47 protein-coding genes, 1 tRNA gene and 1 pseudogene (1 of these 49 only partly in view) are annotated in these 57671 nt (G+C 30.1%); 30 read left to right on the top strand and 19 right to left on the bottom strand.

Annotated features, from left to right (window positions below):
• The 17 genes from AAEO58_RS10960 to AAEO58_RS10880 all read left to right on the top strand — a co-directional run.
• Window positions 1-452, top strand: partial view of a hypothetical protein gene (locus AAEO58_RS10960; protein ID WP_341683419.1) — the 3' portion only. It extends 736 nt beyond the left edge of the window; 452 of the gene's 1188 nt are visible here — the last part of the coding sequence; the start codon falls outside the window, past its left edge; its stop codon occupies window positions 450-452.
• 211 nt (window positions 453-663) lie between these two features.
• Window positions 664-8478 (top strand): hypothetical protein, encoded by a 7815-nt coding sequence (locus AAEO58_RS10955; protein WP_341683418.1) that lies wholly within the window; start codon window positions 664-666, stop codon window positions 8476-8478.
• Between the two features lie 10 nt (window positions 8479-8488).
• The gene (locus AAEO58_RS10950) at window positions 8489-14971 is read left to right on the top strand and encodes a hypothetical protein (RefSeq protein WP_341683417.1); all 6483 of its coding nucleotides are present in this window, start codon (window positions 8489-8491) and stop codon (window positions 14969-14971) included.
• Window positions 14972-14990: 19 nt separating this feature from the next.
• Window positions 14991-15917: a hypothetical protein gene (locus tag AAEO58_RS10945; RefSeq protein WP_341683416.1), complete on the top strand. Its 927-nt coding sequence runs from the start codon at window positions 14991-14993 to the stop codon at window positions 15915-15917.
• A 224-nt stretch (window positions 15918-16141) separates the two neighbouring features.
• Window positions 16142-17302 (top strand): hypothetical protein, encoded by a 1161-nt coding sequence (locus AAEO58_RS10940; RefSeq protein WP_341683415.1) that lies wholly within the window; start codon window positions 16142-16144, stop codon window positions 17300-17302.
• Between the two features lie 15 nt (window positions 17303-17317).
• Entirely contained in the window at window positions 17318-17440 is a 123-nt protein-coding gene (locus AAEO58_RS10935; RefSeq protein ID WP_341683414.1) for a hypothetical protein, read from the top strand.
• Window position 17441: 1 nt separating this feature from the next.
• A complete protein-coding gene (locus AAEO58_RS10930) occupies window positions 17442-18353 on the top strand; it encodes a hypothetical protein (RefSeq protein WP_341683413.1) in 912 nt (303 codons plus the stop codon).
• Between the two features lie 89 nt (window positions 18354-18442).
• Window positions 18443-19531 carry a DUF4238 domain-containing protein gene (locus AAEO58_RS10925; protein WP_341683412.1) on the top strand — a complete coding sequence of 363 codons (1089 nt, stop codon included), beginning with the start codon at window positions 18443-18445 and terminating at the stop codon, window positions 19529-19531.
• A gap of 419 nt (window positions 19532-19950) precedes the next feature.
• Entirely contained in the window at window positions 19951-20712 is a 762-nt protein-coding gene (locus AAEO58_RS10920) for a hypothetical protein (protein WP_341683411.1), read from the top strand.
• A complete protein-coding gene (locus tag AAEO58_RS10915; protein WP_341683410.1) occupies window positions 20709-21212 on the top strand; it encodes a hypothetical protein in 504 nt (167 codons plus the stop codon). Before AAEO58_RS10920 ends, AAEO58_RS10915 begins: the two co-directional genes overlap by 4 nt.
• Window positions 21213-21875: 663 nt before the next feature.
• A complete protein-coding gene (locus AAEO58_RS10910) occupies window positions 21876-22214 on the top strand; it encodes a plasmid mobilization protein (RefSeq protein WP_341683409.1) in 339 nt (112 codons plus the stop codon).
• Window positions 22186-23166 carry a relaxase/mobilization nuclease domain-containing protein gene (locus tag AAEO58_RS10905; RefSeq protein WP_341683408.1) on the top strand — a complete coding sequence of 327 codons (981 nt, stop codon included), beginning with the start codon at window positions 22186-22188 and terminating at the stop codon, window positions 23164-23166. Before AAEO58_RS10910 ends, AAEO58_RS10905 begins: the two co-directional genes overlap by 29 nt.
• Before the next feature lie 4 nt (window positions 23167-23170).
• On the top strand, window positions 23171-23359 hold the full coding sequence (locus AAEO58_RS10900; protein ID WP_341683407.1) for a hypothetical protein: 189 nt from the start codon (window positions 23171-23173) through the stop codon (window positions 23357-23359).
• Between the two features lie 255 nt (window positions 23360-23614).
• Window positions 23615-24154 carry a hypothetical protein gene (locus AAEO58_RS10895; RefSeq protein WP_341683406.1) on the top strand — a complete coding sequence of 180 codons (540 nt, stop codon included), beginning with the start codon at window positions 23615-23617 and terminating at the stop codon, window positions 24152-24154.
• A 1-nt stretch (window position 24155) separates the two neighbouring features.
• The gene (locus tag AAEO58_RS10890; RefSeq protein WP_341683405.1) at window positions 24156-24569 is read left to right on the top strand and encodes a hypothetical protein; all 414 of its coding nucleotides are present in this window, start codon (window positions 24156-24158) and stop codon (window positions 24567-24569) included.
• Between the two features lie 200 nt (window positions 24570-24769).
• Entirely contained in the window at window positions 24770-25291 is a 522-nt protein-coding gene (locus AAEO58_RS10885) for a hypothetical protein (protein ID WP_341683404.1), read from the top strand.
• Window positions 25284-25973 (top strand): nucleotidyl transferase AbiEii/AbiGii toxin family protein, encoded by a 690-nt coding sequence (locus AAEO58_RS10880; protein WP_341683403.1) that lies wholly within the window; start codon window positions 25284-25286, stop codon window positions 25971-25973. Before AAEO58_RS10885 ends, AAEO58_RS10880 begins: the two co-directional genes overlap by 8 nt.
• A gap of 88 nt (window positions 25974-26061) precedes the next feature.
• On the opposite strand, the gene AAEO58_RS10875 is transcribed toward AAEO58_RS10880, so the two are convergent.
• The 5 genes from AAEO58_RS10875 to AAEO58_RS10855 all read right to left on the bottom strand — a co-directional run bounded on the left by AAEO58_RS10875 (window position 26062) and on the right by AAEO58_RS10855 (window position 31139).
• Entirely contained in the window at window positions 26062-27981 is a 1920-nt protein-coding gene (locus AAEO58_RS10875; protein ID WP_341683402.1) for an AAA family ATPase, read from the bottom strand.
• On the bottom strand, window positions 27962-28507 hold the full coding sequence (locus AAEO58_RS10870) for a hypothetical protein (RefSeq protein WP_341683401.1): 546 nt from the start codon (window positions 28505-28507) through the stop codon (window positions 27962-27964). Before AAEO58_RS10870 ends, AAEO58_RS10875 begins: the two co-directional genes overlap by 20 nt.
• A 1-nt stretch (window position 28508) precedes the next feature.
• Complete coding sequence (locus AAEO58_RS10865; protein ID WP_341683400.1) at window positions 28509-29717, bottom strand: hypothetical protein; 1209 nt, start codon at window positions 29715-29717, stop codon at window positions 28509-28511.
• 57 nt (window positions 29718-29774) lie between these two features.
• On the bottom strand, window positions 29775-30998 hold the full coding sequence (locus AAEO58_RS10860) for a tyrosine-type recombinase/integrase (protein ID WP_341683399.1): 1224 nt from the start codon (window positions 30996-30998) through the stop codon (window positions 29775-29777).
• Between the two features lie 67 nt (window positions 30999-31065).
• Window positions 31066-31139, bottom strand: a tRNA-Met gene (locus tag AAEO58_RS10855).
• A gap of 152 nt (window positions 31140-31291) precedes the next feature.
• On the opposite strand from AAEO58_RS10855, the gene AAEO58_RS10850 reads away from it, so the two are divergent.
• Both AAEO58_RS10850 and AAEO58_RS10845 read left to right on the top strand, forming a co-directional pair.
• Window positions 31292-31684: an START-like domain-containing protein gene (locus AAEO58_RS10850; protein ID WP_341683398.1), complete on the top strand. Its 393-nt coding sequence runs from the start codon at window positions 31292-31294 to the stop codon at window positions 31682-31684.
• Between the two features lie 52 nt (window positions 31685-31736).
• Window positions 31737-32576, top strand: coding sequence for an aminotransferase class IV (locus tag AAEO58_RS10845; protein ID WP_341683397.1), 840 nt, complete (start codon window positions 31737-31739; stop codon window positions 32574-32576).
• Here AAEO58_RS10845 and AAEO58_RS10840 read toward each other — a convergent pair.
• The 5 genes from AAEO58_RS10840 to AAEO58_RS10820 all read right to left on the bottom strand — a co-directional run bounded on the left by AAEO58_RS10840 (window position 32569) and on the right by AAEO58_RS10820 (window position 37115).
• On the bottom strand, window positions 32569-33129 hold the full coding sequence (locus AAEO58_RS10840; protein ID WP_341683396.1) for a YqgE/AlgH family protein: 561 nt from the start codon (window positions 33127-33129) through the stop codon (window positions 32569-32571). The two genes, AAEO58_RS10845 and AAEO58_RS10840, sit on opposite strands and share 8 nt — an antisense overlap.
• A 123-nt stretch (window positions 33130-33252) precedes the next feature.
• Window positions 33253-33528 carry an HU family DNA-binding protein gene (locus AAEO58_RS10835; protein ID WP_008256752.1) on the bottom strand — a complete coding sequence of 92 codons (276 nt, stop codon included), beginning with the start codon at window positions 33526-33528 and terminating at the stop codon, window positions 33253-33255.
• A 176-nt stretch (window positions 33529-33704) separates the two neighbouring features.
• Window positions 33705-34652, bottom strand: a complete 948-nt coding sequence (gene fmt, locus AAEO58_RS10830) for a methionyl-tRNA formyltransferase (protein WP_341683395.1) — start codon at window positions 34650-34652, stop codon at window positions 33705-33707.
• Window positions 34652-36538: a RecQ family ATP-dependent DNA helicase gene (locus tag AAEO58_RS10825; RefSeq protein WP_341683394.1), complete on the bottom strand. Its 1887-nt coding sequence runs from the start codon at window positions 36536-36538 to the stop codon at window positions 34652-34654. Before AAEO58_RS10825 ends, fmt begins: the two co-directional genes overlap by 1 nt.
• Before the next feature lie 37 nt (window positions 36539-36575).
• Entirely contained in the window at window positions 36576-37115 is a 540-nt protein-coding gene (locus AAEO58_RS10820) for an AAA family ATPase (RefSeq protein WP_341683393.1), read from the bottom strand.
• 125 nt (window positions 37116-37240) lie between these two features.
• On the opposite strand from AAEO58_RS10820, the gene AAEO58_RS10815 reads away from it, so the two are divergent.
• The 4 genes from AAEO58_RS10815 to AAEO58_RS10800 all read left to right on the top strand — a co-directional run bounded on the left by AAEO58_RS10815 (window position 37241) and on the right by AAEO58_RS10800 (window position 40677).
• On the top strand, window positions 37241-37525 hold the full coding sequence (locus AAEO58_RS10815; RefSeq protein ID WP_133610909.1) for a DUF493 family protein: 285 nt from the start codon (window positions 37241-37243) through the stop codon (window positions 37523-37525).
• Between the two features lie 7 nt (window positions 37526-37532).
• Window positions 37533-38234, top strand: a complete 702-nt coding sequence (locus tag AAEO58_RS10810) for a DUF4290 domain-containing protein (protein ID WP_341683392.1) — start codon at window positions 37533-37535, stop codon at window positions 38232-38234.
• A gap of 8 nt (window positions 38235-38242) precedes the next feature.
• Complete coding sequence (gene murA, locus AAEO58_RS10805; RefSeq protein WP_341683391.1) at window positions 38243-39553, top strand: UDP-N-acetylglucosamine 1-carboxyvinyltransferase; 1311 nt, start codon at window positions 38243-38245, stop codon at window positions 39551-39553.
• Window positions 39554-39909: 356 nt separating this feature from the next.
• A complete protein-coding gene (locus AAEO58_RS10800; RefSeq protein ID WP_264368337.1) occupies window positions 39910-40677 on the top strand; it encodes a sulfite exporter TauE/SafE family protein in 768 nt (255 codons plus the stop codon).
• 36 nt (window positions 40678-40713) lie between these two features.
• Here the strand turns inward: AAEO58_RS10800 and AAEO58_RS10795 are convergent, their stop codons facing one another.
• The 4 genes from AAEO58_RS10795 to AAEO58_RS10780 all read right to left on the bottom strand — a co-directional run bounded on the left by AAEO58_RS10795 (window position 40714) and on the right by AAEO58_RS10780 (window position 45833).
• Window positions 40714-43179 (bottom strand): DUF5686 and carboxypeptidase regulatory-like domain-containing protein, encoded by a 2466-nt coding sequence (locus tag AAEO58_RS10795; RefSeq protein ID WP_341683390.1) that lies wholly within the window; start codon window positions 43177-43179, stop codon window positions 40714-40716.
• 471 nt (window positions 43180-43650) lie between these two features.
• On the bottom strand, window positions 43651-44022 hold the full coding sequence (locus AAEO58_RS10790; protein WP_341683389.1) for a GxxExxY protein: 372 nt from the start codon (window positions 44020-44022) through the stop codon (window positions 43651-43653).
• Between the two features lie 767 nt (window positions 44023-44789).
• Window positions 44790-45203 carry a type II 3-dehydroquinate dehydratase gene (aroQ, locus tag AAEO58_RS10785; protein WP_341683388.1) on the bottom strand — a complete coding sequence of 138 codons (414 nt, stop codon included), beginning with the start codon at window positions 45201-45203 and terminating at the stop codon, window positions 44790-44792.
• Window positions 45204-45278: 75 nt separating this feature from the next.
• Window positions 45279-45833: a porin family protein gene (locus AAEO58_RS10780; protein ID WP_341683387.1), complete on the bottom strand. Its 555-nt coding sequence runs from the start codon at window positions 45831-45833 to the stop codon at window positions 45279-45281.
• A 305-nt stretch (window positions 45834-46138) separates the two neighbouring features.
• Between AAEO58_RS10780 and AAEO58_RS10775 the strand changes: the two genes are divergently transcribed.
• Both AAEO58_RS10775 and AAEO58_RS10770 read left to right on the top strand, forming a co-directional pair.
• Entirely contained in the window at window positions 46139-46744 is a 606-nt protein-coding gene (locus AAEO58_RS10775; protein ID WP_341683386.1) for an outer membrane beta-barrel protein, read from the top strand.
• A 73-nt stretch (window positions 46745-46817) separates the two neighbouring features.
• A pseudogene (locus tag AAEO58_RS10770) lies at window positions 46818-46934 on the top strand (site-specific integrase); the annotation flags it as partial.
• A 138-nt stretch (window positions 46935-47072) separates the two neighbouring features.
• Here the strand turns inward: AAEO58_RS10770 and AAEO58_RS10765 are convergent.
• Window positions 47073-47408, bottom strand: a complete 336-nt coding sequence (locus AAEO58_RS10765; RefSeq protein WP_026724777.1) for a DUF2752 domain-containing protein — start codon at window positions 47406-47408, stop codon at window positions 47073-47075.
• Window positions 47409-47417: 9 nt separating this feature from the next.
• The gene (locus tag AAEO58_RS10760) at window positions 47418-47774 is read right to left on the bottom strand and encodes a TM2 domain-containing protein (protein WP_341683385.1); all 357 of its coding nucleotides are present in this window, start codon (window positions 47772-47774) and stop codon (window positions 47418-47420) included.
• Window positions 47775-47782: 8 nt separating this feature from the next.
• Between AAEO58_RS10760 and AAEO58_RS10755 the strand changes: the two genes are divergently transcribed.
• Window positions 47783-48712 (top strand): hypothetical protein, encoded by a 930-nt coding sequence (locus tag AAEO58_RS10755; RefSeq protein WP_341683384.1) that lies wholly within the window; start codon window positions 47783-47785, stop codon window positions 48710-48712.
• 14 nt (window positions 48713-48726) lie between these two features.
• Window positions 48727-49626: a site-specific tyrosine recombinase XerD gene (xerD, locus tag AAEO58_RS10750; protein ID WP_341683383.1), complete on the top strand. Its 900-nt coding sequence runs from the start codon at window positions 48727-48729 to the stop codon at window positions 49624-49626.
• 347 nt (window positions 49627-49973) lie between these two features.
• Here xerD and rny read toward each other — a convergent pair whose 3' ends face one another.
• The 3 genes from rny to AAEO58_RS10735 all read right to left on the bottom strand — a co-directional run bounded on the left by rny (window position 49974) and on the right by AAEO58_RS10735 (window position 52336).
• Window positions 49974-51536: a ribonuclease Y gene (gene rny / locus AAEO58_RS10745; RefSeq protein ID WP_133610816.1), complete on the bottom strand. Its 1563-nt coding sequence runs from the start codon at window positions 51534-51536 to the stop codon at window positions 49974-49976.
• Between the two features lie 208 nt (window positions 51537-51744).
• On the bottom strand, window positions 51745-52038 hold the full coding sequence (locus AAEO58_RS10740; protein ID WP_133610814.1) for a cell division protein ZapA: 294 nt from the start codon (window positions 52036-52038) through the stop codon (window positions 51745-51747).
• 7 nt (window positions 52039-52045) lie between these two features.
• On the bottom strand, window positions 52046-52336 hold the full coding sequence (locus tag AAEO58_RS10735) for a hypothetical protein (RefSeq protein ID WP_133610812.1): 291 nt from the start codon (window positions 52334-52336) through the stop codon (window positions 52046-52048).
• A gap of 192 nt (window positions 52337-52528) precedes the next feature.
• Between AAEO58_RS10735 and AAEO58_RS10730 the strand changes: the two genes are divergently transcribed.
• Genes AAEO58_RS10730 through AAEO58_RS10720 form a run of 3 tightly spaced genes read left to right on the top strand, consistent with a single transcriptional unit; the run spans window position 52529 to window position 57442 of the window.
• Window positions 52529-54211 (top strand): M23 family metallopeptidase, encoded by a 1683-nt coding sequence (locus tag AAEO58_RS10730; RefSeq protein ID WP_341683382.1) that lies wholly within the window; start codon window positions 52529-52531, stop codon window positions 54209-54211.
• A gap of 9 nt (window positions 54212-54220) precedes the next feature.
• Window positions 54221-56689: a carboxypeptidase-like regulatory domain-containing protein gene (locus AAEO58_RS10725; protein ID WP_423972063.1), complete on the top strand. Its 2469-nt coding sequence runs from the start codon at window positions 54221-54223 to the stop codon at window positions 56687-56689.
• Between the two features lie 39 nt (window positions 56690-56728).
• Complete coding sequence (locus AAEO58_RS10720; RefSeq protein ID WP_341683380.1) at window positions 56729-57442, top strand: hypothetical protein; 714 nt, start codon at window positions 56729-56731, stop codon at window positions 57440-57442.
• Window positions 57443-57671: the final 229 nt, after the last annotated feature.

Raw genomic sequence — 57671 nt, 5'->3', positions numbered from 1 at the left:
TTGAAAGGTTTTATGACATAATTACACCAGAAGGAAAATTTTATTTTACAGAACCAAAAGTAACATTAAAACTTTCGGATAAAGACTTTTTGTTTGTAGATGAATTAGGTAAAACGATAACAGTTTCTGAATCTATAAGTTTCTCTTTTAAATATATAAATTATAAAATTGAATATGATAGCAATAATGAGCCTTATTTAAAATTACATTTTGACAATCTTGATTGCAATAATCAAATAATTTATTTTCAAATAAAAAATGAAGAAAAGTTAAATAAAAAATTATTTGAAGTTTTTCCTTTTGATAAAAGAGCAATACTAAAGAGTACAGATATAAATGATGTGACATTCTATTTATATAAAGATAAAATTGAAGCAAGAATGAAAAAACAAAACAAAAATGGATCATATACTGAATATGTTTTTTTAAACAAAAAAATACGTTATAACTAAGAAATAATAAAAAAGCATTATGCCAACACCATCAGCACCACAGCCAGTAATAAAAAGATATTATCCTACTTTATCTTCGGTGGTTACTTTAGATGATTTTCCTGAGTCACTTGGTTTTTTAAAACAAGCTATCGAAAGTTTATTTAGTAAAATTCACTATAAAGATTTACAGTACAAAAAAAGCCCTAAAGGTGATGCAGCTTTTTATAGCTTGAGTATAGTATCTAATAAACTGGCAATAGAGTTGTTTGGTTCGGGCATTAGTTTGGTATTAAATCCGGATGAAAGTCAAACAACTGATTTTAATATTTCAGCTTTCCCTGTTACCGTAGAGTATCAGTGGAAAATATTAGCTTATTTGCGTAGCTTTGATTTAAACAATTTTTCGTTTACACCACAAGAATTTTTTGAATTAGGTTTAATTATTCTTAATATTTCCGAGGAGCAAGCCCTGGCTCAGTTTATTAATACATTTACGGTACCTATTGATGAAGAAACACTTGCTTTAGAGCAGTTTGTTACTGATTTAGGAGAATATAACAGCGATCTTACTATTCAGGCTTTAGGCTTAACCATAAATGAAGATTCAAAATTAACCGATGTAGTTCAGGCAATTAATGTGCATACAGGTAAATATGCCACTTTATATGCGTTTGGGGCATATTTGTTAAACAATGATTTAAACGAAACCAAGAAAAAGTTAGAAGTATTTTTTAGAGCTTTTATCCCAACAGACATAGAAAGTTATATAAAAGATATTTTAGTTCCAAAAGTTAGAGCAACACTAACTGTTTCAGCAGCTATTGAGTTTCCAAGAAATATTTTATATCCTTATCAAGATACAGATGGTAATGGTATATGGGAGCGTGAGCCAGAGAATAGCAATGTATTAACTCGTTTTTATTTTGGTAAAATACTTTTATATGCAGATACAGAAGCTGGTGTAGGTTATAAAATGGATTTGGTTGGGGATTTACGTCCAACCTTTAGCGAAATTGGAAAAACGGGATTATTACTTCAATTAGAAAAACTAAAGTTAGATTTAAGCGATAAAGTTAACATTCCCGAAGCAGATGCCGATGGTCGACCTGTTGATTTTAGAGGTGTTTATGCAGATGCCTTATCAGTAACTTTACCAGCTAAATGGTTTAAGTCAGATACAAATACTAACGGTTCAACTTTAAGAATAGGAGGATATAATTTGTTAATTGGTACAGGAGGAGTTTCGGGTACTTTTGCTTTAGAAGCTGTACCTACACAAAATCCTTCTGATGGTCAAATCATAGACTTTTTTAGTGATAAGTTTGAATTTGTTTATCCCATAAAAGGATTAAAAAATAATGTTACAACTAATAATGAAGAAGTAATTGAAATAAATAATGAAATAGAATTATTAAGCTATCTAAACTCGCTTACAAACAAAAGTTTATACAATTTTAAATTTCCTTTAGAAGTATCTTCTTCAGGAATTATCAAAGAATTTAATAGTTCACAAGAATTTAGAAATTTCATAACGAGTTTCATTATAGCAGATAATGGCACTATGTGGGCAAATGTAGGTGGCGATAATGGCTTTTTAGTTGGTTTCCAAAAATTTGACATCACTTTCAAACAAAACAAAGTTATTTCATCCAACATCAAAGGGGCATTGGAAATTAAAAAATTTGTTTATCCAAATGGAGCCACATACCCTGATGGAAGTCAAATACCTCCAAACACAACTGTTCGTATAAATATTGATGGACATTTAAGTGATGATGGTGATTTTAATTTAACAGCCTCAGCACAACCACCATACCCTATAGAGTTTCCTAACGTTTTCACCTATCGAATGAAAAGTGTAGAATTAGGTAAAGAAGACGATGACTTTTATATTGGTACCTCAGGAACTCTACAATTTGAAGGATTTTTAAAAGAGACTTTGCAATTAGGCCCTATTGAGATAGAGCGATTGTGTATTTATAGTGATGGGTCTATAGAATTTAAAGGAGGTTCCGTACAACTTATAAATCCAATAGTTTTACCATTAGGGCCTGTAGAGATTACCGTTTCTGCTATTCACTATGGTTCACACCAAAAAGAAGTAAATGGAGTAATGCGTAAATTTAACTATTTTGGTTTTGATGGTGGTGTTAGTATCGACCCACTGGGAATAGAAGTAAGAGGAGACGGAGTTAAGTATTACTATTGTGTTGATGATTTAGAAAATAAACCGCATCCATATCTACATATACAAACTTTATATTTAGATTTAACTATACCAGCTAACTCAGGTTCTCTAGCTCAAATTAATGGATGGGTAACTATTCCTGAACCAGGAGTTTCTAAAGAGTATGCTGGCGGAATCACGTTGCAAATACCTTCTGTGAATTTAGCAGGAAAGGCAGATATTAAATTGATGCCAAAATATCCAGCATTTATAATTGATTGCGAGTTAGAACCGCCCGTACCTATTCCATTAGGTTCATTCGCCATTTATGGTTTTAGAGGATTATTAGGTTATCGTTATGTTGCAGAGAAGCAAGCAGTACCTGGATTAACATCAGATAATACTTGGTATGAATACTATAAGGCTCCTAAATTAGGAATAAATGTACAGAAGTTTAATGGACCAGATAAGACTGTAAACTACAATACTCTTGTTTCTTTGGGTGCAGGGGCTACTTTAGGAACATCTGCTGATGATGGATATACTTTTAGTATAAAAGCAATGGCTTTATTTTCTATACCCTCTCTATTTATGATAGACGGAAGAGCAAATATACTTGCTGCTCGTTTAGGACTTGATGATACTAAAGATCCTCCATTTTTTGCTTTTGTAGCAGTTGGAGACAACTCGTTAGAATTTGGATTTGGTGCTGATTATAAATTGCCTGGAAATGGAAAAATATTAACGGTTTATGCAGATGTTCAGGCTGGTTTCTTCTTTAAAAATCAGAAGCCTTGGTATGTAAATATTGGTACTAATGTTAATCCAATTACCGCTAGAATATTAACATTACTTACTATTAAGAGTTATGTAATGCTATCGGCAAAAGGTATTGAAGCAGGCGCTCGTGGTGAATTTAATTTTGATAGAAATTATGGTGTCATTAAAGTGCAAGCACATGCTTTTATTGAAGTAGGTGGTAAAATTAGTTTTGAAAGACCTCAAATGGGGGCTTATTTAATGGCAGGAGTTAGTGCTCGTGTGAGAGTTCTATTCGTGACATTAAACTTAGAAATAGGAATATTGTTTGGTGTAGAAGCACCAAAACCATTCTTGATCTATGGTAAATTCTATTTTAGAGTTAAGGTTGGTATTAAGATATTTGGTAAGCGCATAACTTTGTTTAAATTCAGTGGCAACCTTGAAGTTGTTTGGAATTTTAATAAAAATGTGGATAGAACTCCAATTAATCCATTCTTAGGAGGTTTTGATAATCTTAATTCATTAACAGAAGCTCAGATAGCAGTTTTAGATGAAATTGTAGAAGGTATTAACATGTTAACAAATGAATCTTTTTCACTTTGTTATTTAAGCTCTCGTCCTGATGATAATCAAGTGCCTTTAAATGAAAGAACTCCTGAAAATTTTGAAAATGGAAAAATATTAAATCATGTTATCCCACTGGACACTTATATTGATATAAAATCACAAAAAGGTTTATTACCAGGTAACGCTCAAGATCCTAACAATTCTGTAAGAAAGTTAATAGGAGGTATCAATAATGCACCAGCAAATTATGTGGATTTGATTCCACCTGTAAGTACTATTAATGGAAGAAGTATTCGACAAGTTAAACATCAATATACTATTGATCATTTAGAGATAAAATTTTGGAATGAAACTAAAAATATATGGGAAAGCTATCATCCTTATGAGGCGTTATATCCTAATGAGCCTAGTATTGCCAATCTGAAAGTTGGGCAATTCCAAAAAACAGATGGGATATATAATGCCGTTCGAATATTAGCAACAACTCCATTTTCATATACTGAGCAAGGAGAGCCAGGTTGGTATGTACCTGAACAATATGGTGTAAATGCTTCTACCTTGTTTTGTGAAGCAGAACATAAAGAGCATAAGTGTGCTAAATTTTTGCAAAAACCATTGAATGCCAAGTATTATTGTGGGGATGTTAATACACCTCTTTTCTCAAATGATGTATCTTTTCAATTGATTACACCAAATCCAGATGAAGATTTTGCCTATATAACTGAAGAGGCAAACGTTTTTAATGTGCCTAAATCTTTAGCTTTCAATAATTGGAATGGCTTGGAAATTTTATTGCCTCAACCCACTATAATGACAGGATTAAAATTGAGTAATTATAGTAATGGGGTAAAAGTAAAATTCTATTCTATTATACAAAGTCCTCAAAATGATGTAATGTTTAATGTGGTCTATGGAAATCCAAATCCAAATGCTTCAAATGTAAATGAGCCTTATGAAATGGTTTTATTTGGAAACTCATTAAACGAAGAAATAAAATATAATTACACCACTAATGCTATTGGAGATTGGCTACCTATTCATGAAAACTGGAGACCAATTACCCGCATTGTAGTTGAACCTATTTTTGATAGTAGTATTAGTCAACAAATAGCATTAATTAATGATCAAATTGCTACTATTGAAAATGATAATAATTTGATTTCTATTGGTGCCATTGATGGTGATATTCTTTCGACTGTATTATTAGAACAAGAATTGAATCAATTGATTTGTGGAGCAAGTGATAATGGAAATTCATCATCATTTATTAATAGATATTCTAAGAAAGATGCATTAAATTATTATTACTCAAAAGAGTTTATTGAAAAAGATTCCAACTTTATCTATTCAATAGGTACAACTGAACAAAAAGGATTAATTAGTAAAATCGCTACTGATGGTACTTTGATTTGGGAAAGAAAATATCAACTTCTGGAGAATATGAATGAAAAACTAATTTTCAAGCGTATCATTCAAATTGAAAAATCAGAGGAAAATCAGTTTCAGTATATTGTTTATGCCACAACAGGAAAAGACCATTATTTATTAAGTTTTAATCCTGAAGATGGTAAAGTTATATGGTTTAAACATATTGAATGGAAAGATGAAGATATATTTGTACATATTACACCATCAAAAAAGGAGTTTCAGTTTTATTTAACCCTTTCAGATAGAAACCAAATTGATACTAAAAAAGAACCATTCGTGGCTGTTGTTGATTCATCTGGAACTTTAATCAAAGGAACTCTACTGGTAATTGAAAAAGAAGAATTTATTATTAATGCTATTTGTGAAGATAAAGAAGGTCTTGTTGTAGCAGGAAGGTATATTGAAGGTGATTACAATGATTCTGTTGGTGTTATTATAAAATTGGATATCACTTTAAAAATTATTTCTTCTTTAAAAATTGATAAGCGATACACTACTATACATGATATTAAAATTATGGATGATGGTTCATATTTACTATCAGGTTATGACAGTAAACAAGATGGTATTTTTGCGCTATTAATTAATGAAGAAGGAGTTTATACCACTTATCAATTTCCTTCAACTTCAAATCATAACTCTTCTATCGAGCTAAATAATGAAGGTTTTTATTTTCTTCAGAATAACGATTATAATGGTATTTTGCATAAAATGAGTTTTGATTTTAATGTAATTTGGAGTAAAGAAATACATTTAAATAGCGGAACAAACGGAATTAGGAATTTTACATTTAATAGAGCAAGTAATGCTATTACTTTAAATTGTTTTAATCAAAATGAAGGGTCACTGGTTGTTCACACTAATTCTCATTTACAAAGCTGTTTAACCAATGTGCTGAGTATTTCTGGTTTAATTAATAATGAATTAGGGATTATAAAATTTGATGCAAAACAAGAAACTTACGAATTAGGATTGAAAGAGCAATCTTCAAATTCTGAAATAATCACTTCTGAAATAAAACAATATTGTAAAGAAGAAGGATGTGGTGAAGAGGATCCTAAAGTTTGTCAACTTTATCAACAGATTTCCACCATTTATGAAAGTTGTTTGATTGACCCGCAAATTATTACAGGGTCGAATTTTGAAACAGTTTCGTTATGTTATAGAGAGATTCAGAATCTTATAGCGGCATTTGATCCTAATTATAATCTAACTGAGTATCTTTACTATGAATTAGAATTAATTAATCAGTTTTTAAGTAAAAAAGATATCCAAAATTACACATTAGCATGGAGTGCGGTTCAGTCTATACTTAATTATTTGAATGAGATTGGTAATTGTATTTGTGAATGTACCCCAAAAGAATTCACAATGATTCATCAAGTTTGTTGGATGTCAGTTGAAGATTATGAATACAATATTAATATACCTTCACAAGAAGCTATTGCAGAAGATGCGCAAGCGGCAATTGATGGAATAACAAAATATATTCAACCTATATGGAGACCAGATACCAGTTATTACGTACATTTTGTTTTGAAAGATAATGTGGATAATGGCAGTACTATTCAATCTTATCCATACACTTTTGGATTTAGTACAGGTGGTCCTGTTGGATATTTCCATACTCATGATAAATCAACTTATGGAGATCTTAAATTGAAAAACGGAGATCGATTATTGAAAGATGACAATAGTTATTATATTGTAAGCAATAGTGGTTTAGATAATGAAGATGGTAGTTTGTATATTAGTAATTCTAACGGATTTATTTTTGAAGATACGTTAGGTAAATTAAGAGATGCTGTTACTGGAGATTTAATTTTAGATCCAAGCACTTCAGAAGAAGTGAGAGTCATTGCACACCCTGATAAATATCCGCTAACTACATTGAAACAATATATTGATTATAATCGATCTTATCCGAATGCTGATGGTAATTTATTGAGTGCTAAACCTTTGTTTTATGATGACCAGGTATCAATGATAAACGGACAAATTGCTAGTACCACACAAATTCAGTTGTTCTTTAGCAAAGCGTATGCTACTCATTTTTTCCATAAATGGGAGTCTTATAAAAATGCACCTTCTAGCGATAATAGTCTAGCAGGAAGACTTAAAATTGTGATTAAAGATCCAGTAGAGGATATTTCAATTGTTAATCCTCCATATCTCGATTATAATCCTAATGATAATGAATATACGCACATTCCGCAGACTGAAGAAGTATGGAATCCTGAGGAAAATCCTCAAGTTCCATTTGCTATTGACCATTATTTTAACTTAATGGATGCACCAAACTGTATGGGGGAAGTTATTATTACTAAACCAGCCTCGGAATATGTTACTATATTTCCGAAGCATTTAAAACCAAATAAGTTGTATACAGCTATTGTAAATAATTTGTTTGATGTAAATCATAATGGTAATTTCGATACAGTAGCCGCTATTGATGAAACTCGAGAAGTTCATAAATTTGTTTTTAAAACCTCACGTTACAAAGACTTTAAAGAGCAAATTGAAAGTTATTTCTTAGAAAGAGAATTTGAAGACAATTTGGTACAGAGAGATGCTATTTTCAATTTAGAAAAACCATTTACTCAAGCTGAAATTGACGCCAGTTATACCACTATTTGGAATTGGAATAATATAACAAATCAACAGGCATTGACTGGATTTACACCAGAAATAATTGAAACTTTAACAAATGATTATCAACATCCTTTTGATAGAGTATTTGAGGGTATTTTAGGTTTGAAACCTTTAAATGAAGCTGTTTCAACAGAGGTCAATGTTATTAAGGACAGCAATACGGATGCAATTATAGCTTTAATAGTTAGAAATCCTGAACCATTTAATAATCCTAAGTTTAGACAAGAAGTTGTAAAAGATACTATTCAGATTATAACAGATGGTAACGTTAATGATTCCTACTTAGTTTTATTTTCTAAAGACAATTCACAAGCTATAATTATGAATTCTGTAAAAAATATTATTGAAAACATTAGCTTGAAATTTAAATATAAGGTCTACAGAGATGTTTTACCAGGAGATGATGTTGTACTCAATTACCCAGTTATGACTGAAGTTATATTACCCGTTGATTTATTAAATAATTAATTAGAAAAGTATGTCATTTTTAAAAAAATATACAAAATCTGAAAACAATACCTATATTAATTCTAAAAGGATAGGTCAAGCAATTTATAGTATTGGTTTCAATGGTAACCAATACGGAATTATTACTAAAACAGGTTTAGAAGGCGAGGTAATCTGGGAAAAAAAATATAGTAATATTAATGGTTGTTTTCAATTTATAAATATAATTTCTTGTTCAAATAGTGATTTTCTAGTTCTTGCAGTTGATAGCCTTTCGACTAATTCCGCTTTGATTAGAATAAATAGTAACGGAGATTTTATTTGGGAAAAAAGATTTCAACAAGGAACATTAAATGAGGATTGGTATCAAAACCAGAAGCTCATAAATGTAGGTAATGAGATCTATTTTTTAATGTTAAATACAATTCAGGATCAAACTGGAATTAATGAAACGACAATTTATAAAATAGGTGCTACAGGATCAATTATTAGCCAAAAAAATATAAATTCTTCTGATGGTGAATTTTATTTTGGTGAAATAACATCTTATGCTAATAAGTTGTCAATATATGGTGGTTTTAAATCTAGTAGCACACAACTTATAGATAAGGGAGTTTTATTAGAACTAGATTTTAATTTATCTCCATTAAATATATTTGAATCTGATATTTTATTGAAGAATGTTAAGTTTATTAATCAAGAATATGTAATCTCTGGTCTTTTAGAAAATCAATTTCCAGTTTTTATAAAACACTCAACTCTATATCCTAATAATAATTTAGCAAAGATAATATTATCAAGTCAAAATTCTCCTCAATTTAAATCTAACAGAGATTTTATTTATTTAGAAAGTTATACTAGAACAGAAAGTATTATAACTAAAATTGATAATAATTTTGATGTAATATGGACTAAAAGATTTGAATATCCCTTAACACAACCAGCTTGGGGCATAATAAAACAGGTTACTAATGATGATACTTTATTATTGAATTTTGGAATGCTTCAGGGTGAGAGTAATATGGTGTGCATTGGGAAATTAGATCTAGATATTAATAGTTGTAAGACATTTGATGTAGCGCCATTAAGCATTGATCCAAAAGGATTTTTTATTAAAGAATCCACAATTAATTATTCAATTATAAATAGTAATTATTCTTTAGGTACGAGTAATTTAAACGTAGATAATCTTAATTCTGTGACTGAAGACATTTGTTCAACATTTGACCCACAGTGTATCAAAGACGAAAAAATATGTGCTGAATATAATAAATTACTTGAAGTTTTTACTAGTTGTATTGAAGCAGTTAAAATTAAAAACCCTGATTTTGCTAAAAATTTAATTGTATTTAAAGAATGCTTCAAGAAATTTTTAGAAATTTTTAATCAAATAGATATTAGTTACCCTCATCTTAATCTTGATAAGAATTTAGAATTTCAAATTGATGCAATTATAGCTTTTATTGATTACAAAGAAGGAAAAGAAATAGATGTGTTTTATTTTGAAGCATTGAGTGCTGTTGAGTTTATTTTAGAATATTTATCACAATTAGGTAACTGTAATTGTGAGAATGTTTTTGATTTAACAGATTATTCTTCTATTCAATCCGGGTATTTATATCTGCAATCTGCTGGTTCATTGGGAGATGATAGTACAAAAGGGATTCATTTGCGTTGGGCATTACGAGATGTATTATCTAACCATTTACCAAAAGCTAATTATGCTACTACAACGTATAATTTTAATAAAAGTGATGATTTTGTAAAAATTTACAGATCTAAATATGTTTCATATCAAACTATTTTAGATTTCAACAATATTCCTTTACAAGTTAATGAAATTGGTAGTCAAAGAAATTGGATTTACGAAGTTAACGGAAAAATTTTCCATGTTCATTTTAAGGATATTAGTAAATATAATCTTATTAGAGCAAATATTAATCCTGCTACAGAACCTTTAATTTTTATTAAAAATTATGGTGATGGTATTATTGAAGTTGAAACTAAAACTGAACTAAGCTTTAAAATTTCTCCAAAATTTCAAATTTTAAATAGTACAAATTCTGTTAAAACAGAATTGCTTTCCGTGTCGGAAAATAAAATTACTTCTCCAAAATCAGCCTCATTAAGAAAAAAATATGCTGCTGATGAACTAAATGATAAGTCATTACTCTCGGAAAATATCAGAAGTATTCGATTTAGTAGTACTGGTTCACATATTGAGTTATTATCATTTGAATTCTATTCAGATATTATTATTAACATAAAAAAGCAAAATAAATGGAATTTTCTTGGGAAGTACGCTTTAACCAAAGAAACTAATGTAGCGTACCAACGATTAGAGCCTCAAGCAAATTGTCTGGTAAATTGGCTAAGATATAATGATCAGGCATTTGTTAATGTTTCAAATTATCACACACGTTGGAATTCGAATAGTATTCCAGAACTTGAGCGAATTCATACTTCTGTTGAAAAGTATATTGAGTTGAGTGATGCATTTAATAATCCTACAGCTGTGGAAATATTCCCTTTTGAAAATTATGCAGATGTTGAGGCATGTAGTCAAACTTACCCTGATAGTGACGAACCTGAATATGATCCTTACATTCCAGAACAATCTACAGAAAATTCAGGAATTGAAATTCCTTTTCTTGAAGTTTTAAAGTTAGGCTCTTTGGATTACCATGTTGCAAGAATGTTAGGATTAGGAACATTAGATTTAAACCCATTGGTGTTTGATGGTGAATATGTTTATCTTTCTGAATATACTACTTTTGGTGATTTGAATGATGGTTTGGGAGCTAGACAAGTACAACATTTGTATTGTTCTTTACCTACATCGTTGAATGATCAACGTCTACCTATTCCAATTGATTTAAAAGAACCTATTCAGGGTATATTTTTTAATAATGGCTATGATGATTCTGATGTAGAAGAAGGAGGAGAAGAATTTACGGATTCTGAATCAATTAATTTAGTCACACAAGATGGGTATTCTCCTGATGGAAAGACTAAATATTACTCTCTTTTCCCTGAATATGCTATTGATGAATTAGCTGATGCACCATTTTATTATATAAGTAATGAATTTGTAGCTTGTGAAACTACAGATCCTGTTTTTGCGGGATTAGAGTATAGAAAGGCAGGAGAAATAAATTGGATCAAACCTGAGCTATCTTATAATCCACAATATTTTAATATCGATACTAGTGGCATTGCTATAGAATTAACTAATGAAACAGTTGAGTTAGTAATACCTGAACAGGGCAAACCTTTATTTACTCATGCTGTAAGAGAAAGTGGTTTTTTAGATTATTCTTCTTATGGAATTAACTGGTTTAGTAGAGCTACACCAAGTAATCTTGTTCACACAGTAGAAACTATTATTTCTCCAAAAAATGAATTATTGCCACCAACAAATGTAACAGCAACTCTAATTCAAAAAGAACTTCCGTTGCTACTAACTACATCTGGTGAACAGTCTTTATTAAGTGAAAATCCCAATCAGGATAAAACTTTAGTTCGTTTAACTTTTGAATACAATCATGCTCAGGAATTGATTGATTATCATCAGAAAATAAATGGAGAAACTATTCCTAATTATTATGAAACAGATAATGGTAAAGAATTATTTGCTGAGAAAATACAAATTTTCTTTAGAAATCAAGTGCCAAATAGTGTTTCTGGTAAAGTAAGTTTTGTTGTGAGTAATAGTAATCCTTTATTAATTGAAGTTGATACAGCACCATATCCAATATATAGTTCAGGTATTGATGATAGTGTTATTCCTCAAACGGTACCACCTACATATAATGAAACTTTAATTCCTATTATACCAAATGGAACAGAAAGTAATTATATAGGTAGTGTAATGCTAGTTGATAATGTTGAATACATTATTCATGAAGTAGATAATACAGAAACTTACCCAAAGTTTATAGTTTTTAAAGCTGATGCAAGTGGGGCAATTTTGAATTTAAGTACTGTATCGAACCCAGAAACTGAAATTTTAGTTCCTGAAGTTGGTAGCTTGTTTATAATCGTAGAAAATATGCAAAATCCTTCTATTTGGGGGCAGCCAAATAATTCAGGGTTTAGTGTGAATATTGATCATACTTTAGTACATAGAGAAGATGAAGTTATAATTAAAAACATTGATTGTAATACTGAAACTCATGTGCAAAAGTTTAGAGGAATTTATCAAAATGCAACAATAGAAAAAGTTTTAGAAAAAGTTGATGAAGACGGAGATGGTGAATATGATACAGGCGCAAATGATGATTTTATTCTCAAACATTTAGGGTTATATAAAATTACTTTTCCAGGATTTAAACTGCCGCAACATTCACAATATCATTTAGAAAGTAATCTAGGTACTAATTCGGTTGAGTGGTATAATGGGGTAGTTAGGTTACATACATTAAGTGATGTAAATGAACCAAGAAAGGAATTTAAAGTAATTAGAACAGAAAATATTGGTTCAACAACTAATGACTTAGTCCTTTATATTGAGGATTTAACTTTTCCAAGCGATTTAAATGATTTAGATGAATATAAATGGAAGTTGATGGATGATGAAGTTAATTCAATTAGCCAAATGACTAATTATTATCCTGGTTATAAAGTCTATTTGTATAAAGATGATAATTTAGGATTGAATGAAGACAATGTTTTACCTCAAGGAGATGATGAGGTACGTTACACTGTTTTTGGCTTGAGAAGTTGGGATTTTCCTAATGAGTTTCAGTATGATAATGCAGATAATTTCTTCTCCAAAATGTCTGTTCCAGCATTGATGTTTGCTAATGCTGTAATGGAACCTATTCAACCACAGAAGCCAACAGGAGGTATGTATGCTACACGTCCAGATTATTTCGGGAAATCATCATATACCTTCAATACAAAATATGGTACACCTGAAGAGATTCATAAACCATACTCCGTACAGTTTAACAGGGCAAGTGATATACAGTTTTTATCTGCTATTTATGATAATGCCGTATATGGATATGATGATAATGAAGAACCTATTTTAAACACTGTTCAACAGGTTATGAGGGATGTTTTTCTAAATGGAGATGAAGATTTTTATGTAGATAGATGGAACGATTTACTAAGTTTCAATTATCCATCAGGAAACTTTGCTACTTTTGAAGATAGAACTTTACCTTTACCAGACAAGGCATCATTTATAGAGAGTATAAATGTTTTTATTGATGCCCATAATGTGTATTACAATAATTTACCAACTCAAGTGGGACATATTTCTGTTCCTATTTTAAATCTTAATGAGATTGTTATTCCTGAAGTAGTTTTACCTAATGGAGATGTTAGAAATACTGAACTGAAGATTAAAGATTTTTTAAAAGATGTATTATTAAATTGTTTCGTACCATTAACAGAAATTCCAGTTTTATATAATTTTGTAAAACCAATTCCTTATAAACCAATTCCAAAGAAACAAGTTATTAGAGACCGTAACGGTAATTTGATAAAACCAACACTTGATCCTGGATCAAATTTTGATATGGCACCTATGATGTGTCGTGTTGATCCAGTAGGACAGCAATATGAATCTCAATTTACAGATTATGGATTAGATGGCGCTTCTAATGCAAAATATTTCTATGCCGTAAGAGAAATTAATAATCAATTGAAAACAAGTGATTATAGTGAAATACTTGGTCCAATAAGTTTGGTAAACACAGCTCCACCAATTGCCCCTGAGATTATTAAAGTAATTCCAGTTTTAGAAAACAGAACTTTAGGAATTACTCCATCGGTACAATTACAAATTAATGCTTATCCTAAAGCTCAAAATATAGCTAAAGTTTCAATTTATAGGGCAGATAATCCATCTGACGCTTTATCAATAAGAACGATGAAATTAGTAAGGGTTCTCGATTTAGAAGTTGAAAATTTATTAGATGAAAGTAAATGGATTTTTGAGGACGACTTCTCCGATTTGTCCGAAATACCATTTGGAGATCCTTTATTTTACAGGTTAACAGTTTCTAGAAGAATTCGTTATAATGATAAGGAATTAGTAAATGTAGTTGATTATGCCCCTTCAGAAGCTTCAAAATTGATTATTACTAATGTTGTTGAGAACTATAGCCCTATTTCTCCAGTTTTAGATTATTATTCAGAGCCTTTAAATTCTAATAATGAATTATCAACGATTGTACTTCATTGGGAAAAAACTTGTTATAAAGGTAAGTATCATTTATACAAAATGAATTCACAAGGTAATTGGGTAAAAATACATGAACTACAAACAAATAATCAGAATAATTATCTACCATTGGCGCATACAAACTTACAGTCAGGTACTTTATCAATTATGAATGATGAAAATAATTCTATATACAATCATTTTAAAATAATTACTGAAAATACAGCTGGCATGATGAGTAATGAGGAGCGTATTTTAACAATACATAATGAAGTAAACTGGCAAGACATTGGAGGAATAGGAGAAATGATTGTAGGAGGAACATTTTATATAAGATAATCAACAAAAAAAATAAATTATGGCAACAAAAAATAGAGGAATATTAAAATCCTATTTTGAAACTGGTAAAAGACCTATTCAAGAAGAGTTTGAAAATTTAATTGATAGTCAACTTAATATTGAAGAAGATAAAGCATCTGAAGCAGATGCTCAAAATGATCAGATTGATAATAAATACTTAACACCTAAAACGGTTAAGAAAAGTATTGAAACTTTTGCACCAGTAAAAAAAGTGAACAATATCACTCCGGATTCAAATGGAAATATTGTAGTTACTAATGTTAGTGGAACTGCTTCATCAATAACGGGTACCATATCTAAAAATCAGGTAACCGGATTAGAGAATGATTTAAACAATAAGCAAGATGTTTTAGTAAGCGGAACTAATGTTAAAACTATTAATGGACAATCTATTGTTGGTAGTGGTGATTTATCTGTTTCTGGACCAGTAAAATTTATTGGTGTTTTATCTTCAAATTTTACTTTGTCTAATTCAAATACTTCACAAAATGCGTTTCCTCCTTCTAGTGACGCATATACTTTAACTGCAAATAAAACTTATTTTTTTAAAGGAAAGTTTTTAATAACAAATGGTTCAATTAGTCATACTACAGCTATGGGATGGGTTGTAGGTTCAGGATTAAATATAACATCTATGGAGTATGTTGTAAAGCTATTTTCATCCACATTAAATGGAATATCTACTGTTTCTTCAAGTGTTCAAGTTAGTGGTACAGCTATTAAAGTTTTAAATGCAGCTAGTACTGCAGTAACAACCACAATTGAATTTGAAGGGGTGTTGCGATGTACTACAGGAGGTGTTTTAACTCCTCAATTAGCGTTTTCTGCAGCACCTGGAGGTACAAATCAAATGAAAGTGGGAAGTTTTATTGAGTTCATAGAAATAGGAAGTGATACAGTACAAACGGTTGGTAATGTAAATTGATAATGATCAGTGGAATTGTTTGAAATATTAGTTTTTTTGAAATCAATAGTTCGAAATCTATTAACATAAAACAATTATAAAAAGATGAGCAATTGCTCATCTTTTTTATGTTTAATTTCTAATTACTAAAAGTAAAAGATAAAACATTTGTAAATATTAACAGCAAGTTTGTATATTTATAAGTGTTAGGTAATCTAATATGAAAATTTAAAATAATTAATATAATGAGCGAAAAACTTTCTCATTTATCAGAAGAGAAAATTCAAGAACTTATCATAAGATATTATGAAAAAGAAAAAGTTTCTGATCTCATTGCTGAGTATAATTTAAATTTAAGACCGAATGAATTGGTAAGGAATTTTCCTCCTGAAATTTTAGAAAAAAAATGTATTTATTGCAATTTAGAATTTATTCGTAAAAGAGTTTCTCGAGATTATTTGTATTGGAAAGCTACTCCTGAATATTGTCCAAATTGCGGACATGAAGATGACGCATTTTGTTTATGTAAAAATTGTAAAACTATAGAGTGGCATAAACAAGATAATGAACGGCAAAATAAGCAGGAGTTCATGGATATTTGGTTAAACCATTTAGAAGAAGATAAAATTGATTTAAATGAATTAACCTTTATTGATAAAATATATTTAGGAGCATTATTGAGAGAAGGTATCTCAGAAGATTATAATTATATTAGACCAATCGAACATTTTATTAATCCATTAACTCCTACTTATGAATTTTTAACAGAAGTGATTGATCGATTAAAGGAAATTAATGCTATTGTTATTCATCCGAGTACAGACTCAGAATTTATTGAGATTGTGGATTATGAAAATGGGAGTTTCAGATATTATCCTTACAAAGTTAAATGGGGACTGAATGTGAAAAGTGATGGATTTAGTAAAGTCTCATTAATAGAATTAATTATAAATCCTTTAGATTTAGAACAATCAAATTATGACGAAGCAATTCAATTGTGGAAGAAAATAGCACTATATGAATCAATTGAATATTTTATATATAGTGTTGAAAATATTTTAGGGATTGACTACGAAATTGGTGATAGAACTAAAACTGTATTAAATGATTTAATTAATGATTATTCTGTTGCTCAAATTTATGGCATCTTATATAAAGCAACTAATAATGCTTTAAGATTTCAAGCAGAAAAGGGAGTTACAAGTAAGCATGCTTCAAATACAATAATTGGAAATGCTCAAAGTTTTGGGGAAAGAGCAAAAATTAATAATTGGGTTTTGCAAAAATACAATCGAATTAAAGATTGTCCAGAAAGTGCATTAAGTAAATTCTTCTTTGAAAGAGTGATTAAAGTTGGATTTAATGGATTTTCAGAAGTTCCTAATCTTAACAGTATAAGAAAATAAAATTACAAATTTTGTATGACAACGACAGAAATAGTTTTGTTTTCAACATGTATTGGTGCAAGTGCTGCAATTCTATCTCAATTTGTTGCAAATACGTTAAAAGACAAAAGTGAAAATAGAAAAGTAAAAATTGGATAAAATGAGTGAACTTAAAATTGAATGGGAAATTTTTAAAAATCAAATGAATTCATTTGGAAATAAAGGGGAAGAACTAAGTAAAATATCTACGAGAAGTATTGAGGAAACTAATAATTTTGTAACAGAATATAAAGAGTGGAGAGATAAAGTTGTTAATTTTTTGATTTCCTCACTTGATAGTAAAAATTCTTATGTGCAGAGCTTCAGAATTGCTAATTCGAATAAATATAATTTACATGGAAATCAAACATCTTTTGATAATTTTGCTCGAGAACAAAAACAAGATTTAAAAAATGATTTGTTATATATTCAATATATAACAAAACTTCTTAGTGTATCAGATTTAATTATCAAACCAAATCAAATTGATTTGTCAATAAGAGAAAAATATACATCAGAAGATATTTTGGAATTAATCCTTGATAAACTTTATGAATTGTATGATAATAATATATATCCAATATTACCGATATTAGAGGGTAATGGAATTATTTTAAAAAAACAACGTGAAGAATTTGAATATGTTAAGCTTCTTGAAAATTTCGGATATATTATAAGCAATAATATTGCTCGTCAAGCCGATGCTCAATTAACTGTTAATGGTAAAATATACGTTGAAAATAAACTAAAGCAGTCAAAACCAAATTATGAATCAATTTGTGATGATAAAGAAATTATTAACTCAAAGATTGATGATCTTATGGGAAAGTTGGAAAAATTAGGTTTTGGGCAAGAAATAATATATAACGAATTGGAGGAATTAAAAGAATTGTACATTCATCTGAATAAGAAAAATTGGGGCGAACTAGTTAAAGGAAAAATAATAGATTTGGGTTTACAACAGATAATAAACGAGGATATTATGAAGATAATATATAATTCGATAACAAACGATGTATTAAGAATTCCATAATGTTTACAAATAATATCTGTGCTATTAATCTTTTTTAGAATAAATTTTATTGAATTCAAAACAATTGATCAAGAATATTATATTTTATTATGAAGCAACATTTTGTCCCTAAAGTATATTTAAAGCGATTTGCGGTTAAAAATAAAAATGAGTATATAGTTGAAGTGTATGATAAAAAAGAAGAAAAGTTTTTTAAAGTTAATACAGAAAATATTCTATCTGTAACAAATTTATATACTCTTGATCCTTCAAATAATAAGTCAAATAATCCATTGATTGTTGAAAAGATTTATTCAGATTTTATTGAACCTCTGTATGAAAAATCAATAAAAATTCTGTTAGACGATTCAAGAACTTATATTAGTAATTTAGAGAGAGCTGAAATACTAATCAGTATATTGCATCTCTATCATCGTAATCCTAATAATTTTAAAAAACTTATCAATGCTCATATTGAAATTATAAATACAATGTATTTAAATTCAATAAATGAAAATAAATTAGAATTCAGTTATCTTGATGAAACGTATAAAACGGAAAATTTTAATATTGATGAAATTAAAGAAAAAATTGAATTGAAAATAAATAAAATTTTCAAAGAAAATCATTTAGATTTAACTGCAAAATTTGGAGAAATACATGAGTTTACAGCTATGGAAGTTTTTAAGTGTGAAACTCAAGGAAATTTTTTTACAAATGATAATCCAATCCATTTTCAAGATTTTCTTAACACAGAGGCGAACAATCCATTTCTTATTTCAGCAGAATTCACAATACCATTAACAAAAAAATATTTTCTAAAATTATCTCATGATAACACTAAAAAAGTAAATTATATTTATCGTTACAAAATTTCAGATTTTCATGTCAATTTAATAAATGATCAAACTTGTAAAACTGCGTCAAGATTTGTTATATGCAATAAGAACGATTTTATAGTTTTTTTAGAAGACAAAAAAATAATTGATGATATTTCGATTCATAGAAAAATGGATTTACTAAAACAAGTGATAGAACATTGTGAAAAATCTAATCTAAAAGACGAATATTACAAATTAATTAAATATTATTATATAAAGTATTTAGAACAAAATAATCATCTGGATAAAATTGATGAATATAACTTGATGATGAGAATGAAAGAATTGAATAAACAAAAAAAGGCAAGCTTAATATAATAGCTACCAATAAAAAATATTTACTTGTTTATTGCAATAGGATTCTTGAGACCAAACCATTTAGACTATTTCATTTTTGTTGTGAAGATTTATCTTGATACGCGTTACTACAATTTCTTCAGATATTCTATTTTTTGTTTTAAAAATTAATTATTTAAAGCAAGTTAAACCGATATTTAAAAAATTATTAAGCTTAGATAATTCATTATTAAATATTCTATGTAAAAGCAAATATATTTTGTAATTCAAAATTAGCCTATCTTTTTTAATTAAAAATATCTAAAAAATCTATATCGCTATTCAAATTATAGAATAACTTTATAAAATAATTATTTTTTTAACCATTTTATTAAATATTTTTTAAGATTATATCTTAATTATGTATAATTGCAGAGAATAATTTAACAAAATTAAAAATCATGGTTTATAATGTTTTAAAGACTAATGAATTTGTACATATCAATTTTCAAGATATTGGTAGAAAATATCAAGCTAATTATAATGAAAATGATAAAGTTTTATTTACCGATAACGAACTCAAATCAATTTTATCACTAATTTTTGCATACCAACTTCACTTACCTGAATTAGAAAAGCAAAGTAAGGAGGATAGATTAAAATTTTTAAGTGAACAAAATTACTATTTTAACATTTCAAAAGACTTTGGCAGATTGTTATTAGAAAATTTAGAAGACTGTAAATTTGAATGGTTTAATGAACTTAAAAGACAATCATTTAGGCTAGAAATAGTTGGAAGTGATAAAAACTTGAATGAGTTTGTTGAGGAAGCTTTAATAGATCAAATGAATATAAGACAATGGGAATATGGGAAATACTTTTTTAAATCCTATTCAAATATTTTAGATTCTTCTCTATCAAATAAAAAGATCAAAGGAAATCAAAGTAATCAAAATTCAGCAAAATTTTGGGACAACTTGTATGACAAAATGGTTAATATCAAAGAACCTATTGAAAATTATGAAGCTGTTCTATTGGGGTTTTACGTCAAAAGCAAAATAGAAAAACAAGATTTAAATATGCAAAATTATTCCTTATTGGGAAGTATTTCATGTCAAAAGTTGTTCTATTTATTCAAAAGAGAACAAAATTTAAAACAAGCTCTTAATGAATTATTATCACTAGATCAAAAATTAAAAATCAATAAAGGTAGAAAACCATGATAAAAACAAATCTTAAGTTAGTTTTTGACGTATTAAAACGAACAGATATAAGTATTGAACAAATTTATGTTGAAGGTGAATTATTTACTGGAGAGCAATTGAAAAAATTGCATGAATGGGTTGATAAAAACAAAGAACTTTACATCAATATTCTAATTAAATATAAATATTTTGCATCACGAAGAATTGCTTTAATTGTACTTTTAGAAGAGGATTTCTTTGATAAAAATAATTATGATTTTGAAGATTTAACTAAATATGAAAGAAAAGCATCTATTCGATTTGAAGTTACAAACAAGAACAAAAAAGATTTAGATACACCTGAAAAAGTACATCCTAAAAACCCATGTCTGTATTATGAAAATTTTGAATCAAATCAAAGTAAAAGACAATATAGAGAGGCTCTTAAAAAACTTTTAGAAACTCCTTTTCATTTTTTTGAAAAAGAAGAGGCTATAAAATCGCTTTCAAATATGTTTGAAGATTTACAAAATTGTTGATTTTTCTAACCAAATTATTAACGAATTAGAGTCTAAATCTCAATAAATTTTTAAAGTATTTTGGCTAAAATTCAGTTTCTTTTTAATATTTATATGGGTATCTAATGAAGTTTTTCTTTAAAAAATCTATTTTATATAATTTAACTAACTTAATTTTTTTTAGTTCTCTCTCAAATCAAATTCAAAGCGGGGTGTGGGGTGCAACCCTGCCAAGCCATGCGACCAAAGGGAGGTTTTTGCTATTAAAAACATGGCTTGCTTCATGACAACTTATAATTTATTAAAAGTGATGGTAACTAGGAAATATTTAATTAGTTTAATTATAAAAGAATATAGTAATACAAAAGTATAATAATACAAAAGTATAATAATACAAAAGTATATATATATTTATATACAAATATATTTATATATATAAATACAAAAATACATTATTGTATTTTTTACCCTGAATAAGTTAAGAGGATTAATTGTTAAAATAAGTTGGAGACAACGTTTAACAAAATATTATTTAATATTGACTTTTAGCCGTAATGTTTTTTTGAATACGGTTAACCGTATTTGTCATTTTTTACCCATTTAAATTTGTCCTGTTGAACGAGTTTAAATGGGTTTTTTATTTGTAATTCTTTTCAGCAATTTTTCAAATTAAAAAATGAAAGTATGGCAAGACCAAAAAAGAAGTTAGACGAAATTAAGTTGTTACAAATCAACCTAAGAGTTACTTTGAATGAGCAAGTTCAATTGGAGGAAATTGCTAAAACATATGGTTTAAATGTAGTCGAGTTTGTTAGACGAAGAGCTTTACAAAGACAGTTGCCAAAGTTTACAATGCCAGGTTTACAAAGAGATTTGCTTATTGAGCTTTCCAGAATTGGAAACAATATTAATCAAATGTCGAAAAAAGCAAATCAAGGTAGCCCTAATTTAAAAGGATTAGAAATTGAATTAGTGAATTTGTATAAACAGCTAAATGAAATTAAAAATCAATTATTGGAATAGCATGATTGGTAAGCAAGTTAAAGGAAAGGATTTTTATGGTGTTTTGAAATACAACCAAAATAAAGTAGATAAAGGTGAGGCTATTGTTTTAGATACAAATTTAGCATCTAATTCAGTTGTTCTGCAAACGAAAGAATTTAATGTGGTTAGACAATTGAAATTCAATCTCTCAAAAGCTGTTTATCATGTGAGTTTGAACTTGCCTTATAATGATGCAAACAAGTTGTCAAATCATGAATTCTCAAACTTAGCTGGGGATTATTTGGAAGGGATGGGATTTGATGAAAATCAATACATAGTTTACAAACATTTTGATGTAGATCATTCTCACATTCATATTGTGGCAAATCGAGTTAATTTTTCTGGAAATGTTGTAAGCGATTCGCAAGATTATAAAAGAAGCGAATCGTTGATTAGAAAGTTAGAGCAGAAATACAATTTATCAGAATTAATTAGAAAGGAAGAATCTAATGTTCTTTCAAAAGGGGAAATTGAAAAATGTCTTCGAACGGGTGATGTTCCCGAGCGATTAGAATTGCAAAACATTTTAACTGAAATTCTAAATCAGAATTTGTTGATGAAAGACTTTATTGAAAAGCTAAGTTTAAAAGGAGTTAATGTCAAAATCAATCAAAGTTTAACAACAGGATTTATTTCAGGAATATCATTTGAATATAAAGGAACTTTTTACAAAGGAAGTAAAATACATAAAAAATTTTCATGGAATAATATCAAGACTAAAATTATAACAGATGAACAAAACAGAAACAATCCTATTATTCCAGAAGATAATGCTGGAATTAGAGCAGCTAAAACAGAAACAGTTGGATATGAAAAATTTATTACTAAAATCCCACGAAGTCATAGCAACGAATCAAGTGAAAATATCAAACAAAATCGACCAACTAACGAAGAAATAAAAAACAAACCAAGACTTAGATTTAGAAGATAATTAAATGCTAAAAGCTGAAACTCCATATAATATAATTCAAACACTTTCGGAATCGGAAGTAGCTCGTTTGTATCAAATGTTGGGAGTTCAGCCTACTTTGAATTCTAAACCTAAACAAAATAAAAAGAAACCTTTAATTACTGATGCTGAAGCAACGGAGTATTTACTTAAAAAGTTAAAAAGATACACTTAGAAAATAAACTTTAATTTTAATTAAACAATAATTTTATTTGGAAATAATAATCTAATTTTACAATAACAAAAATAATATTAATCGCGTAAGCTATTAAATAGGAACTCAGGAAACTAGGAACTTCCGTACAAGACATCCAAATTTAATAGACTTACGCCTGTGCAAAATACTTGCGTGGGCGTAGTCTTCTGGATGTCGGGCTTCCTAGTGCCTCTGAGTCTGCTGGCTATTGTCTCACGCATTTTTTTAGCACACATGAAAAACAACAAATCAAACCTAGCACATGAGTACGAAGTACTTTTTCCATTAGTTAATTTATTATTATTTGATAATTCTGATTCTCTAGATTTCGAATCTAATTATGAAAAATTATCGGATAATTTTATTGAGGCTATTAAAACAACTAATCCAACTGAAATAGAGGACAACTTCTTTACAAATAGAGTTTACTTTTATTTGAAAGAATTGTCTCCTAAAGAAAGGGAACATCTATTTATAATTATTTTTAATAACGATGCTTATATTAGTACTTTGACCATTACTAATTTGTTTTTAAATGATATTACACCAGATGAAAAAAATACATTTTCAATCCAAAATAAAATTATAATTGATTTGTTAAATTTTAGAGAGGAAGCTAAACTTAGTAAATCAATACTCTTGTATTTTACCATATATTTTTTATCTATTTTTGAATATAAATTTTCTGATTCTAAAACCATTACCAAATTTGAATATGATGATTTGATTCATAATTTAACCAACCTCAAAGAACCATCTTTAAATGGATTTTAATATGGAAATAGAAAAAAAAGAGGTGCTAAATTGGTTTTGGAACTTCAGACCAGATTTAGCAGTAGATGAAAATTATGTTGAAGATTTGCACAGACAATATGTTCAATCAAACAAAAATCTATCATTGGATGAATCTTCTTTTTTTGGATATGTAGTTTTCAACTATAGGTCTGAAATCATAGACTTTATTTATGCAGCTTTAGAAGAAAATTGGTCAGAAGTTCATTTAGATTGGGAATTAGAAAATAAAACCACTTTTCACATTAAAAGCTTAAAGGAAATAATTGATTCTAATGACCCAGTGGAAAATCAAGAACAATATCCTCATTTAGAGTTTAATGAAGAAAATGTTAGAAAAATTTATTTGAATTTAATTGATAATTATATCAAGAAATCAACAGTCTTGAAAAGTTAACTTTTCAAGACTGTTTTTTTATCATTAGACTATTTTTATTTTATTGATTTTACTCGTAAAATTCTATAAAAACTTCTTTTTAAGAAAACAATATCGCATATCGCAATATGAAATATAATTGTATGATACGTTATTGGATAATATATTATATTACTTTCTAATATTTTTTATTTAATATTGCATATCGCAATATGAAATATATGCAACAGTCAAAGAATAATTTAAAACCACAAGACGTAGTAATACTCCTGAAAATAATAGCTTTAGGTGAAAAATCATGGTTTCATCACACTATTGCTCAGGAGCTTGGAATAAGTCAATCAGAAGTAAGCCAATCCCTAAACCGTTCTAAATATGCTGGTTTAATTGATGATGCTAGAAAAAAAGTAAACAAATTGGCATTTACTGAATTTTTATTACATGGTGTTGCCTATGCTTTTCCACAACAACCAGGCGCAATTGTAAGAGGAGTTTTAACAGCACATTCAGCAGAACCTCTAAATCAAATTATAAATTCAAGCGAAAAATACGTTTGGCCTTATGCAAAAGGAAATGAAAGAGGACAAGCTATAGAACCATTATATAGCACTGTGGTTGAAGCAACATCTAATGATAAAGAATTATATGAATTGCTTACAATGGTAGATGCAATAAGAGTTGGAAGAATTCGAGAAAAAGAAATTGCAAAAAAAGAACTAGAAAAAAGAATTCTAAATGCATAGCAAAGTCATAAATCTTGCATTGGTGGCTCAAGTAGCTAATGGATTACAAGAGCTAAAAGATAAAATGGTGTTCATTGGTGGTGCTGTAATTAGCTTGTACACAGATGACCTTGCTGCCGAAGAAATCCGACCAACTGCTGATATAGATATGACCATCAATTTAGCAAACTATGCTGAATGGGCACAAATGCAAGAACGATTAGCAGAGTTGGGATTTTATCCCGATCCACAAGGACAATCAATATGTTCATACAAATATCAAGATATTGCAATAGACATTATGCCTTCGGATGATAGTAGTATTGGTGTTTCAAACATTTGGTACAAACCGGGTTTTAAATACTTACAACAAATAGCATTGGAAGATGGAACAAACATAAATATATTACCCTCTCCTTATTTTTTAGCTACAAAGTTAGAAGCATTCAAAGACAGAGGGAAAAATGATTTTTACGGCAGTCACGATTTCGAAGACATTATATATTTAATTGATAACAGAACAACAATAGTTGAAGAAATTTTAAACGCTGATGAGGAGATTCGTCAATATATAAAAGAAGAATTAACCCTAATTAAAAACCACAAACAAGCGGAAGAAATTTTAGCAATGCATATTCATCCATTAATACGCGAAGAGCGTTTTAAAATGTTGATGGAGAAGATTGAAAAGATAACTAATTAAATACTTTCTAATATTGTACAAAAGTTTATAAATAAAAAAATTCTAAAAAAAGGCTTAGGGATTATTTTGTATAAAAAAATATAGAAGATTATGCACCAATATCAAATATATTTTTAGTTAATAATTTATTTTTCTTGTCAATTGTTTGAAAAATAAATTTTTTAAATTCTGTTGGATATTTATTTAATCCTGTCGTTAAAATAATTTGCCCTTCTTCTATGACATGATTTTCATCTCCTAATTCAGTAATTAAACGCATTGTAGAAATAAAATTATTGTTGTCAATACCCATGTTTTCAGGTGTGTCAATTAATAAAAATTTTGGAAATTTAATTTTATCTACTATAGAAAGATGGAATAGTGTTAGATAATACATCAATCTTTTACTTACATTTGAACTTGCTTCTTTATAGGTTCCTCCATTAATAATTGGCATATAATCTTCGCTAGAGATACGAGCTGAAGTGCAATCAAAAAGAGCCTTAGTCATTAAGGACAAATATTTTGTATTGAATGATTTCACAATTTCATCCATACTTTTACTAGATTCAATTTTCTTTTGATCCATTATTCTCTTATAGTCTTCTACTTTCGTACCTAAAGATGCTCGTTTGATTTCTAATTCCTCTCTCTTTAATTCAATTTTTATTTGTTGTCTAATTTGTGAAATCGTCTTTTCTAATTCTAAAATTTTATCATTAACTTCTTTTAACTCAATGTTTTTAATTACTCTTCTACCTTTAGTTAATTGATTAATTTCTCCTCGCATTTCTTCTAATCTTGACTCAAAAGCAGAAATTTTTTCTCCTAAATATTTAATATCATCTTCATAGCCTTTTAGAGCAAAATCTAAAGTTTCTATATTTTTCTGTTTACTCTTTAGTATATTAAAATATTCTTCTTTTGTATAGAAAAATTTTTGATATTGTTCATCTGATACCTCATTACCACAAATACATTTTTCAGGTTCTCTGTTAGCTGTCTTAAGACATACTGGACAAGTGTTTGGCGAGAATAGATTCAAATTTTCATTAGTAATGATTATTTTTTTTAAATGTGTTACTTCTAAAATCACATTTTCACGAACTCTTTTTACTCTAGAATATTCCAACACAATATTGGATTTTTCTTTTTTTAAACTAAAAACTTTCTCTTCATATTCAGAAAATTTTTGTCTTTTTTGACTTAGAATTTCAGTACTTGTTTTTATGGAAGTAACATTATCATTTATCGATTCTCGATAATTTTCAAGTTTATTAATCTGAGAAGTGAATTCTATTAAATCTAAATTTAGATTATAAGAATTCTTTCCTTCAAATAATGTACTTGAATCAACGTTTAAATATTCAAAATTCTGAATCAGAGATTTTATAGTTGTCTGTTCGTCTAATGCCTTCCTGTAATCTGCAATTGAATTATAATAGTCATCAAATGAATTCCCTGTGAGTATTTCAAAAATTGCTTTTCTAATAATACCTGAATCGGATATATAATTTTCATTATCAGGTCTTTTGTAAATTTTATCAACAGGAGTTATCTGGTCATGATACATTAATCTAAACAAATCAAGAAAATTCAACTTGTAGAATTCAGTTCCTTGATATATTTCTACGACCTTTATATTTAATTTCCCCAATAACCAATCGGAAAAAGTAAATATATTATTAACACTTCTGTTAATTTGTAATGTTATTACATCAGTTGGGCTAACAATATTTACTTCAAATTTATAGACATAACGAGTAATGATGTAAATTTGATTATTTATCAATATTGTTATTTCAACATAGTTGGATTTGTCTCCTGTTATTTCAATGTGTTTTTCACTTGTGTCATCTCTGAACCATTTAACATTTCCACCTAATCCAAAATATAGCAAACTTGAAAAAGTTGTTTTACCCGTGCCATTCTCTCCTTCAAGAATGTTAATTCCTGAAGTTAATGTTGGCGATATATATGAGTATCGCTCTCCAAAATATTTGACCTGTTTAACTAATAAGTTGCTCATCCGGTATTCCGTTGGTATAATAAAGATTTGTTAACATTGTTGTAATATCAAGAATTGATATTCGTTGAACTATAGATTTTAATCTATTAATATTATTTCGTTCTATTTTAAATATTTCGCCTTTTAGAAATTCTTTTTGGACAGATTGTTTGTTTAAACAAATAGTAAGTTTGTCTAGTTTTTTATCCTTAATAGTTAAAAATCCTTCGTTTGTTAAAGTAAAAACAAGTTGATTTATCGTTCTAATTCTTAATAATGAATCCGTAAAAGATTGACTTAATAATTCTCTGTCAACTTCATTGATTTTTGACATAGGATTTCTTAATTGCTTTTCGATGATATCAATAAGTTTTCCATTAGAAATGAAATCTATCAGAAATGAAATTTTTCTATGGTCTCTCAAGCTACTTTTTCCTTCAACGCAATCAAGTCCATTTAAAATAATAAATATATTATAAGTGAGAAAATTATAATCTTCACTTTTAATAAACATCATTCTTTTTTTAGTTAAATCGTTTTGTCCCATTTTAATCAAATGCTAAATAACAACTATCGATAAATTCAATAAAAAGTTCTGTAATTACACTATTTCTTTCAACACCATAAGTAAAATCTTTTTTCAAATCTTCAAATTCTTTTATACAATTAATAGTTATTTCTCTGATAATAGTTTCTATTTCATCTTGACAAAAAACAGTCTTTGATTTATTTTGTGTTTTAGAAAATAATTCTGTTTCACAAAAATTGAAAACTCTATATTTCAATGCAAGATATTGTAATGAAGATTTATGATTACTTTCAAAAACTTTTGCTATTGCAGCTTGCCGATTTAATTGTTTTAACCTATCAAGACTAAAATCTGGGCAAACTTGTAATATTTTATCATTTAGATTTCTGAAATCTGTTGGTTTTTCTATTGTGTCCCATAATGTATGGACATCATCTAACTTAAGAGGTTTTGTAATATTATATATAGCATTTTGAAAACTTAGTTGTACATCAGCCTTTTGAACAAGTTTAAATAGTCTGTCCTTTTGTATCGATTTTTTTTCAATTAATTCTAATAGTTTAGCCTTAATTGTTTCTTCTTGACTCTCGTTATCAACACTACTATAGTAAGTACAATCTTTAATTAGTTTAATTACTGATTTTTCAACCTCACTAATTTCTGGGAAACCAAATAGCCAAGAAATTTGCATTAAAAATTTAATCCACTCATTTAATGTTAATTTCCTTAAAAATGCGATTGTTGACTCTTCATAAGGATAATTAACCTCATAATAATCAAATACTAAATCTTTAACTATTTGTGCTATCTCTTTAATTCTTGTTTCATCTAAAGAAGCCAATTCTTCTAATAATGATTGTTCAGGCAATGTAACTCCAAGTTTTTTTGTTCTTGTACTTGAACCCTCTTTACCAATTGAATTTGTGCTTAAAAAACAAAATTTAATGTCTGAAGAGAAATCATTGTGTGTCCAAATATCAATAAAACTGCAAAATGATTTTAAAACCTCTTCACTATTAAGAGTGAACTTACTATTAGGGTCGTAATTTTTGTTTTGTTCAAAAATCTCACCATCTTCATTTTTTTGATAAACATCTTCGTATAGCTCAATAGCAACAGCAACATTTTTTTCTTGATTTGTATTTATGTTTATTAGTAAATACTCTATTGCCCTAAGTTTTTGTAACCTAAGGGCTTCGATTAATCCTGATGCTTCTCTGTCAATCATTGTGGTTGTTTACTCCCCAAATATAATAAAAAAAGACATGTTTTATTACTTTATTTTCTACAAATACCTTGAATAATCCTCAGGAATGTATGCATTAATTTCCCTTAAGTATTTTCTTAGTGCTGTTTTGCTTGTATGCCCCGTTATAGCCATAATATTTGATTCGGCTTCCTCTGGTGTCATTTCTTTGATAAAGGTGTTGTAGAGTTTGGTTATAAAGGTATGTCTAAAACTGTACAATCCGTAATCTTTACCTAATTTGAATTTCTTTTTAACTTCTAAGAAATAATCAGAATAATCGTTTCTTCTGCTAGTTTCTGTAGCTTCCCAGTATTGTCCAAAATCTTTTCTTCCGAACAAATAAGCATCTTTTGGATAATGGGTAATATTTGGTATTTCGTCAATTAAAACTTGTGGAATTCGCTTTAATTTGAAACCTGTTTTGGTTTTAATTTTTAAAATTTTGTCATTTAAATCTATATCTCCAATTTTGATACGATTTACCTCTACAGGTCTTAAAAAGTTATAAGAAATAAATTTAACGTATAAAGAAAGTAACTTATTATTCTTGTCTAAATACTCAAATATTTTAGTTTCTTCGGTGCTAGTATATGATTTATTCTTTTCAGGATTGCTTTTTAAAACAGGAATCTTATGAATAAAGTTTTCCGAAATAATTTCATTATCTGCTAAAACTGTAAAAATAGTACTAATATCGGTACGAGTATTATTTCTGTTTTTAGCTGAGGTTGCAGTTAAAATTTCATTTAAATAAGTAGTAATAACTTTTTTATTAACTGAAGAAATCAATCTGTTTTTAAAGCCATTTTCGTTTAGCCACTTTTCAAAACGTAGAATTCGTCCTTCTAAACCTTTATATGATGTTTCTGCTAACGTACTTTTTTTGATATTTAAAGCAAATGTAAAAGCTTCTTTAATAGATTTACTATTAGATTCTTCTTCGAAATTGAATTTATTTTCTGGATTGTATGGATTGAATCCGTCTTTCAAAAGAAGAGATAGATTTCGTTGCATAGTTTTTAACCACAACAATCGTTCTCTCTTTTCTAAGTGTTGAGGAGCATAAATGTTGTTTGGAAACCTTTCAAGTGGACCATCAGCCTTTTTACGAAAAGAAAAATAAACATACCAACGTTTTGCTAAATCGCCATTAGCATCATAGATTTTTGGTTCGGAGTATTTTTTCTTTTCTTTCAAAGTGTGTTCAAAATCGTGTTCAAAACCGTGTTCATTTTTCAAATATCGTAAAAATATTGACATAAAAAAAGCAGGATTAAATTGCTCTAATCCTGCTTAAAATCTAACTTTTTAATTTTTAAAAAACTTGTAGCGAAGACGGGAGTTGAACCCGTGACCTCAGGGTTATGAATCCTGCGCTCTAACCAACTGAGCTACCTCGCCAAAGGTCGGTGTGACATCCTTGTTGAATGCGGGTGCAAATATAAAACTATTTCTATTCTTTGCAAATATAATTTTGTAAAAAAAATAAATAAAATGTTTTTTTGTATATTCAATTAATTCTGTATATATTTCCAACATTAAAACAAACTATAATGAGTGTTAAAGTAAAATATGAATTAGAATTCCCTATTCAATCTTCGCCACAGCTACTATATCAATACATTTCTACACCATCAGGTTTGTCTGAATGGTTTGCCGATAACGTAAATTCGAGAGGTGAGTTTTTTACTTTTATTTGGGATGACTCGGAAGAGAAAGCAAAATTAGCATCAAAAAAATCAGGAGAGCGTATTAAATTCAGATGGTTAAATGATGATAATACAGAAACCGATTACTTTTTTGAATTAAAAATCATGGAAGATGAAATTACTAAAGACGTTTCTATTGTAATTTCTGATTTTGCTCACGAGGATGAATTAGACGAATCTAAATTATTGTGGGAAAATCAAATTTCTGACTTAAAACATGTGTTAGGTTCCGTTTAAAAAATCAATTATATAAGTTATATTTGTCCCGATTTAAAAATCGGGATTTTTTATGGTAAATTGTAACGGAAATATTCAGGAAAATAGCGCAATTCTTATTGATTCAAACAGAGGTTTTTTGTTTGGAGATAGTGTTTTTGAAACCATTAAAGTATTAGATAATAAAGTACTTTTTCTTGAAGATCATTATTTTAGATTAATGGCTTCAATGAGAATTTGCCGCATGGAAATTCCTATGAATTTTACCATGGAATATTTTGAAGAGCAAATTTTAAAACTAATTGCTACATTTTCAGATTCTAATTCATATCGTGTTCGCTTTTCTGTTTACAGAGATTCAGATGGTTTTTATTTGCCAAAAACTAGAAATGTACAATTTATAGTTGCTGCTTCGTCATTAAATTCCGATTTATATGCAATCGGTAAAGAATCTTATGAAGTCGAATTATACAAAGATTTCTATGTTTCAAAACAATTGCTTTCCACTTTAAAAACCAATAATAAAATGCTTCAAATCACCGGAAGTATTTTTGCAGACGAAAATGGTTATGATAATTGTTTGGTTTTAAATGACGAAAAGAATGTGGTGGAAGCTTTGCAAAGTAACTTGTTTATGAAAACGGGTAATGTAGTAGTAACTCCACTAGTTTCTGATGGTTGTTTAAACGGAATTATGCGCAAACAAATACTAGAACTCTTGAAAAAAATAGAAGGAATCGAAGTTAAAGAAGCTTCTATTTCTCCTTTTGATTTGCAAAAAGCGGATGAGTTATTCTTGACCAATGTAATTTCGGGAATTCAACCTATAACTAAATACCGTAAGAAAGAATACACTGCTGAATTTGCTTCAGATGTAATTAAAAGATTGAATGCTAAAATCCGACTTAGTTAAGCATTGGGTTTTCTGGAGCGTTTGAAAATAATACGTATTCGCCACCTTGTTCAATTATCTTTTCTTTCCAAAACAAAGTGCTAGCTTTCGAAAGTAGTTTGTTTTTGAGCGTATTCTCAGCAACAATCCACGAATTTTCTTGCATCTCCATTTCTAATTGGTTAACACTCCAGCCACTATAGCCTAAGAAAAAACGAATATGATTTTTAGTAATCTTACCTTCGTTTATCAATTGTTTGGTGGTTTCAAAGTCGCCACCCCAATAAATTCCGTTAGAAATTTCAACGCTATTTGGAATAATATCTGGAATATTGTGAATGAAATACAGATTGTCCTGTTCAACAGGTCCGCCATTGTATATTTTAAAAGAAGCTTCAATTTCCGGAAGCAAATCATTGATGGTATAGTTCAAAGGTTTATTTAAGATAAAACCAATTGAGCCTTCATCGTTATGTTCCGCTAATAAGACCACAGAGCGATTAAAAGAAACATCGCCTAAAATCGAAGGTTCTGCAATTAACAGATGGCCTTTTTTTGGTAAAGTTGATATCATATTTCTGTAGTTAATTAATTAAAGTTATCAAAAAAAAATTACAAATTCAAAATATTCTCGATGAAATGTAAAAAAAAGTCCCGATTTGCATCGAGACTCTCTTATTTTGATGTAACAAAAATATTATTTGTTTACTGCACCTTCTAATTCAGCACCAGCTTTGAATTTTACTACGTTTTTAGCAGCAATTTTGATAGTTTTACCAGTTTGAGGATTTCTACCATCTCTTGCAGCTCTTTTAGATACTGACCAAGATCCGAAACCTACTAAAGACACTCTTCCACCTTTGTTTAAAGTTCCTTCAACATTGCTTAAAAATGATTCTAAAGCTAATTTAGCAGCTGCTTTTGTAATACCAGCAGAAGCTGCCATTGCATCGATTAATTCTGATTTGTTCATGATTAAAGTTATTTATAATTGGTTAAACTTAATTATTTATCACAAATTTAGCGGTATTGTTGAACTACGCAAGTATTCGTGCTATTTTTCGACTAAAATGTTGATAAATTAGATTAAATGTTAATAACATTGTTTGTTTTTTTAATTTTCATCCTTAAATATAGTGTTTTCAAGGCTTAAAGCGCTATCGCATTTTCTGAAAACGAAATTCCATTTAATAATTCATGAGCCAACATTCTTTTCTTTCCTGGGAATTGTAAACTTTCAATTTTTAAAAGACCATCTTTTGTAGCAATAAAAATCTCTTTTTTAGTAGTTGTAATCTTTCCGATAGTTTCCGAATGTGTTTTTTCTTCAAAATTCGCTAAATAGATTTTTACATTCCATTCTTGGTCACCATCTTTTATAAAAGTCCAAGCTGCTGGATAAGGAGATAAACCTCGAATCAAATTAAATGTCGTATTCCCTGATTGCGACCAATCAATTTTGCAATTCTCTTTATTTAATTTGTAAGCTGTTTTAACATCCGGATTGTTTTCTTGTAAAGTTGTGATGGCTTTTTCAGATTCAATTAATTGTAATGTTTCTAAAACCGTCTCACTTCCTAAATGCATCAAGCGGTCGTGTAACTCGCCAGCGGTTTCATTGTCGCCGATTTCCGTTTCTTTACTCAAAATCATCGCACCGGTATCAATTTTATCATCAATAAAGAACGAAGTAACTCCTGTTTTGGTTTCTCCGTTAATGATAGCCCAATTAATAGGCGCAGCCCCACGATATTCAGGTAACAAAGAAGCGTGAAGATTAAATGTTCCTAATTTTGGCATTTTCCAAACTACTTCAGGCAACATTCTAAAAGCAACAACGACTTGTAAATTGGCATCTAAACTTTTTAATTCGGCTAAAAAATCTTCCGATTTTAAATTGGTAGGTTGTAATAGTCGTAAGTTTTTCTCTAAAGCATATTCTTTAACCGCACTCATACTTACTTTTTGTCCACGACCAGCTGGTTTGTCTGGAGCAGTAATAACGCCTACAATTTCATAGTTATTTTTGTAAATAGTATCCAGAATCCCAACAGCAAAATCGGGAGTTCCCATGAATACAATTCTAAGTTTTTCCATTATATAAGGTAATATTGATTGTTTGAATTGATTTTGATTCGATTATTTTCCAATAATAATTGAATGGCAAAGATAGTGGCTTCTGAAGAAATGTGAAGTTGGTTTTCTATTTCTCTAGAGGAAAGTGGCTCTTTTTTTAATAATTGAATTACGTTTTGAGTAATTTCTGTTGGATTAGCCTTTTTTTTTGAAAAGCAATACGAACAAATACCACACTCTTCTTTCGAAATTTCATCAAAATAAGCCAAAAGCATTTTGTTTTTACAAGTGTTTTCGTCAGAAATGTAATGTACAACACTTTGAAACTGATCTTGTTTTAATTTGTTTTGATGTTCTAAAAATTTCGCCACACGATTAATGGTCAAATCATCTTCTCGTACTTCGTTGAATGTAATACTACTATCGTTGTTTTTTGCGTGTAAAATGATACATTGACTTGCAGCTAATTTATCAATCACTTCTTCCACATGTGCTTCTGTAGAGTTCGCTTTTTTGGCTACCAAGTGCGGATTAATTGTGGTTTCCACCTCAAAAATTCCAGAATAGGTTCTTAAAATCGTGGTAATAACGGGTTCATCATGTGGATGCAAACTAATGTAACGAATCACTTCTTTACTTGGAATGATAAATTGCAAACTTATTTTTTCTGTAGATTCGCTTTGAAACGTTATAATACCTTGTCTATCTAAAAATTGTAAGCTATTGAAAGTTGCAATTACAGGAAAATGGTAATGCGCACAAAATTGGTTCAAATTGAAAGCAAAACTTTCGTTATATCCTTCTCCGTATGCAATTTGAAAGTAATTATTCAGTTTAACGTAAACGTCTCTAACAAATTTTTTATCGGGTAAAACATCAATAAATTGGGCTCTGGTGTAACCAATATCAGTAGCATTGGTTAAGATAATTCCGAATGCTTTTTCACCATTTCTTCCTGCTCTTCCTGCTTCTTGATAATAATTTTCAATATTTTCTGGAAGTTGGATGTGAATTACCGTTTTTACATCGGGTTTGTCAATTCCCATTCCAAAAGCATTCGTTGCTACCATGACTTGAGATTTGTTCTCTAACCACGATTGCATGTTTTTCTCTTTCTCTTTAGCCGGCAATCCACCGTGATAAAACGTACAACTAAATCCCAATTGATTCAACTGTTGTGAAGTTTCAACACACGATTTACGATTACGAACATATATAATTGAAGATTGCGGATTTTTAGTTAAAATCTGCTGTATTTTGAAAAGCTTATCTTCTGTTTTAATCACATGATAAGCTAAATTTTCTCTAGTAAATGACTTTGTAAATACTTTTGGGTTAACCAAAGCTAAATTCTTACAAATATCTTCCTGAACTCTTTTATTGGCTGTTGCCGTCAATGCTAAAAATGGAGTAGTAGGAAAATGTTCTTTTAAAGCCGAAATTTTCAAATAGGCCGGTCTAAAATCATGTCCCCATTGGCTCACACAATGTGCTTCGTCAATTGCAATAAGGTTTATGGGTAATTGTTTCAAGCGCTCAACAATCCAATCGTGTTGTAAACGTTCAGGGGAAAGGTATAAGAATTTGTAATTTCCGAATTGACAATTATCTAAAATATCAATTACATCATCTTGCGAAACGCCACCAGTTAAGGCAATAGCTTTGATATTTTTGCTTTGTAAATTCTGTACTTGGTCTTTCATTAAAGCAATCAAGGGAGAAATTACTAGACAAATTCCATTTAGTTGAATAGCAGGAATTTGAAAACATACCGATTTTCCTCCTCCAGTAGGTAAAAGGGCAAAAGTATCATTGCCACTTAAAACCGATTGAATGATTTCTTCTTGAGGTTCTCTAAAACTATCGTGTTTCCAATATTTTTGAAGAATTTGTAAGGCTTCAGACATGTGAATTGGCTTTTAGAAACACTAAAATACAAAAAAATTATTTAACAAGATGTTTCATAATAAAATCAACACGATTTTCAACCGTGTCTTTTGGAACTTCTGTAATCGAATAACCATAATTTTTGTAGGTTTCCATCAAATGTTCGTGAATCAAAACTGCTTGTTCGTAATTTTCATAACGCTCGGTATCACTTACATAAATTTCTTTCCAAGGTGGTAAAACAAAAATGGCAGAGTATTTATGATCTTGACAAGCTTTATCAAAAAAAGCAGGATACGAATCGCCAATGTAATGCATGTATGCTAAAACATCTGGAATACCACGATCTAAAAAAACGATATTTGCTTCTTCATTTAAAGCTTCTTTGAATTGTCTTTTTCGGCCTTCTAATAGTAACTCACTGAATAAAAGTGGTTTTTCTAAGAACAATTGTTCTATTCCTTGCTCTTGTGCTTCACGAATTACTTCACGCGAAACCTCAGGATAACAAGTGTGTCCTTTTTCTTTTAAAGCTTCTATTAAGGTGGTTTTTCCAGAGCTTGGTCCACCAATTAAAACCACAATTTCTTTATTCATATTGGAAATACTAAGGCGCAAAAGTAAGTTTTTTTAAAAATCTAATCAACTTAAAAAATTATAAGTTACTACAATATAATTCTGAACATAAAAAAGTATATTTGCTTTTCCAATACGAAATGATGATGGATAAGAAAACAGAAGATTTTTACGCAAGATTAAAAGAAGAGTTAACCAATTCAACACTTTGGCCTTCAGAGTATTTGTATAAGTTTATTATGCCTTCCGATGTGCATAGTATTGCTAAGGTAGAAGCTGCATTTAATGATATGGGTGCTGTTATTACTACACAACAATCTAAAACAGGGAAATTTACCAGTGTTTCCATTAGTGTAACTATGGCAAGTCCTCAAAATGTGATAGATAAATACATTGAAGTCTCGGATATCGAAGGCATCATTTCATTATAAAAAAAACATGCAAGAAGAAGTAAGTTATTTAGAATATAATTCAGAACGTCCGCATTTGATTATTCCAGAATACGGAAGACATTTGCAGAAATTGATTGACCAAGCCACTGAAATCCAAGATCGTGAAGAACGAAACAAAGCGGCAAAATACATCATTTCGGTTATGGGTTCATTGAATCCGCATTTAAGAGACGTATTGGATTTTCAACATAAACTTTGGGATCAGTTGTTTATTATGTCTGATTTTAAATTGGATGTAGATTCGCCTTATCCAATTCCATCAAAAGATATTTTAACTCAGAAACCAGATCGTTTAAAATATCCTCAGAATTTCCCTAAATACCGTTTTTACGGAAATAACATCAAGTACATGATTGATGTAGCAAACAGTTGGGAAGAAAGTGATTTAAAAAATGCTTTAGTTTTAGTGATTGCCAATCACATGAAAAAAAGTTACTTGAGCTGGAACAAAGACACGGTAACCGATGAGGTGATTTTCGAACATTTATTAGAACTTTCGGGAGGAAAATTAAATCTTTCTAAATCGAATGAAGAGCTTTCGAATACACACGATTTGATGAAAGTGAATAAGAAAGTTTCGAATAAAACACAATTTGGTCCTAGTAAAGTGGGGATTATTAAGAAAAATAACAATCCAAAAGGACATTTGAACAAGAACAATCAAAATAAAAATACATTTAAAAAATAGGCAGTTGCATGGGAACATTTAAAATCGAAGGAGGAATCGCATTAAAAGGAGATATTACACCACAAGGTGCAAAAAATGAAGCGTTACAAGTTTTATGTCCTGTTTTGCTAACTTCTGAAAAAGTAAGAGTAACGAATATTCCAGATATTATTGATGTTAACAAACTAATTACGCTTTTAGGTAATTTGGGAGTTAAAATCCAAAAAAATGGACCTGGTGATTACACGTTTCAAGCCGATGAGGTAAATGTAAACTACTTAAAAACAGAAGCATTCAAAAAAGAAGGTGGAAGTTTAAGAGGTTCTATTATGATTGTTGGACCTTTATTAGCGCGTTTTGGTTGTGGGTATATTCCAAAGCCAGGAGGTGATAAAATTGGTCGTCGTCGTTTAGATACACACTTTGAAGGTTTTATTAACCTAGGAGCTAAATTCAGATACGAAAGAGAAGACCATTTCTATGGAGTGGAAATCGACGGAAGATTACAAGGTTCTTATATGTTATTAGACGAAGCTTCTGTAACAGGTACTGCCAATATTGTAATGGCAGCGGTTTTAGCTGAAGGAACAACTACGATTTATAACGCTGCTTGTGAGCCTTACTTACAACAATTGTGTAAAATGTTAAACTCTATGGGAGCTAAAATTTCTGGAGTAGGGTCTAACTTATTAACGATTGAAGGAGTTGAGAGTTTAGGCGGTTGCGAGCACAGAATTTTACCTGATATGGTTGAAATTGGTTCTTGGATTGGTCTTGCGGCTATGACAAGAAGTGAAATTACGATTAAAAATGTGAGTTGGGATAACTTAGGACAAATCCCAAACGTGTTTAGAAAATTAGGGATTACTTTAGAAAGAAAAGGCGATGATATTTACATTCCAGCTCATAAAGACGGATACGAAATTAAAACCGATATCGATGGTTCTATCTTAACCGTTTCTGATGCGCCATGGCCTGGATTTACACCTGATTTATTGAGTATCGTTTTGGTAGTTTGTACACAAGCTAAAGGCGATGTATTAATTCACCAAAAAATGTTTGAAAGTCGTTTGTTCTTCGTGGATAAATTAATTGATATGGGAGCAAAAATTATGTTATGTGATCCGCATAGAGCAGTGGTTATGGGACATAATTTCCAATCGCAATTAAAAGCAACTACGATGAGTTCACCAGATATTAGAGCCGGAATTTCTTTATTGATTGCCGCTTTAACTGCAAAAGGAACGTCAACCATTCAAAATATCGAACAAATCGACAGAGGTTACGAGCGCATCGACGAAAGACTTCGCGCTATTGGAGCTAATATTGTGAGAGTATAATTTTAAATTGAAATATCGAAAATCCAAATTCTGTACAAAAAGGAATTTGGATTTTTTTATTATAAACCAAATGACTACTGCTTTGTCAAGCTGAACTTGTTTCAGCTTCAAATTTAAACATATAAGTCACATAAGTTTTAAGTTCATGTTAATTACTTTAAAAAGTCCATAAAAGCAAAATATTCCACAAACTTTGTCATTCCGTCAGGAATCTCTTGAGCTATTGATTTATCAATTTAAAAATAATTATTAAGATTTTACCAATTTCTCCAATCAGTGTTCCTATTTTTGCGCTTAGATTTGAATTTTGTACTTGATTTTGTATTTGAATTTGCCCTTGAACTTGATATTTTAAAATGGAAACCTACATCATCATTTTTCTCTGCATTGCTTCCTTCGTAGCCGGTTTTATCGATGCTATTGTGGGTGGTGGTGGACTAATTCAAACACCAGCAGCTTTAATTTTATTGCCTAATGTACCTGTTGCGTCTATTATAGGAACATTGAAAATTCCAGGTTTTAGTGGTACAAGTATTGCTGCCTATCAATATCTGAAAAAGGTAAAAATTGATTGGAAGTTGTTTGTTGTTATGGCAATTATTTCGTTCTCTTTTTCTTTTTTAGGATCAAGTTTGTTGAATGTCATGAAAAACGATTTCATGAAACCAATTCTATTTGTAATATTAATTCTATTGCTAATTTATACCTATTACAAGAAAGATTTTGGTCATTTCCACATTAGTATTTTAACCAAAAACCAACTTTATCTTTACGCATCACTTATTGTAGCTGTTTTGGGTTTTTATGATGGTTTTATTGGTCCAGGAACTGGAAGTTTATTAATTATGGCTTTTATCGCCATTCTTGGGTTTGACTTTTTACAAGCCAACGCTAATGCTAAATTAGTGAATTTAGCTACTAATTTTGGTTCTATTACTTTATTTGTGCTTAAAGGAAAAATCATTTGGGCAGTTGCCATACCCATGGCAATTTGCAATATTATAGGTGCTTGGCTTGGAGCTAAGTTAGCTATTTCTCAAGGCAACGGATTCATTAGAATTTTCTTCTTAATTGTCGTTGGATTAGCCTTACTTCGTTTTGGATATGATGTGTTTTTTAAATAAAAAAGCACCCCTTTTATTGAAGTGCTTCTTATTATTTTAGAATTTAACGCCAAACATCACGCCATCACCTTGAAAACCGTTTTGGTAACTTCTTACATAATCAACGCGTAAGAATCTAAATTTACCCCAACCAATATTATCAAATCCTACAGTGAATTCTTGGTACGGTTTCATGTTTGGAATATTCAATTGATGAAAACCTCCAATTAAATTCCATTGTAGTTTGTTCAATAACGGAATTTTATTCATAATGTAGCCTTTGAAATTGTGCTCAATATGAGTTTCTAAATACGCATCATTCGTAGAATGAGTATAATAAGGAAGCAAATTAAACGCGTTCAAGGAATTGTTCAACAAATTCACATGCGTTTGATTTCCATTGAAATGTTTGTAATCTACGAATGAGATGTTATCAGCATTAAAGAATTTACCCGCTTTAAATCGTAAACCAAAATCGCCTTTGTTTCCAATGGTTTTGTTGTAATCTACGGTTGCGGTAACAAAATCATAATGGTAATTACTGTTAGAAGCACCAAATGCTTTCTCATAGTAAAAACTCAATATTGGATAATCGTCATTTTGAATATTAATCTTTCCATCAGGGCGCGAAATGTATTTTTGACCAAAACGAATACGCGTTCCCAAACTCGCTTTCATAATATGATGCTTTTCAAAAGGAACTGAAGTATAATTGTCGGGTTGTAATGGATCATTCGAAAAATATAAATCATCATTTTTAATAACACTGTAATCCGTGTTGTTGAATAACGCTCTTCGGTTTTCATACAACAATTTACCTGAAGCAAAAATGCCATTAGTAACTTCTCTTCCATAGTTAATTTCGGCAAATTCTTTATTGTACAATTTCATATAATTGTTTTTAAAGAATAAAGTCGCCACCGAATTCACTAAATTACTAATCGGTTCATTTGGATTAAACTGACTAATAGCGCTTCCACCAGTTAAACTAATGTATGCGTTATTGCGGTTGTTAAATCGGTGATAATATCTTCCATTAACACGTAATCTATCTTCTGAAAAGCCATAATTAAATGTGGAAGAAATAGAAGTGAATTTTCCTGTTTCTTCATTCCATTTTCTATAGGAGAACCCACTGTCTAAATTGTATCCTTGAACCGTATTATGACTTAGAGAACCCAAATTGGTGAGTCCTTGATAATTGAAGTTCCAATTTTTATAGGAGTTTTTGTAGTTATAACCCGTAATAATTTTAAGCAATTTAAATTTGTTTCCTTTGGTATCAATAGAATCCAAATACACCTGCGATTTTCTAATCGTTTGAATACTGTCTTTCTTAACGTAATTAGTAGTTTCTTCATCTGTTAATGGCACAGGTCTGTATTCATTCCAATACGTTTCTTCTTTTTTATTAGCATTTTCTGCAAACGTAACGACTTCTTTTCCAAAAGTTTTCTTTTCAAAAGCATCTTTAAAAACATAATTGGTAAAAACATGGGTGAACTTTCCAACGAATTTCATTCCGAAAATCCCAGCATTAAAATCTAACGTTTGGATATTTTTAGCCCAAATTTTATTCTCGCTATTGTAACTGAAATTTTGCGTCAGTTTCATGGTTTCAACAATTGGCTGTTGCATGCGATAGCCTTTGATATCTAAATTAATACCATAAATTGCCCAAGTGTCTTCTACTATATAAATGTAACCTTCAAAAACAGGTTCTTTATCGCGCTTAGGTGTTACTTGTATTTTATTAATCAATTGGTTTTTATCGTCGTAAAACGTGCTTTCTAATTTGTATTTGTAGTAATTAAACGCATTATCCGCAATAGGAGAGACCATATTGATTCCGAAATCGACATAATTCTCGTAAAAATCGTAATTGGTATTTAGTGCGGTGTTATAGCTAAATCCGTTATCATCACCAGCAATTTTAGAGGCAATAATTTCTTCTTTTAAATTATCAGGTTTTTGAAATTTAATCTTTGAAACCGTTTCTGATTGGTAAATGATACCACTTCGGGTAGAATCTAAGTTACCTTCTAAATCACCAATTTCAACGCCCATGAATTTTTTAGGAATGTCTTTGGCTTTAAAAACACCTCTTGAGTAAAAATCAGCTTCAAATTTATCGGTTTTAGCAGCATTCTTCTTTTTACTTTTTATAGCGTTTCTTATAATTTCATTAGCTGGATTTTCACCATTTGTAACTACAACTTCTTTCAGCTGAAAATCTTCTTCCATTAACACAACATCAAATTCATAAGGAAATTGCGAAATAGCCAGAATATGTTTCTGAGTTTTAAAGCCTAAATACTGAAAAATTAAATGAACGTTACCTTTCTCAGTAGTATTCAATTCGTATTTACCTAATTCGTTTGAAGTGGTACCTATATAGGTGTTCTCTATATATATGTTTACAAACGGAAGAGGATTTCCATCTTTATCTTTGATAGTTCCTTTTATTTGAGCAAAAGAGATAGAAGTTAAGAATAATAAGAATAGCGTAATTTGTTGTTTCATGTTGTTTGTTTTTATTATACAGAGCTGCACAGAGCTTTTTTTAATTTTCTTTGTCTTTATAGAGCTACACCGAGGCGTTTCACTTGTTTTTATTACACAGAGTTTTTTTTAATTTCTTTATCTTTATAGAGCTTCATCGAGACGTTTCACTTGTTTTTTACACAGAGCTGCACAGAGCTTTTTTTAATTTTCTTTGTCTTTATAGAGCTACACCGAGGCGTTTCACTTGTTTTTATTACACAGAGTTTTTTTTAATTTCTTTATCTTTATAGAGCTTCATCAAGACGTTTCACTTGTTTTTTACACAGAGCAGCACAGAGCTTTTTTTAATTTTCTTTGTCTTTATAGAGCTACACCGAGGCGTTTCACTTGTTTTTTACACAGAGTTTTTTTAATTTCTTTGTCTTTATAGAGCTACACCGAGTCCGAAGCTTCGGACGTTTTAATTTAGACGTTGTAAAATAACTATTGTTACATAGAAAATCTTTTGATTCCTTTAGATAATAGTTTGGTGTTGAAATTAATGAGTAATCCTGTATTGTAATTCCCTAATCGCATGTAGGTTAATATTTGAGCTTTATGAACATCGGTGAAAGTCTCAACTGTTTTTAATTCAAGAACCAATTGATTTTCTATCAATAAATCAATTTTATAGCCGTGATCTAATTTGATTTCTTTGTATTCTATTGGAAGTTTTTTCTCTCTTTCCACTTTTAAATTAGCATTTTTTAATTCATAGTATAGACATTCTTGATAAGCAGATTCTAATAGTCCTGGACCCAAATGACGATGAACTTCAATAGCCAAGCCAATTACTTGTTCTGTTAATTTATCAACTTCCATATTTTAATTTTATAAATATTCTTTAATTAAATTAAATGTAACGCTCTCTCCATCTCTCACATTCAACACAAAGCAAATAAAACCCTCTGTGAATCTCTTTTACCTCTGTGCATCTCGGTGTAAAAAGCCAAGTGCAACGTCTCTCAATCTCACATTCAACACAAAGTATATTAAACCTCAGTGAATCTCATTTAACTCAGTGCATCTCGGTGTAACAAACAAGTGCAACGCTCTCTCCATCTCTCACATTCAACACAAAGCAAATAAAACCCTCTGTGAATCTCTTTTACCTCTGTGCATCTCGGTGTAAAAAGCCAAGTGCAACGTCTCTCAATCTCACATTCAACACAAAGTATATTAAACCTCAGTGAATCTCATTTAACTCAGTGCATCTCGGTGTAACAAACAAGTGCAACGCTCTCTTTCTCACATTCAACACAAAGTATATTAAACCTCTGTGAATCTCATTTAACTCAGTGCATCTCGGTGCAACAACTAAGTGCAACGCTCTCTCAATCTCTCTTTCATCACAAAATAAAAAATAAACTCAGTGAATCTCATTTAACTCGGTGCATCTCTGTGTAACAACTAAGTGCAACGCTCTCTTTCTCACATTCAACACAAAGTATATTAAAACTCTGTGAATCTCATTTAACTCGGTGCATCTCTGTGTAAAAAAAAACAAGTGCAACGCTCTCTCAATCTCTTTTTCATCACAAAATAAAAAATAAACTCAGTGCATCTCGGTGTAACAAAAAAGTGCAACGCTACTCAAAAGCTCTCAACGCCAATTCATAACTCTGTAATCCGAAACCAATAATAATTCCTTTGGCATTTGGTGAGATATAAGATTGATGACGGAAAGATTCTCTAGAAAAAGTATTGGAAATATGAACTTCTATAACTGGAGTAGTAACGGCTTTTACTGCATCACCAATTCCTATAGAAGTATGTGTATAAGCACCAGCATTTAAAACAATACCATCGTAAGCGAAACCAGTTTCCTGAATTTTAGAAATAATCTCTCCTTCTATATTACTCTGAAAATAGTCTAATGCTATAGTTGGAAACTGAATTTGTAATTTTTCGAAATACGATTCAAAAGTTTCATTTCCATATACTTCAGGTTCTCTTTTTCCTAATAGATTAAGATTTGGACCGTTTATAATGATGATTTTCATGTGCATTGTTTTTGTAAAAATAAAAAAACCATTCCTTTTGAGAATGGTTTTAATAAAATATTGTGAATTTTAGTATTAAAACATGTAACCCACTGAAAACTGAATTACCGAGTTCTTCACATCAGCATCTTGTTTGGCTTCGGTTAAACCCGCTACATAACGCCCAGAAACAAAAAAGCCGTCGGTTATTTTATAACTTAATCCACCAGCTAAACCAAAATCAAATGAATTAGTATCGTTGGCATCTACTTCATTACGTTCACTTACTAATACTGAAGCTTGCGGTCCTAACTCTAAACTTAGTTTATTAGAAGTCAAGTAAAATTTTGCAAGTACAGGTAATGATAAGTAGCCCAACTCATTTTTTACTTGTTCTCCAAAACCTTCTAATTCGGAACCTTGAGTAGAATAAAGAAGCTCAGGTTGTATGGCAAAGTTTTCAAACACTTTTAATTCCATAACGGCACCAAGATGATAACTGGTTATGGTTTTAAAATCTACACCTGAAATATCGCCACCCGTATAGTTAGCAAAATTAACTCCTCCTTTTACTCCAAATTTTAGCATTTGAGCCTGTGAAAAACCAGTTCCTAGAACCAGTAAAATCAATGTTGCAATTGTTCTTTTCATATTATAATCTTTAGAGTAGTAACGCTTGCTAGCGCTTTTTAGTATAAATACCGATGAAATACGTATTTTAACGTTTTTTGGAATATATTAATAATCAGTTATTTGTGTTTTTTTTCAAATTTATTAGATGTGTTTTTTTTATTAAAAAAACTTTAAATTTTGATATTTTATAATTCTCAAGTGCTTGATTATGAACATTATCTATTTTGCTTGTTAATAAAATTGTTAATAACATAACAAAATATGTTATTTCGTATAAAAAAATGCTATAAATTTGCTCTATTAACTTTAAATTTAAACTAAACATGAAAAAAGTTTTATTATCTGCTGTAGCATTATTGGCTTTCGGTTTTGCTAACGCACAAGAAGAAAAATCTGCAAACGGTGGTTTTGCTAAAGGTGATGTTTTTGTATCTGGTTCTTTCGGAATTGCTTCTGACAAAGCTTATGATGCAGATTTGGATTTTGTAGAGTCTACAGGATTTTCATTTATGCCTAAAGTTGGTTTTTTCGTAACTGAGAACATTGCTGTTGGAGGTAAATTAGGTTTTGCTTCTATGAAAGCAGAAGTTGAAGGAGTGGATGTTGAAGAAACTTCAGAATTATCATTAGGAGCTTTTGGTCGTTATTATATGACTCCAGCTTCTCAGTTTTCAGTTTTTGCTGAATTAGGCTTAGATTACAACTCAACTGACTACAAATTAGCTGATTTACAAAAGAATGGTTTTGGTGCTAACTTAGGTTTAGGTTTAAGTTATTTTGTATCTTCAAACTTTGCTTTAGAGGCGGGTGTAGCTGTTTTAGGATTTAATTCTGAGAAATTTGATGTTGATGGTGCTGAAACTGAATCTTCTTTCGGTTTAGGAGCTGATTTAACAAATGTTTCTTTAGGAGTAGTTTACAAATTCTAATTTGTAAAAAATAAGTCAAAAATCCCGCTTCGGCGGGATTTTTTTATTGCTGTAATTTGCCTACATTTGAAATATGAGTACTTGGCAATCCTATATTAAAGAATATCAAAATTATCTGCGTTTAGAACGTGGACTTTCTAAGAATACCATTGAAAATTATACGTTTGATATTGAAAAATTAGTTTTGTTTTAAGAGATTGTTTAATTTATAAAAACCTAGTTTTGATTAAATAATAATACTTTTTATTTCATAATGAGTTTAAAAAATAAAGTTATGAAAAATGTATCTTCAGTAATTCTTTAAATTAGACCTATAAAAAAAGGAGCTTTAAGCTCCTTTTGCATACATTAATCTTCCAATGACTCCAGGCATCCTTTTGCCTTGTATATCGTAAATAGATTTTATCCACATAGGAAATAGCATTGGAACAACAATAAAGGATAGTTTGTTAAATTCCCAAGCTTTTTCAAATTCAAAATGAACAAAATGTAAAGTAGCTTTTGTTAAACCACAGGCATAGCATTCTATTCCAGCTAGTCTTACTGATAAACATACACTTTCTCCTTTGTCAAAAAAATCTGAAGGTAGAAACCATAAAACAAAAGGAGTTAAAATTGTTACAATGTGAATGGTATAAAAGATAAATTTACGAATATAGTGCATCAGAAAAGATTATAGAGTTTTTGCGTATGAACCGTCTTTTGGTTGTAAGTCACCTGTAATGATTCTAATTAAATCAATTAATGCCCAAACACCACACCCTCCAAGAGTAAGTAATTGAACAATACCTTGCCAAGTATAACCTAAGTAGAATCTGTGAATTCCTAATCCACCAATTAACGCAACTAAGATTAAAGCCGTTACTTGACTTTTTCCTTCTCCAGCTGCTGCAGGTGAAGTTAATTCTTCATTGTTTTCAACAACGGTTACATTGTTATTTGTTGTTCTTTGAACAGGAAATGATGCATAAGAAACTGATAACGCACCAAAAGTTAGCATTAATGCCATTAAAAATAATTTAATTTTCATAATTAAAAATGTTTAGATTTGTACAAAAATATAAAAATCAAATTAAAAAAATGAAATTTCTTACTAAATCTTCCTTAATTTTTTTATTGTTTTCATCGATTTTATTTTCTCAAAATAAGCATGAGTTTCTCGGTGCTATTAAATTGAATGGTAATGATAAAACGTTAATTACTTACAGATTAGTTTTTGAAGAAAAAAACGGAGTTATCAATGGTTATTCTGTAACTGATTTAGATGGTGTTCATGAAACTAAAAATACAATTTCAGGGACATATGATAGAAAGTCTAAGTTGTTGGTATTTCAAGAAAAAGATATTTTATATACGAAATCAAAGTTTTCTCAAAGTTCATTTTGTTTTGTTAATTTCTCTGGAAAAGTAAAATTAGTTAATAATACAAGTAAAATTGAGGGAGCTTTCAAGGGTCTATACAAAAACAAACAAAAGTGTATAGATGGTACATTAGCATTAGTTGGTAGTAATAAAATATATAACCTAGCCGAAAGGGTAAATAAGAAAATACAAAAATCAAATAAGATTGATAAAAAGGTAAAAGAGCAAAATAATCCAATAGCAATTTTAGACAGTCTAAAAATTAATAAACTTTCTAAAGATCAAAATTTAAGTGTTTTTTGGGAATCTAAATCAGTAAAAATTGAAATTTTTGATTCTGGGAGAGAGGATGGTGATATTATTAATTTGTATCATAATAACAAATTAATTCTTGAAAATTACAAAGTAAAGCACGATAAAAAGATACTATCTGTAGTTCTTGATTTATCAACTGCCAATGAATTTAAAATTCTTGCTATTAACGAAGGAAATCTATCACCTAACACAGCAAAAATTATTTTACATGATTCAAATAGAACATTTGAATTATTTACTTCTTTTAAGAAAAATGAGAGTGCATTTATCACTATCATTAAAAAAGAATAAATTAAAAATATTTGATGAGCACTTGGCAATCCTATATTAAAGAATATCAAAATTATCTGCGTTTAGAGCGTGGGCTTTCTAAGAATACCATTGAAAACTACACGTTTGATATTCAAAAATTAGTGTTGTTCTTACATCAGCACGATATTGCCGTTTCTCCTATTACTATTACTGAAGAAACTATTCAGCAATTTATTTACGAAATTTCGTCTAAAGTCAATGCTCGCAGTCAATCACGCGTCATTTCTGGATTAAAAAGTTTTTTCAACTACTTAGTTTTCGAAGATTATCGAAAAGAGACACCACTTGAATTAATTGAAGTTCCTAAAACCGGCAGAAAATTACCCGATACTTTAGCCACAGAGGAAATAGATGCGTTAATTTCGGCAATAGATTTATCTACTCCAGAAGGCGAACGCAACAGAGCTATGCTAGAAACGTTATATAGTTGTGGTTTGCGTGTTTCTGAGTTAGTGGGTTTAAAGATTTCTGATTTGTTTTTTGAAGAAGGTTTCATCAAAATCACAGGAAAAGGAAATAAGCAACGTTTTGTGCCTGTAGGGGGCTCTACAATCAAATTTATCACATCTTATTTAAATTTGATTCGAGTGCATTATCCGGTTCAAAAAGGGCATGAGGATACGCTTTTTTTAAATAGGAGAGGAAGGCAATTAACTCGAGCGATGGTTTTTACGATTATAAAAGATTTAGCAGTAAAAATCAACTTAAATAAAACCATCAGTCCGCACACATTCCGACATTCTTTTGCGACCCATTTATTGGAAAATGGAGCCGATTTACGCTCCATACAATTAATGCTCGGTCACGAATCGATTACAACTACCGAAGTGTATATGCATTTGGATAGAAAATTCCTTTCGGAAGTGTTGAATAATTATCACCCGAGGAAGTAGGGTTTGTTTTTACACAGAGCTACACAGAGTTTTTTTGAAATACTTTGAGTCGAATAAGAGCTACACAGAGATGTTTTACTTTTTTTGAGTATTGCTCGCAAAGACGCGAAGTCGCTAAGTTTTCTTCAACGTTTGTCATGCTGAAAGCATCTCTTTTATGAACTTCAAATTGGAATTTAGTTCAAGCATTAAACTTACATGACTTATATGTTTAAAACAAACAACAATAATAACTCACTAAAGAGATTCCTAACGGAATGACAAAATTGAGCATAAAAAAATCGTATTAAAATGAATTAATACGATTTTTTACTTTTGCCTAATGCCTAATGCCTAATGCCTAATGCCTATTTTGCTATATTCACTGCTCTAGTTTCACGAATAACTGTGATTTTCACTTGACCAGGATATGTCATTTCAGTTTGAATTTTTTGAGAAATATCAAATGATAAGTTTACTGCAGCATCATCAGATACTTTTTCGCTTTCTACAATAACACGTAGTTCTCTACCTGCCTGAATTGCATATGCGTTTTTCACTCCATTGAATCCGAAAGCGATATCTTCTAAATCTTTTAAACGTTGGATATAAGAATCTAATACTTGTCTTCTTGCTCCAGGACGTGCCCCAGAAATAGCATCACAAACTTGGATAATTGGAGAAATCAATGATTTCATTTCAATTTCGTCGTGGTGAGCTCCAATCGCATTACAAACTTCTTCTTTTTCACCGTATTTCTCAGCCCATTGCATACCTAAGATTGCGTGAGGTAATTCACTTTCAGTATCAGGTACTTTTCCAATATCGTGTAATAAACCAGCTCTTTTAGCTAATTTAACGTTTAATCCTAATTCAGCCGCCATGATACCACATAACTTAGCTACTTCTCTTGAGTGTTGTAACAAGTTTTGTCCGTATGATGAACGGTATTTCATTCTACCTACTACTTTAATTAATTCAGGGTGTAATCCATGGATTCCTAAATCAATTACCGTACGTTTTCCAGTTTCGATGATTTCTTCGTCGATTTGTTTAGCCGTTTTTGCAACAACTTCTTCAATACGAGCTGGGTGAATACGTCCGTCAGTTACTAATTTGTGTAATGCCAAACGAGCGATTTCTCTTCTTACAGGATCAAAACAAGATAAGATAATTGCTTCTGGTGTGTCATCAACAATGATTTCAACTCCAGTTGCTGCTTCTAATGCTCTAATGTTACGACCTTCACGACCAATGATTCTACCTTTAACATCATCAGATTCAATGTTAAATACCGATACACAGTTTTCTACTGCTTCTTCAGTACCTACACGTTGAATCGTGCTAATGATGATTTTCTTAGCTTCTTGATGTGCTGTCATTTTTGCTTCTTCAACCGTATCTTGAATGAACGACATAGCGTTTGTTTTGGCTTCTGCTTTCAAGCTTTCTACCAATTGTTCTTTAGCTTCTTCAGCCGATAAACCAGAAATTACTTCTAATTGTTCTACTTGACTTTTGTGAAGTTTGTCTATTTCTTGTTGTTTTTTGTCTAAAAGCTCAATTTTACTAGAATATTCAGCAATTTTAGCTTCGGCTTCGTCATTTACTTTTTTCGCTTTAGCTAATTCATTAGAAATTTGAGATTCTTTGTCTCTTGTTCTTTTTTCAGCCTCTGCAGTTTTTTTATCTCTAGCTAAAATTACTTGTTCATGTTCAGCTTTAAGTTCTAAAAACTTCTCTTTAGCTTGTAGGATTTTCTCTTTTTTAGTAGCTTCAGCTTCAGCTTTAGCATCTTTTAAAATTGAACCTGCTTCTTTTTTTGCGTTTTTAATAAGGTTTGAAACATTGCTTTTCTCTAAAAATTTAGCGATTCCAAAACCTCCTGCAAGACCAACAACAATTCCAATTATTATACTTAGTATGTCCATATGTGTGTTAAAAAATTATATAAAAAAAGCCTACATTAGGTGTTTGTATAAACTCTGTTATACAAGATTTGAGCTAACCTGCAGTTCAAACTTCCCACTTAAGGGCCTGTTATAGTTGCAAAGATTCACTCGTTTAATTTGTTAGTGTTGAGTTTATCAAATATATACTAATGTAGGCAGTATCTTTGTTTGTTATGTAAGAACGTATTTATTTTGAGAGTAACTCGCTCAATTTTTTATCCAAATTTTGCAATCTGGTTATGTTGGTTTCATTGTCTTGAGATTTACTAATTTGTTTTTGCTCTACTTGTGCCGCAAATTGCAAAGCACACATGGCTAAAACATCTTGTTTGTCTCTTACCGCATAGCTTTGTTCAAACTGTTTAATCATAGCGTCTATTTTTTTTGAAGCACTTCTTAGTCCTTCTTCTTGTGATGGTTCCACAGTTAAGGGATACACACGATCTGCTATTGATATTTTAATTTTCAGTTTTTCACTCATGAGCTTTCTAATCTGAAAGTTGGGCTATACAATAATCGATTTCTCTGATTAATGAATTTATTTTGAGTTTCGTTTCTCGTTTATTTTCTTCACTGCCTAGTAATGAGTTTACCATTTTTAGAGTATCTAATTGGTTCTTCAGGGTTTCAATTTCACCTGATTGCTTTTGTTGATTTTTTTTAGAAAGCAACAATTCGTCTTGCAACTCTTGGTTTTTCATTTCAAGCTGCGCCACTTTCTGGTTGAGCTTAAAAAATTTAACTTCGAGAGAATCAATTAATTCAGATAATCCATTCATTAATGATAGAATTCATTTCAATATTTCACAAAGTTAGCATTAGTATTCAAAAATAACAATACTTTTTACTAAATTTTGTGAATTAATTTTTATTATTTGTAACTATTTGATTATTAAATAATTATTATAGGTATGGTTTTTGTTTACTTTATATGAAATTATTTTAGTATTTTAGCACTAAACACAAGCACTATGAGATTTGTATTAGCCATTTTATTCGCCCCACTCTTTATTTTTAGTCAGGATTATCCTCAAGATTATTTCCAATCACCTTTAGATGTACCACTTGATGTTTCGGGTTCTTTTGGAGAATTACGAAGTAATCACTTTCATTCCGGTTTGGATTTTAAAACCAAAGGTGTTGAAGGTTTACCAGTTTATGCTGCAGGTGATGGTTATATTTCAAGAATTAAAATCTCAACATTTGGTTACGGAAAAGCTATTTATGTTACGCATCCAAATGGCTATACATCAGTTTACGGACATTTGCAAAAAGCCAATGGTGCTATCGAATCTTTGATTAAAGCAAGACAATACAAAGAACAATCTTATGAAGTAGAAATGTATTTGTACCCAACAGAATTACCTGTAAAAAAAGGAGATGTAATAGCTTTTTCTGGAAATACTGGAGGTAGTGGCGGTCCTCATTTGCATTTTGAATTTAGAAACACCAAATCGGAAGAGATTTTAAATCCGATGCATTTTGGTTTCAAGAAAATCATTAAAGATGAAAGAAAACCTGTTATTCAAGGTGTTGTGGCTTATCCTTTAGATTCAACCACGGTTAATAATTCTCAAAAACCCATTAATATTTCATTTTCTAAACAAGCCGATGGAAGTTATTTAGGAGTGAAAGTTAAGGCTAACGGAAAAGTTGCTTTTGGAATTAACGCCTTCGATTTTTGTACCAATGCTTACAATAAAAACGGATTATACAAAGTAAAAGCGTATTTAAACGGAGTTTTGCAGTACCAATATGGTTTTGATGGTTTTGCATTTGATGAATCACGATACATTAATAATTTTATCGATTACGAACGTTTTCATTTGATGGGACAACGCGTTCAAAAATTATTTCAAATATCTGATTATCCGCTTTCTATCGTAGCTGGAAATAAAAAAGATGGAATTATAAAAGTACAACCTGGAACAAATTATACGTATCGAGTGGAGTTGTTCGACTTTCATGGCAATAAAGTTGAATTAGTAATTCCAATAGAGTTTGCTTATCAAGAGGCTAAAATTGAAAAAACTTTCCAAAAAACACCTTACTTCGTAAAAGCTAAAAATGAAGCTATTTTTGAGAAAAATAATGTTTCGGTACAAATTCCAGAAAATGCATTTTATTCTAATTTCTATTTGAATTTTGATGTTAGTAACGATATTCTAACGTTACATGATGATAGTGTTCCGGTTCACAAAAACATCACTATTACTTTTAATGATGTGCAAGGATTAACCGAAGAGCAATTGGCAAAAACCTACATTGCTACTTTAGATGGTTATAAATTAGATTACAATAAAACGTATCGAAAAGGGAATACATTTTCAATAAAAACCAAAACATTAGGAAAATATAAACTGGCTCAAGATGTAACACCGCCAAGAATTTACAACGTAAATTTTGTAGAAGGGAAAACTTTGTCAACACAAAAAACAATAAGTGTTTCGGTTACCGATTTACAATCTGACATTAATACTTACAATGGTTATTTGAACGGAAAATGGATTTTATTAGAATACGATTATAAAACAAAAAAGTTGGTGCACAATTTAGATGATAAAATTTGCGTTGAAGGTAGAAACGATTTAAAGATTGTTGTTACCGATAATTTACAAAATTCTACTACCTTTGAATCTTACTTTTTTAGATAATTAAAATCCATTCTTTTGAAAAATATAATTTTAGTATTCATTATTGGTTTGTTTTCATTGACTGTTTCGGCTCAAAAAGCCAGAGTTAAAGGTGTTATTTTAGACGAATTCAATAATCCTGTTGAAAATGTAACGGTAAAAGTAGGAGACAAGGGAACTGTTTCTAATGAAAATGGTTTTTACCTTTTGGAATTGGAAGCCAACACAAAAGTAACCATAACTTTTTCTCACGTTTCATTGAAAAAAATCACTTTAGAATTGAATCTGAAACCAAATGAAGATTTTGAGCTAAATCCAGTTATGAATTCAAAAGTAGAGGAGTTTGGAGAAGTTTTCGTAACAGGAAATAGTAAAAAACGTATCGAAGGTGTTACTACAATTGATCCCGTAATCATTAGGAAAATTCCGGGTGCTAATGCCGGAATCGAAAATATTATCAAAACGCTTCCAGGTGTTTATTCTAATAATGAATTGAGTACTTCTTATGCAGTTCGAGGTGGAAATTACGATGAAAACTTAGTTTATGTAAACGAAATTGAAGTTTATCGTCCGTTTTTAATTCGTTCTGGTCAACAAGAAGGTTTGAGTTTTACGAATACCGATATGGTTCAAAATGTGGATTTCTCCGCAGGAGGATTTCAATCGAAACATGGCGATAAATTGTCTTCAGTTTTAGATATCACGTACCGAAACCCAAAACAATTTGCAGCAAGTTTAGAAGCTAGTTTGTTAGGCGGAAGTTTAACGGCAGAAGGAATTTCTAAAAATCAAAAATGGACTAATATCACTGGTGTTCGATACAGAGATAACAGCCTTTTAGTAAACAGTCAGGAGACAGAAACTAATTTTAGACCCACATTTTTTGACGTTCAAACTTTGTTGAATTTCAATGCTTCTACCAAATGGAATTTTAGTTTTTTAGGAAACATTTCCCAAAATAGATACAATTACGAACCTTTAACGCGTCAAACCAATTTTGGAACTATCGATGAACCAATTGCACTTTTGGTTTTTTATGAAGGACAAGAAAAAGATAAATATCTAACGTTTTTTGGTGCCGGAAAAGCCGTTTATCAATACAACGAAAAAAATAAATTGAAGTTTATCCTTTCTGGATATCACACACAAGAACAAGAATATTATGATATTTTGGCTCAATATCGTTTGGGCGAAGTAGATGCTAATATTGGTTCAGAAACTTTTGGAGATGTAGTTTTTACGCGCGGAATTGGTTCTCAGTTAAATCACGCTCGTAACGATTTAGATGCTTTAATTGTAAATGCCGAAGTAAAAGGTTTTCACGAATTAAATGAAAAATCACAATTTGAATGGGGTGCAAAATTTACGCTTGAAGATATTCGCGATAGAATTGTAGAATGGGAAGTTGTAGATTCGGCTGGGTTTTCATTACCTAACCCACTTTTAGATTATCAAAACGACCAACCTTACAATCCGTATGTTGGTCCATTAGCACCTTATCAAAATGTAAGAGCTACAAATTTCACCAGAATCAATAGATTGTCAGGTTATGCACAGTGGAATTATAGAGGAAATATAGGCGAACACGACTATTGGGTAAATGCTGGAATTCGTGCACATCAATGGCAAGTTGATGCTGATGGACGACCAAAAGGTGATAGCCAAATTACGTTTTCACCAAGAGCTCAGTTTGCATTTAAGCCCAATTGGGATAAAGATATGTTGTTCCGATTATCAGGAGGACTGTATCATCAACCGCCGTTTTATAGAGAATTACGAGATTATGATGGTGTAGTGCAAACTAATGTAAAAGCACAGCAATCGGTTCATGTAGTTTTGAGCAATGATTATAGTTTTAAAATGTGGAAACGACCGTTTAAATTGGTTTCTGAAGCGTATTATAAAAATATTACCGATGTAAATACGTATACAATTGATAACGTTCGTATTCGTTACAGAGCCAACAACGATGCCGAAGCTTATGCTTATGGGTTTGATGCTCGTTTAAACGGAGAATTTGTACCAGGAACAGAATCGTGGTTTACTTTTGGCTATTTAAAAACCGAAGAAAATCAAGATGGAAAAGGTTTTATTGCTCGTCCAACCGATCAACGATTAAAATTTGGCGTTTTGTTTCAAGATTATATGCCAAATATTCCAAATTTGAGATTGTATCTGAATTTAGTTTACAACACAGGATTGCCTGGTGGTTCGCCTGCTTATGCTGACCCATACGCTTATCAATTACGTTTGAATGATTACCGCAGAGCCGATGTTGGATTCTCTTTTGTGTTTAAAGATGAAAAAATCAAATCAAGTAAAGTTTGGTTAAAACCGTTTAATGAATTTTCATTAGGATTAGAAATTTTCAATTTATTCAACAATCAAAATGCCATTACGAATACTTGGGTGCGCGATGTGTATACGAAATCGCAATACGGAATTCCAAATTACATGACTACTCGAGTTTTTAATATTAAATTGGTTGCAAGGCTGTAATCAATGTTTTTTAGTATATTTGACTATAAATACTTTTCCATGAAACGCATTATCACATCAATAGTTTTGTTAACTACACTTATCAGTTGCAAGCAAGAAAAGGAAACACCAAAAGTAATTTACGAAGATGGAAAATCTAAGGTAGAAAATACCGCAAGAGATACTACGTCTTTTAAAGTTGCCGATTTGCCTATTTTGATGGAAGGAACGAAATATTTGATTCATCCAGTGGGCGATATTCGTGTGTATGATACTGATAGTAGAGCATACGGAAGTAGTAAAACCAACCAAGTGAGTTATGCAATTTCAAATTATAACCGATTTGAAATTACAGGATATTTTGATAATTTGAATTTTCAACATATTGATTCTACGAATGTAAAACCTTTAACCGATAAAAAAATTCAAATTCAAACTGCTACTTTTTTAGACGGAATTGCTTCAAAAACCAAGAAGCAAATTATTGCTTACACATTGGTTGATGCGGATACCAATAAAGACGGAAAAATCAATCAAAACGACATCAAATCACTGTATTTGAGTACGGCAAGTGGCGAAAATCTCACGAAACTTTCAGAAGAATTTCAAGAATTAATCGATTGGAACATTATTGAAGCACAAAACCGTTTATACTTTAGATGTATCGAAGATATCAACAAAAACGGTGCATTTGACAAAAATGATAAAGTACATTATCACTATGTAAACTTGTTAGCAAACGAGTGGAAAGTAGAAATGTATACTCCGAATTAGTATATATCATCCCTACGGGATTTTAGTTACTATTGATTATCTTTTGTTACCAGTATTTCATGCCTACCGGCATTTATTCAAATTGCAGTAACTTTTTAGCATAGACTGTTAGTTCCGTAGGAACGATATTTTGGTAACAATAAGTGATAGGTGAGAAGAAGTCCCGTAGGGACGACATTAAAACATAAGAAATTAAACAATAAAATCAGTTTTAATCCGCGTTGCAAAG

It is taken from the genome of Flavobacterium helocola (genome assembly GCF_038289885.1).
Taxonomy (GTDB): Bacteria; Bacteroidota; Bacteroidia; order Flavobacteriales; family Flavobacteriaceae; genus Flavobacterium; species Flavobacterium cheniae.
Note: the sequence above shows the minus strand (reverse complement) of the source record. Positions and strands in the feature narration are given on the sequence as shown.

Bases quoted from the DNA above. Each gene is read 5' to 3' on its own strand.
- AAEO58_RS10950 (WP_341683417.1), top strand. From the start codon at position 8,489: ATGTCATTTTTAAAAAAATATACAAAATCTGAAAACAATACCTATATT.
- AAEO58_RS10945 (WP_341683416.1), top strand. From the start codon at position 14,991: ATGGCAACAAAAAATAGAGGAATATTAAAATCCTATTTTGAAACTGGT.
- AAEO58_RS10940 (WP_341683415.1), top strand. From the start codon at position 16,142: ATGAGCGAAAAACTTTCTCATTTATCAGAAGAGAAAATTCAAGAACTT.
- AAEO58_RS10935 (WP_341683414.1), top strand. From the start codon at position 17,318: ATGACAACGACAGAAATAGTTTTGTTTTCAACATGTATTGGTGCAAGT.
- AAEO58_RS10930 (WP_341683413.1), top strand. From the start codon at position 17,442: ATGAGTGAACTTAAAATTGAATGGGAAATTTTTAAAAATCAAATGAAT.
- AAEO58_RS10925 (WP_341683412.1), top strand. From the start codon at position 18,443: ATGAAGCAACATTTTGTCCCTAAAGTATATTTAAAGCGATTTGCGGTT.
- AAEO58_RS10920 (WP_341683411.1), top strand. From the start codon at position 19,951: ATGGTTTATAATGTTTTAAAGACTAATGAATTTGTACATATCAATTTT.
- AAEO58_RS10915 (WP_341683410.1), top strand. From the start codon at position 20,709: ATGATAAAAACAAATCTTAAGTTAGTTTTTGACGTATTAAAACGAACA.
- AAEO58_RS10910 (WP_341683409.1), top strand. From the start codon at position 21,876: ATGGCAAGACCAAAAAAGAAGTTAGACGAAATTAAGTTGTTACAAATC.
- AAEO58_RS10905 (WP_341683408.1), top strand. From the start codon at position 22,186: ATGAAATTAAAAATCAATTATTGGAATAGCATGATTGGTAAGCAAGTT.
- AAEO58_RS10900 (WP_341683407.1), top strand. From the start codon at position 23,171: ATGCTAAAAGCTGAAACTCCATATAATATAATTCAAACACTTTCGGAA.
- AAEO58_RS10895 (WP_341683406.1), top strand. From the start codon at position 23,615: ATGAAAAACAACAAATCAAACCTAGCACATGAGTACGAAGTACTTTTT.
- AAEO58_RS10890 (WP_341683405.1), top strand. From the start codon at position 24,156: ATGGAAATAGAAAAAAAAGAGGTGCTAAATTGGTTTTGGAACTTCAGA.
- AAEO58_RS10885 (WP_341683404.1), top strand. From the start codon at position 24,770: ATGCAACAGTCAAAGAATAATTTAAAACCACAAGACGTAGTAATACTC.
- AAEO58_RS10880 (WP_341683403.1), top strand. From the start codon at position 25,284: ATGCATAGCAAAGTCATAAATCTTGCATTGGTGGCTCAAGTAGCTAAT.
- AAEO58_RS10875 (WP_341683402.1), bottom strand. From the start codon at position 27,981: ATGAGCAACTTATTAGTTAAACAGGTCAAATATTTTGGAGAGCGATAC.
- AAEO58_RS10870 (WP_341683401.1), bottom strand. From the start codon at position 28,507: ATGGGACAAAACGATTTAACTAAAAAAAGAATGATGTTTATTAAAAGT.
- AAEO58_RS10865 (WP_341683400.1), bottom strand. From the start codon at position 29,717: ATGATTGACAGAGAAGCATCAGGATTAATCGAAGCCCTTAGGTTACAA.
- AAEO58_RS10860 (WP_341683399.1), bottom strand. From the start codon at position 30,998: ATGTCAATATTTTTACGATATTTGAAAAATGAACACGGTTTTGAACAC.
- AAEO58_RS10850 (WP_341683398.1), top strand. From the start codon at position 31,292: ATGAGTGTTAAAGTAAAATATGAATTAGAATTCCCTATTCAATCTTCG.
- AAEO58_RS10845 (WP_341683397.1), top strand. From the start codon at position 31,737: ATGGTAAATTGTAACGGAAATATTCAGGAAAATAGCGCAATTCTTATT.
- AAEO58_RS10840 (WP_341683396.1), bottom strand. From the start codon at position 33,129: ATGATATCAACTTTACCAAAAAAAGGCCATCTGTTAATTGCAGAACCT.
- AAEO58_RS10835 (WP_008256752.1), bottom strand. From the start codon at position 33,528: ATGAACAAATCAGAATTAATCGATGCAATGGCAGCTTCTGCTGGTATT.
- fmt (WP_341683395.1), bottom strand. From the start codon at position 34,652: ATGGAAAAACTTAGAATTGTATTCATGGGAACTCCCGATTTTGCTGTT.
- AAEO58_RS10825 (WP_341683394.1), bottom strand. From the start codon at position 36,538: ATGTCTGAAGCCTTACAAATTCTTCAAAAATATTGGAAACACGATAGT.
- AAEO58_RS10820 (WP_341683393.1), bottom strand. From the start codon at position 37,115: ATGAATAAAGAAATTGTGGTTTTAATTGGTGGACCAAGCTCTGGAAAA.
- AAEO58_RS10815 (WP_133610909.1), top strand. From the start codon at position 37,241: ATGGATAAGAAAACAGAAGATTTTTACGCAAGATTAAAAGAAGAGTTA.
- AAEO58_RS10810 (WP_341683392.1), top strand. From the start codon at position 37,533: ATGCAAGAAGAAGTAAGTTATTTAGAATATAATTCAGAACGTCCGCAT.
- murA (WP_341683391.1), top strand. From the start codon at position 38,243: ATGGGAACATTTAAAATCGAAGGAGGAATCGCATTAAAAGGAGATATT.
- AAEO58_RS10800 (WP_264368337.1), top strand. From the start codon at position 39,910: ATGGAAACCTACATCATCATTTTTCTCTGCATTGCTTCCTTCGTAGCC.
- AAEO58_RS10795 (WP_341683390.1), bottom strand. From the start codon at position 43,179: ATGAAACAACAAATTACGCTATTCTTATTATTCTTAACTTCTATCTCT.
- AAEO58_RS10790 (WP_341683389.1), bottom strand. From the start codon at position 44,022: ATGGAAGTTGATAAATTAACAGAACAAGTAATTGGCTTGGCTATTGAA.
- aroQ (WP_341683388.1), bottom strand. From the start codon at position 45,203: ATGAAAATCATCATTATAAACGGTCCAAATCTTAATCTATTAGGAAAA.
- AAEO58_RS10780 (WP_341683387.1), bottom strand. From the start codon at position 45,833: ATGAAAAGAACAATTGCAACATTGATTTTACTGGTTCTAGGAACTGGT.
- AAEO58_RS10775 (WP_341683386.1), top strand. From the start codon at position 46,139: ATGAAAAAAGTTTTATTATCTGCTGTAGCATTATTGGCTTTCGGTTTT.
- AAEO58_RS10765 (WP_026724777.1), bottom strand. From the start codon at position 47,408: ATGCACTATATTCGTAAATTTATCTTTTATACCATTCACATTGTAACA.
- AAEO58_RS10760 (WP_341683385.1), bottom strand. From the start codon at position 47,774: ATGAAAATTAAATTATTTTTAATGGCATTAATGCTAACTTTTGGTGCG.
- AAEO58_RS10755 (WP_341683384.1), top strand. From the start codon at position 47,783: ATGTTTAGATTTGTACAAAAATATAAAAATCAAATTAAAAAAATGAAA.
- xerD (WP_341683383.1), top strand. From the start codon at position 48,727: ATGAGCACTTGGCAATCCTATATTAAAGAATATCAAAATTATCTGCGT.
- rny (WP_133610816.1), bottom strand. From the start codon at position 51,536: ATGGACATACTAAGTATAATAATTGGAATTGTTGTTGGTCTTGCAGGA.
- AAEO58_RS10740 (WP_133610814.1), bottom strand. From the start codon at position 52,038: ATGAGTGAAAAACTGAAAATTAAAATATCAATAGCAGATCGTGTGTAT.
- AAEO58_RS10735 (WP_133610812.1), bottom strand. From the start codon at position 52,336: ATGAATGGATTATCTGAATTAATTGATTCTCTCGAAGTTAAATTTTTT.
- AAEO58_RS10730 (WP_341683382.1), top strand. From the start codon at position 52,529: ATGAGATTTGTATTAGCCATTTTATTCGCCCCACTCTTTATTTTTAGT.
- AAEO58_RS10720 (WP_341683380.1), top strand. From the start codon at position 56,729: ATGAAACGCATTATCACATCAATAGTTTTGTTAACTACACTTATCAGT.